Consider the following 57021-nt stretch of genomic DNA (forward strand, 5'->3'; position numbering starts at 1 on the left):
CCACCAATACTGCGCTCCAGTTTTTCCATGTCACGGCTGCGCATCAGAGCTTCTTTCTTGGTCAGGCGATCGAAAGTACCGTCAGCAGCCTGCGCTTCAAGGTCACGCAAACGCTTGATAGAAGCGCGAATGGTCTTGTAATTGGTCAACATACCGCCAAGCCAGCGATGACTGACATAAGGCATGCCGGCGCGCTCTGCTTCTTCCTTGATCAGCTTTCCAGCCGCACGTTTGGTGCCGACGAAGAGGATCTTGTTCTTGTTGGAAGCCTTGTTGCGCACCATTTCCAAAGCTTCGTTAAAAGCCGGCACAGTGTGCTCGAGGTTGATGATATGGATCTTGTTGCGGGCACCGAAGATGTACTGACCCATTTTAGGGTTCCAGTAGCGGGTTTGGTGTCCAAAGTGTGCGCCTGCCTGTAGCAGTTCGCGCATGCTTACTTGCGTCATGACATTAGTCCTGTAGTTGGGTTAAACCTCCACATATCCCATGCTCCAACCACCTTTGAAAGCGGCACCCTGAACCATGTGACGACATGTGTGTGTCGTTGTTCCCGAGGCAACTGCCCCGAGTGGCGCGCTTTATAGCATATAAGACAAACCGAATAAACCTGTTTTCTGGCTAACCTGCTGTTTTGGATTGGAAATTTGCTTACTGGTAGTGAAAATGGGTTAAAATGCCCGCTTTTGTCGGTTGCCCCCTAAAGGGCGCCTCGTTATCACCTGTGGCCCACGAACTATGTCAGTATCCATCAAATCAGTAGAAGAAATCGAAAAGATGCGTGTCGCAGGACGGCTCGCTGCGGAAGTCCTGGAGATGATCGCGCCACACGTAGTACCCGGTGTCACCACCGGCGAACTGGATCGCATTTGTCATGACTACATAGTCGATGTACAGAATGCTATTCCGGCACCGCTAAACTACAACGGTTTTCCCAAATCTATCTGCACTTCTATAAACGAAGTTGTCTGCCACGGTATACCTGCCGATAAAAAGGTGCTCAAACAGGGCGACATCGTCAATATCGACATTACGGTGATAAAGGATGGCTACCACGGTGATACCAGCCAGATGTTCCCCATTGGCGACGTAGCCCCCCACGCGGAAAGGCTCATGGCTATTACCCAGGAGTGCCTCTACCTGGGTATTGAGCAGGTGCGCCCTGGCGCCACTCTGGGCGATATTGGTCATGTTATTCAGCAGTATGCGGAGAAGCATTATTACTCCGTTGTCCGTGAATACTGCGGCCATGGTATCGGCGCCATTTTTCACGAAGATCCGCAGGTACTGCACTACGGCAAACCCGGCACCGGCCTGGAGTTGAAACAGGGCATGACCTTCACCATTGAGCCCATGCTCAATGCAGGTCGCCGCGATGTAAAACTGAACCGCAAGGATGGCTGGACCGTAACTACCAAAGACGGCCGCCTGTCGGCTCAATGGGAGCACACGCTCGCAGTGACTGAGACCGGCTGCGAAGTTTTTACCACCCGCAGCACAGAGAGCTTTCCGCGCACATGAATAATACCACCGCAGCCCTTGCTGAACTGCCCACGGAGTTACTGGACAAGGCACTGTTGAGCAAACAATTTGCGGCCAGCGATGACTTTCGCGCGCTGAGCAAAACTCTGTGTCAACAAGCCAGCGACCACCTCGACAACGCCTTCCGCGCTGACGCCGACATTCAATCGCTGATTCGCCTGCGCGCACGCTTCATTGATACCCTGCTGTGTAGCCTTTGGGAGCAGTTCGACTGGCAAGACGCCGAGATAACGCTGGCGGCCGTCGGCGGCTACGGCCGCGGGGAGTTACATCCTGGCTCAGATATTGACCTACTGCTGCTGACCGGTACCGGGTGCGACGGCTGCCTGACGTCCATTGAACAGTTTGTCACTCTGCTCTGGGATATAAAACTGGCAGTCGGACACAGTGTGCGTAGCATTGAGCAGTGTGTCAAAGAAGCCGAGGCCGATATTACCGTCGTAACCGCCTTACTCGAAGCGCGCTTGATTGTCGGCTCTGCAGCACTTTTAGACGATCTAAGAGAGGCCATATCGCCGCAAAAAATCTGGCCCAGTGATGCCTTCTTCCGAGCCAAGTGGACCGAGCAAAGGCGTCGCCACCATAAATACGCCGACACCGAGTACAACCTGGAACCCAACGTAAAAAGCTCTCCTGGCGGCCTGCGGGATACTCAGGTGATCGGCTGGATAGCCCTGCGCCAATACGATGAGAGCAATCCGCGTAAGCTGGCAGAATTAGAATTTTTGACGGAAGACGAGCTCAGCACGCTGATCAATGGCAGAGATTTTCTGTGGCGGGTGCGCTATGGCCTGCACATGCTGGCAGGACGCGAGGAAGACCGTCTGCTGTTTGACTATCAACGCGAGCTGGCCACCTTGTTTGGCTACAACGACACCGACAAGCGGCTAGCGGTAGAGCAGTTTATGCAGCAGTACTACCGCTGGGCATTGGCACTCGCCCAGCTTAATGAAGTGTTGATGCAGCACTTTGATCAGGTGATTTTGCACAGTGAGGGTCCTGAGCAAATCGAAGCCATCAACGCGCGCTTCCAGATTCGTAATGGCTATATTGAGACCTGCCATGAAGACGTCTTTGTCCGCGACCCCTCCGCCCTGCTTGAGGTCTTTGTTTTAAGCGCGCAGTTGAAGCAGGTTGCAGCTGTGCACGTGAGCACAATTCGTCAGATCCACACACATCGCGATCTGATTGATGGTGAGTTCAGAGCCAAGCCTGAAAATCGCCAACTATTTATCGAGCTTCTGAAGTCCCCCTACAAACTGGGTAGAGTACTAAGGCGCATGAACCGCTACGGTATTCTCGGCCAATATCTGCCGGAATTTGGCAAAATTGTCGGGCAAATGCAGCATGACCTGTTTCACATCTACACCGTGGATGCGCACACGCTGGAAGTGGTCAAGAACATGCGGCGCTTCATGCTGCCGCGCAATCAAGAGAAATTCCCTGTCACCAGCCGTGTTGCCAGTCGCCTGCCCAAGCGTGAGCTACTGTATATTGCTGGCTTGTATCACGACATTGGCAAGGGCCGTGGCGGTGATCACTCTGAGTTGGGCGCGGTGGATGCACGGATTTTCTGCGAGAACCATGCCCTCAGTGAAAGTGACACCGAACTGGTGGTGTGGCTGGTGCAAAGTCATCTGTACATGTCAGGTGTGGCCCAGCGCAAAGATATTACCGACCCGGATGTGATTCAGCAGTTTGCTACCGCCATGGGCGACCAGCTGCATCTGGATTACCTACTGGTTATGACGGTAGCGGACATCAACGCCACCAACCCTACACTATGGAACGCCTGGCGTGGCTCATTACTCCGTCAACTGTATACAGAAACCAAGCGCGCCCTAAGTCGCGGACTGGAAAACCAGATAGAAAGAGAAGACGTCATCGAGCAAACCCAAAACGAGGCGCGCGAGGAACTCGAGGGGCTTGGTTTTACCGATGAAGAAATTGGCGAGCTGTGGGCTGCCCGCGAAGACGACTACTTTCTGCGTGAGAAATCTGAAGACATTGTCTGGCATACCGATGCCGTCGCCATGCACTACGACAAAGACAAGCCGCTGGTATTGGTGAAGCCTGCCGCCGATACTCATACCGAGCTGGCAACCCAGATACTGATTCACGCCAGGGCTCAGGACTATCTGTTTTCAGCTACCGCTGCTTCCATGGAGCAACTGGACTTGAGCATTCAGGATGCACGCATTTATACCGCCGCAGATGGCATGGCTATGGATACGTTTTACGTGCTTGATGGCAACGGTGAGTCTATTGCCGCAGATCCAGGCCGGATCCGCCACATTACCGAGGTGTTAACCGAGCAACTCAGCGACGCCCATCGCTACCCTGAAATAGTAAAACGACGCACACCGCGACAAAACAAATTCTTCGCCATGCCCACAGAAACCCGCATGAGTCTGGACGAGGAGCGGCAGCTCAGCGTACTGGAAGTCATCACGCCCGACCGTCCAGGTCTATTGGCCCGTATTGGGCGCATCTTCTTTGACCTCGGCATTGAACTGCAGGCCGCCAAAATCGCCACGTTGGGCGAGCGGGTTGAAGACGTATTTTTCATTACCACCAAAGATCAGCTGCCTATTACTGACAGCAAACTCCGTGAGCGTATTCAAGACGCGATTCGCACTGAGCTCGATCAACAAGCGGCCGCCTGACGCCGATTATGAATCCTGATCTGGAGCGTCTGCAGTCCTACCCCTTCGAAAGATTGCGTAAATTATTTGCCGATATCACACCTAACGCGGAGCTGGCACCGATCACTCTGGGTATCGGCGAACCGCAACACCCGGCCCCGCAATTTGTCGTGGAGAGCCTGCAACAGCACCTACCCCTGCTGGCGAAATACCCTGCTACCCGAGGCATTGCGGAACTGCGTCAGGCCATCGCGAACTGGCTGCAACAACGTTTCTCCCTGGCACAGGTAGACCCTGAAACCCAGGTGCTGCCCGTCAGTGGCACTCGCGAGGGTTTGTTCGCGATTGCCCAGTGTCTGATTGATCGCAGTAGCAATCCATTGGTGCTCGCACCCAACCCGTTTTACCAAATCTACGAAGGCGCAGCACTGCTGGCCGGGGCTGATCTGCACTTGCTGGACTGCACCTCAGAAAATCAGTTCAGCCCAGACTTCAGCGCCGTTCCCGCGGCTGTCTGGCAACGCTGCCAGATGCTCTATATCTGCACGCCGGGCAATCCAACCGGCAAGGTGATGGGGGCCGCTGACCTGCAGGCTTTAATCGAGTTGGCGCAGCGCTACGACTTTGTCATTGTCAGCGACGAGTGTTATTCAGAAATCTATCCGGATGAGACGCAGCCACCGTTGGGCCTGTTACAGGTATGCGAGCAAATGGGACTGCAGGACTATCGCCGATGCCTGGTCTTTCACAGTCTTTCGAAGCGCTCCAACCTGCCGGGACTGCGGTCAGGCTTTGTCGCTGGTGATGCCACTCTGCTGCAACAGTTTCTGCTCTATCGCACGTATCAGGGCTGCGCTATGCCCATGCAAAATCAGTGGGCCAGCGCTGCGGCCTGGTCCGACGAGACGCATGTCCGCCACAACCGCGAGCTGTATCGCAGCAAGTTTACCGCCGTCTGTGAGATTCTTGGCGACTGCCTCGATTACAGCCAGCCGGAAGCCGGGTTTTACCTCTGGCCACAGACACCGATTGACGATACCGAGTTCGCCCGCGGCCTGTTGCAACAGCACAACCTGACCGTGCTACCGGGTCGCTATCTCGCCAGAGACAGTGACGGCGGCCTGAACCCGGGTAGCCACCGCGTACGACTCGCGCTAGTAGCACCGGAGTCACAGTGTGTAGAAGCTGCTCACCGCATCAAACGCTACGTAGAGTCGCTGTGAGCAACCTGAGCAAGGCACAACGAGTCGAATTCATACTGGGTCGCCTGCAATCACTGTACCCCACCCCACCCATACCGTTGGATCACCACAATCCCTTTACCCTGCTGGTGGCTGTTTTATTAAGTGCACAGTGCACCGATGAGCGGGTCAACACCGTCACTCCAGCACTGTTTAAACTGGCGAACAATGCGGCTGATATGGCACAGCAAAGCCGCGAGGACATTCTCGCCATCATCCGCCCCTGCGGCCTGTCACCACAAAAATCGAAAGCGATTTCCGAGCTTAGTAAAATTCTCATGCGCGAATACGGAGGCGAAGTTCCCGCCGATATGGATAGCCTCGAGACCTTGCCCGGAGTCGGCCATAAAACCGCCAGCGTGGTGATGGCACAGGCCTTTGGCGAACCTTCTTTTCCAGTCGACACCCATATACATCGTCTGGCGCAACGCTGGGGTTTGTCCAGCGGCAAGAACGTGACGCAAACCGAAAAGGATCTGAAACGCCTATTCCCGCGTGAGCGTTGGAATGACCTGCATCTGCAGATCATCTACTACGGTCGTGAATTCTGTTCGGCACGAGGCTGTGACGGTAGAGTCTGCGACATATGCCTGACTTGCTATCCGGATCGCAAACACCCCAAAAAAACACGCAAACCCTGACTCGCAGCATTTGCCGCCGGCTAGAGCCCAGCAGCGACAAAAAAGGCGCGTAATTTCATGCCATGAGAATGCATGGAAATCTCGAATTTGCTATCCTACTCGGCCTTCAGAAGCAGGTCATCACTATGTCACAAGCGCTCTATGCACTGGGTATCGGAGTCGGCACCCAGAACTCCAACGGCGAGTGGCTGGAAGTTTTCTATCCGCAGCCCCTACTAAAGCCTGATACGGACCTGCAGCCATTGTTGTCGCTGCTGGGCTATACCGACGGTAACCAGGCTATTTCCCTGACCCGCGACCAAATGCCTGGCCTCGCAAACGCGCTGCGTGACGCCGGGCAGCCAGCTCTGGCAACGGCGGTTGATGCCATGTCGAACTCAGCGCGACCTCTGGTAGCCTCCGTGTTGGCTACCGACGCTGCTCCCGCTTCGGTTCCTGAAGCCTACCTCAAGCTGCAAATGCTATCCCATCGATTGGTACAGCCCCACGACACTGACCTGACTGGCGCGTTTGCCGTATTGCGCAATGTGGCCTGGACCAGTGAAGGAGCTATCGATCTGGAAGAATTACCGGCGCGGCAGTTACAAGCCCGACTGGAAAATCGCGAACTAGAAGTAAGCTGTGTCGACAAATTTCCCAAGATGAGCAATTACGTGGTACCTGGCGGTGTTCGTATTGCGCATACCGCACGGGTGCGGCTGGGCGCCTATTTAGGCGAAGGCACTACCATTATGCACGAGGGCTTCGTCAACTTTAATGCGGGCACCGAAGGACCGGCCATGATCGAAGGTCGCATATCGGCAGGTGTCATGATTGGCGCGGGATCAGACTTGGGCGGCGGTGCCTCAACTATGGGTACGCTTTCTGGCGGCGGCAATATCGTCAACACCATGGGCAGCGGTTGCCTGGTTGGCGCCAACGCCGGTGTCGGCATTCCGCTGGGGGACCGCTGCACGGTAGAAGCCGGCCTGTATATTACTGCGGGCACGATCGTCACCATGCTCGATACCGACGGCAATGTGGCTGAGCGAGTCAAAGCCAGAGTTCTGGCCGGGCAGCAGGATCTGTTATTCAGGCGCAACTCAGTTAGCGGGACTGTCGAATGCCTGACCAATCGCACGGCGGTCGAGCTGAACGCTGAACTGCACGCGCACAACTGATGGCCGCTACACTGGACCTATGCCTTGACCTGCTTGGGCGAGCCTCAGTAACGCCCGTCGACGCCGGCTGCCAGTCGGTTATGATGCAGCGACTGCAGGCAATTGGCTTTGACTGCACGCCGCTGCCCTTTGGCGAAGTTGAGAACTTCTGGGCGCAACGCGGCGATAGCGGCCCATTACTGGTATTTGCCGGACATACCGATGTGGTGCCTACCGGCCCCGAAGCGGACTGGCACACCCCACCCTTCGAACCGACCATCGTCGACGGCGTACTTTACGGTCGCGGCGCTGCAGATATGAAAGGCAGTCTTGCGGCTATGGTAGTAGCCTGCGAGCGATTTGTTGCCGCTCACCCAGAACACACTGGGCAGATAGGCTTTCTAATCACCAGCGACGAAGAAGGCCCGGCGGTCAATGGCACGGTCAAAGTCATCGAATGGTTGCAGCAACAGTCTATCGCCATGGACTACTGCCTGGTCGGCGAACCGTCCAGCAGTGCAGTGCTGGGCGATGTCATTAAGAATGGTCGCCGTGGTAGCCTTGGCGCTATCCTGACTGTGCGCGGCATACAGGGTCATATTGCCTACCCGCAGCTGGCCGACAATCCGATTCACCGTGCACTACCGGCACTCGCTGAGTTAACTGCTGTGCGCTGGGATGAGGGGAACGAATACTTCCCGCCCACGTCGCTACAGATCTCCAATATCAACAGCGGCACCGGGGCCACTAATGTGATCCCGGGCGAGCTGGAGGTACAGTTTAATATCCGTTTTTCCACTGAGATCACTGACACCCAGCTGCGTGAAGGCGCCGAGGCGATTATGACTGCGCACGGACTGGATTACAGTATCGACTGGAATCTCAGCGGACAACCATTCCTCACCCCGGTCGGTGATCTGGTCATTGCAGCGACTAAGGCTATTGAAGAGCACTGCGGTATAACGCCTGAGCTTTCTACGTCAGGCGGCACCTCAGACGGGCGCTTTATTGCACCCACCGGTAGTCAGGTATTGGAACTGGGGCCGGTCAACGCTACCATTCACAAGCTCAATGAAGCGGTAGACTGCGATGCTCTGGAGCAACTGACCACCGTCTATCAAGCTATTATTGAGCGCCTGCTGCTTAACCCTGCAACCGTTTAATCTGCCCCTCCAGGCCGGTGCTGGCTAGACTCTGATTGCCAGCGCCGGTAACTACGACAACCTGATCGCCGGCCAGCTCTGCCAGGCTAATACGTACCACCTCATCAGCCTCCATCCACATAGATTCCGGTACCATCGCCGCATCAAAACCCTGCATACTGTCGCGCCCGTGAAAATCACTGCGGGTATAGCCGGGACACAAGCTTTGCACTTTAATGCCGGTATCCGCCAATTCCTGCTGCAGTGCCTCGGAGAAATGGTTCAGAAACACCTTGCTGGCTCCATAAACCGCTACCATCGGGTGCGCACCAAAGGTGACTAGCGAGCTGACATTGATAATAAAGCCGCCGCCACGCTCGCGCATAAAAGGAATAGCCGCCCTACATAGAGCCATAGGCGCGGTGATATGCAGCTCTACCATCGCTTGCTGGGGTGCCAGATCCAATTCAGAAAACGCGCCCAAAGTACTAAATCCGGCATTGTTGACCAGATAATCTACCGGGCCCTTTTGACGCAGTGTTTCAATGACTCGGGTCTGCCCCTCGACGGTTGTCAGGTCGGCAATAACACAATGCACCTCAACCTTGGCCGACAGCTCTGCGGCCAGCGCCTGCAGCTCGACCTCACGCCTACCGACTGCAATAATCACCTCGCAACGCTCTGCCAATTGCCGACAAAACTCGGCACCAATTCCAGAGCTCGCACCCGTGACCAGCGCAGATATTTTTCCTGTTGCCATCATTACTCTCCTCTGTATTCATTCTTTCAGCTCAGCTGATCCGGCCAAGGCTCACATGCCCGCGGCTACCGCTGCCACAAGCTGCAAAGTTCACAGGGTGTCTACGTTACCGGATAAACATCGAAGCGAACTTTACGCCCGCCTATAACAAAGCCGGGGGCGCGGCCTGGAAGCGCCGGGGCCCGCGCCGGACGCTTTACCACCACCCGGTAAGAGGCCCGCCCAAAAGCCGCCGCCAACAGCTCTTCGGAGTCCTCATCCTTGCCCAACAGCTCCTGAAACATCCACATTTCCTTACGCACACGGGCCGATTTCTGACGCTCCGGAAACATCGGGTCCAAATAGATAACATCGACTTTCTCAGACGCAGCGGCCATATAGGCTATGCTATCGACACACTCCAAACGTAAACGTGAGCAAGCAGCCTGCAGCCAGCCATCACCACTGGCCAAGCCACGATCAAGGCCATTGCGAAGTAGCGCAAATGCCACCGCGGAGCGCTCCAACATCATCACCTGACAGCCCAAATCAGCCAACACAAAACTATCTCTACCCAATCCGGCAGTAGCGTCAATCACGCTCAAATTATCGCGTTTGCCGACTCCAACCGCACGACCCAACAATTCATTTTTTCCAGCGCGCCTACGGTGCCGCATGTCTCCGGCGCCAAAATCTACCCGCACCGGGCCCGGCGCAGAGGGACCGGATAACCTCAGGTCCACCCCCAGGCTACTGTAACTCAGGAAGGGTATGGCGTCCGCACTCGGCGGCAGTTCGCTGTAGTGTAGGCCCAACTCAACAGCAAGAGCATGGGCATGCGCCTGATGGTGCGCGTCAGCAGGGGTGACACTGATCACCAATTAAAGCGAGTTCAGCTTGGCGGCTCGCTTCAGTAGCGTCGCAATTTTTTGCCCATCAATGGTTCCGGCAACCGAGGTATCGACAGAGCTTCCAGCGCCTGGAATAGCGGGCAACGCTGCGTCACTTAAACCCAGCTCCAGTGTGCTACCACCATCAGTACGCAATTCGACCTGCAGACTATAAGAGCTACGGGTTATGCCATGTTTGTCCGTGAGGGTAAAACGCCGCGCCTGTAGATTGCCATCGGCACCGACAACTTGAGCTGGCTGGCAAACAATACGTGACACCTTCTCGCCCGATAGGGCAATACCATAGAGCCGCTCAATGGAATCGGTGCAGGCATCGAGGAAAGCCAGGCTGTCGACAGACGCTGCCTGGTCCGGCAGCGTGGTTGTAAAGTCACCCACATAAACCTGACCGGGAAAGGACAGGTCGAGCATACGTGCCAGCTCAATGGTTACATCACCGACAATATAACTGAACAGTGTCGGGTTGACGCCTTCGGCCTGGTACAGCTCATAGTGACTACCAATATGAAAGGCACAGCGAATCAGCGGCACTGTATTGCCCTTGCTAGCTTCCCGCGCCAATTTGTTGTCGGCAATCACCAGAATCAAAAAGTGAAACAGATCTATATCTGCCTGCGCACTGCCGTCGCGGTTCCACACGTAATAGCCATCGCCGGTGGTTGTGCGGGCAAAGTTAATTTCAATGCCCTTTTTCAACAATTTGCTATATGCCGAGTTGAGTGAATAGGACAGACTATTCAACTGGCTTGCCTGCTCAAACGGCGTATACAGAGAAAATTCCGCAATATCGAACAGCAACACCGCGCGATGCGTGACATAGCTAATACCGTAGCGCTTCACCAACTGCTCGACAGCATTCACCACCGAGCGCTCCTCGCTCAGCTCAACCGAGAGGCGCACAAACGTGGGCGCCACGCCCAGGCGATTGGCTATATCAAAGAACTCATCGCGATTCTTGCGCCGGTGACCGGAAATCAGGTGCCGTATGAACTCTTCGTTACTCTCCGCTGCCGCCCGATTTTCGACGGCCGAATAGTTACCAAGGAAATAGTGGGGAACCAGCAAAATCAAAATGCCGTTATCTGTGGGACTCCAGCACAGCACAATATTCTGGCCCAGACGCCACTGCCGACGCAGTGCATCTTCCAGGGCCTTCAGATTGCCACGCTGGACAATACTGATGGTATCGCTGGCCGGGCCCTGCGCGGTTGACTCTCTGGGTGGCGCCTGTTGCATTCCGCTACTCATTCTTAAACCTGTGGTAGTACGCTATTATAAGATCAAATTAGAGTTAGCGGCTACTGACGCCTATAACTTCCGCTCGAGGTTCCTGTAATGCGCAGTCAATTGTCACACTACTTCCGCTGCAGCGCAGCAGCCGCACTGGCTATTGGCCTAAGTGCTTGCAGTGACTATCGCTTAACCGTCAATGAAAAGACAGTCTACACGCCAGACCCCCTGTTCACCGCGTTCGAGGTGGTCGATGAGAACCTCAAAAACTGCATAATCCAGCGCATCGAAGATCAGACCATAACCGCCGCTGGCCAGCTCAAAGAACTTAACTGCAGCCATGGCAATATCACAAGTCTGGTCGGAATAGGCACTTTCCGGGGCCTGCAGAGGGTCAAGTTGAGCAACAACAAGCTTGATGACTTGACACCGCTGGCACAGTTAACGCAACTGGAGGTATTGGATCTGGAAGATAACCCGCTGCGCGAGTTAGGGCCGGTGCCCGGATTACCGCGCCTGAGTTTGCTGAATGTGATTGGTAACCAGCAATTACGCTGCAGCGAGATTGAGCCAGAACGACTTTCTCCTCTACTGCGAGTAGAGGCACCAGAGCACTGCAAGCGTCAGGCGAACCCCGGCGGGGATCGCTAATGCAGGCTAATCCAGTCAAAGCCTTCTTCCTGATTTGCCCACAGTAACTCCTCACTGCGCCCAAAATGGGGCTCCAGCGCCGCCAGCACAGCGCTGGGATGATTGTTTTTCTCGCTAATATGGGCAATCACCACGTGCTGCAGATGCTCATGGTCGATCGTGCCGAGAAAGTGTCCCGCCTGATGATTATTGAGGTGGCCCCAGTCGCCGGCCACGCGCCGCTTTAAAGAAGGCGGATACGACCCCGCCTGCAGCAGTTCAGTATCGTGATTGGCCTCCAACAGCAGACCATGCAACCCCGAAAAGTACTGGCGGACCAGAGCTGAGACACTGCCAAGGTCAGTCAACAATCCGAACCGCAGCCCACCGGCGGCAATCACAAACTGGCAGGGCTCTCTGGCATCGTGGGGTACCGCAACCGGGGTCAGCTCTAACTCTCCAACCATGAAGGGTTTTTCGCTGCACACCATACGGTACTCGTGGACATCGCTGCAGCGCTCGCTGACGTAGGTGCCGTGACTCATGTAGACAGGAATCTGATAGCGACGCGACAAACGCCCCACGCCGGAACAGTGATCGCTATGTTCGTGGGTAACAACAATGGCATCCAACTGCTGTGCAGAAACGCCGTGACGATCGAGGCGACGCTCGGTTTCTTTTAGAGAGAAACCGCAATCAATCAGGACCAGCGAATCCTCGAACTTGACCAGCGTACCATTACCGCGGCTACCGCTGCCCAGCGAGGCAATACGCACCTAAGTGATATTACCTTTGATCAGCGACAGGATACTCTGCGCATGACTCTGGCTGAGTTCGCCGCCATCCTTGCGCGAGATTTCTATGTGCACGGTTTCACCCCCCAGATCATTCAGTTCTACCCGGTAGTCGTACTTTTCAAGCTCAGCGGCGGGATCATCCTCATCATTGGAGAATAACCAGTCGAGCCAACCGCTGTCTTCTTCCAGAGGTCGGTTATAGTGCACGAAATAGGCACCGGCGCTGCGATCGCGATCGAGGATGTCAAAGTTGGCCTCGCCCAGCGCCCGGTCTACCGACGCCCAGGCGCGGTGATACGGCAAGTCGAGACGAATATAAGGATTGCCGTCATCATCTTCTTGCATGCTGACGCGGCCCGAGGCACTGATCGCTTGCTGAGCCATCATGGATACCGGCGCGGTGCCGACACTGTCAGCAATAAACTGCGCCATGCTGCGCAGCATATCGTCTTCACGGGCAGCGTCCGTTGAATTGGTAGGCCAGGTATTGATATCCCCCACCATCCCCATTTGCAGGATATGCAATTCGGAGGTATTACGCTGCACGCCCTGCTCGATGCGGAAGCGATAGCGCTCCCCAATAGCACCTTCTGGTTCCACCCATGCCGTTTCAATTAGGCCGGCGCTAGCCTCAACCCGAGCAATGGGCATATTCACACCACCCAGATAACTGCGCACCTGAGGCCAAAGCTGCCCCGGAGCCACACTGACCAGCATCCATTGTTCGTCGGCGAGTTTTTGGATGCGCACTAATTGATCCACCGAGCCGGTCACCAGCGGCGCCGGACGCGGCGCATTAAATTCACCGTTTACGCTAATATCCTCGGTGATCGGGGGAATAACATAAATATCTTGCAGCGCCTCGTCATCGAGCCCTGCGGGCACTTCCAAAACAGCAGTAGCGCGCGCCTTACGGTAATCATCCGTACGATCACGAAAATAGCTCTTTTCGCCGTTAATATAGGTACAGCTGCTCAGACCGAGCAGCAGCATTAGGGCGATGGCGCGCTGAGCAACAGGCCTCACAACAAATCCAACGCTTGCAGCGCGGCCAGTACCTGCGGCTGATATTGTGCTGCCAACTCGGTCATAGGCAGTCGCAGATGGCCACCGCAGCGGCCCTGTTGGGCCATAGCCCACTTAACAGGAATCGGATTGGATTCAAGGAACAGCACGTCATGCAGTGGCTGCAAGCGCGCATCGAGAGCCCTCGCTCGCTCAGTGTCACCCGCAATAGCCAACGCACACACCTCCGCCAGTAACGCTGGTGCGACATTGGCGGTCACCGAAATATTGCCCTGCGCGCCCATCAACATCAATTCGGTTGCAGTGGCGTCATCGCCCGAATAAACCGCCATACGACCGGCGCAGACATCTATCACCTCGCGACCGCGCTGGAGGTCCCCGGTAGCTTCCTTAATTCCGACAATATTTTCGATATCCGCCAGTCTGGCGACCGTCGCGGGCAGCATATCGACACCGGTGCGACCCGGCACATTGTAGAGAATTTGAGGAATAGAGACCGCTTCAGCAATACGCTTGTGATGCTGATACAAACCCTCTTGCGTCGGTTTATTGTAATAGGGTGTCACTAACAGACAGGCGTCGGCACCCACTCGTTGCGCGGCTGCCGTCAACTCTACCGCTTCAGAGGTAGAATTAGCGCCGGTACCGGCGATCACCGGAATCGCACCCGCCAGCTTGCTCACAGTCCGCGCGATAACATCGCAGTGTTCTGTAACAGCCAGTGTGGCTGACTCACCGGTCGTACCCACTGCCACGATAGCACCCGTACCCGCCGCAAGGTGTAAATCCAGCAAGGCGTCTAGACTTTCCCAATCGACTGCTCCATCATCAAGCATGGGCGTGATTAGGGCGACAATACTGCCACTTATCATCTGTGTGTTCTCCAGATTACAAACGGCCTGTCATTTAAACTATGGCCATCGTTGAAGATCGCCATTATCCATGTAACCGCCCAGATAACAACTGCACTCGATAATTACCACTATGTTGCTAAATAGAACCACAAAATTTGTCTTTCTACTGCTGGCTGCGCTGCTCTTGGGGCAACCCGCTGCATTAGCCCAAAAGCCACCCAAAATCAGTGATCTGTCTCCAGCCGATAAGCAGTATATGAGCGATTCCAAAGCCCAACTAGATGCCCTGGCGCGCAGTCGACTCGGTGAGAGGTTTACTGGTAGTAAAGACCGTGACCTGACGATTCTCCAAATGATACTGGATCGTGGTCTGGTCAAACCCGATCAAAAGCGCGAACTGCAAGCCATGGGCATCATTCTGGGCGACCTGCTGGCGCGCGATCTGGGCATGCATTGGGTGGTTTACAGCGACCATGTTGGACGCAGCAGGGCCTTGCGCATGGCTACTACTGACCACTATCTGTTTCCAGTCACCGCTATTTCACGCCGCGTCGAGGCAGATGCGCCGGTCGATGTTGCAGCAATCTATACGAAACAGTCTCAGCTTATGGCGCCTCACCGCCGCCAGCTGCCGTTCCAGTAAACGGCTAATACTCGATGTCTTCCGCGGTCGCACGATACGTTTGCTCTCAGGGTCCAGAGCAGAGCACCGATATATGTTTCAGCGGTGACTGGACGCTGGACGCCCCGGCGCCCGCGTTCACGACATTGGCGAGTGAGCTTGAGCAGCAGCAGAACCGCACTCTGCGCTGCCAGGTAGATGACAATCTGGAGTGGGACAGCGCCCTGATTGCCTTCCTGTTGCAGTGCCACAATTATTGCCTGACCAGAGAACTCACTCTCGACAGCTCCGCTCTGCCCGATGGGGCCCGCAAGCTATTGGCCTTGAGCACTGCCGTCGCCAGCCTTGAAATAGCGGCTGCAGAGCCGAAGTCACTGCTGGAGCGTCTGAACCCCAGCGCCCCACTGCTGCGCCTGTGGCACAGTCTGGAAGCTGCCTTGGAGTTTATCGGCAGTGTCAGCCTGGCCTTGGGCGCGCTGATGCGCGGGCGCGCCAATACGCGCCTGACGGATTTTCTGAACTTCCTCTTCGAGGCAGGACCCAAGGCCCTGGGAATCATCACCCTGACCAGTTTTCTGGTGGGCATGATCCTCGCCTACCTGGGCGCCGCGCAGTTAGCTCAGTTTGGTGCACAAGTTTACGTGGCGGATCTGGTGACGGTGGGAATGTTGCGTGAAATGGGAGCGCTGATGACGGCTGTAGTTATGGCCGGCCGCACCGGCGCCGCCTATGCTGCACAATTAGGCACCATGCAGACCCGCGAGGAGATTGACGCGATTGTTACACTGGGCATCTCGCCGGTCGAGTTTCTAGTGCTGCCGCGCCTGCTGGCGCTCATTGTTATCATGCCTCTACTGGTTATCTACGCCAATTTTATTGGTATCCTGGGTGGCGCACTGGTGGCCTCGGGTATGGGTGTGAGCTTGACTCAGTTTCTGGAGGAAACCCGCACCGTTATTACCCTGACCCAACTCAATGTCGGCCTCGGCAAGGCCCTGGTATTTGGTACGCTGATCGCCCTGGCAGGCTGCTATTCAGGTATCAACTGTGGTCGCAGCTCAGCCGCAGTAGGCGAAGCCACTACCAACGCGGTGGTGACGGCAATCGTGTTTCTGATTGTAGCGGATGCAGCCATTAATATTGCCCTGCAGAATATGGGAATCTAACGGTGACAACAGACGCACCTCATATTCACGTTGAACAGCTGACCATGGCATACGGCAGCAACCTGATCCAACAGGAGCTCACTTTTGACGTCAATCGTGGCGATGTCTTCGTGATTATGGGTGGCAGTGGCTGCGGCAAAAGCACCCTTCTCAAGCATATGATTGGCCTTTATGAACCGGCGGTCGGCGACATCTTTTATGCCGGGCGCAGCTTTAACAAAACCGATGATGCCGGGCGTTTCCAACTGCGACGGGAATGGGGCATCACCTACCAAAGCGGGGGGCTGTTCAGCGCCATGACGCTGGCAGAAAATACCGCGTTGCCGCTGCAGCAATACACCAAGCTGGGGGCCACCGAAATTGCCGATATTGTCGCCTATAAGCTGGCGCTGGTCGGCTTGGCTGGTTATCAGGACTACTACCCTTCGGAGATTAGCGGTGGCATGCAGAAAAGAGCCGGACTGGCGCGCGCCATCGCACTCGATCCTGATATTCTGTTTTTCGATGAGCCATCTGCAGGCCTCGATCCGATCAGTTCGCAACTACTGGACGAACTCATCCTGCAAATGAAAGAATCACTGGGCGCTACGGTGGTGATAGTCACTCACGAACTGGCCAGCATATTCGCGATCGCGAACAATTCAGTATTTCTGGACGCGGAGACCAAAACCATGATTGCCTACGGCGACCCGAAACAACTGCGTGAAGACAGCAGCGAAGAAAAAGTGCGGCGCTTTCTGGCGCGCGGTAAATCGGGCAATGGGAGCACGGCATGAGTAAATCCAAACATACGGTAGCCATCGGCGTGTTTGTAGTGGGCGCACTGGGCATACTGGTGCTGGCCACTATGATCTTTAGCAGCGGTTTTTTTGGCAGCGACCTGGAGCGCGGCGTGCTGGTGTTTCGAGGCTCAGTCAAAGGCTTGCAAGTGGGCGCACCGGTGGCCTTTAAAGGCGTCCAAATCGGCAAGGTGGTGGATGTTGACCTACTGCTCGACACAGACACCTATGAGGTAATGATGCCGGTGGTCGTAGAGATTGATAACAACTCCGTGCGTCGCAGCGGCAGTAATGCAGACAAGGAGTCGCTGGACCACCTGATTGCCAACGGTTTTCGCGGGACTTTGCAAACACAGAGCCTGCTGACCGGCCTGCTCTACGTCGAGTTCGATATGTATCCCAATGCCGAACTAAACTACGCGAACATCAAAACCAACTATGTGCAGTTACCGACAATACCGACGGACATGGAAAAACTATCGAGCAATCTGCAGGACGTCGACTTTGAAGCGGTATTTTCCAACCTGCAGCGGTCCCTTGCCGGTATCGACAATCTCATCAACAGTGCTAGCTTGCAGAGTTTACCGCAGCAGTTGGTTGCCAGCCTTGATTCGATTGACACTCTGGCCGAGCAGATGCAAAAGGAAGTCGAACGCTCTGGCCAAAGGGTCGCGGAACTGCTGGAAACGACCAACATCGCCGTGGACGGTTTCAATACTGAACTACCCAGGCTCGCCGATTCTGTAGACGTCACACTGGAAAATCTCGACGACGCCATTGGCGCCTTTGAAGCTACCATGAACTCTGTCGATTACACATTGTCGCCAGACTCTCAGGCAATGTATGAATTGATTCAAGCCGCGCGCGAACTTGGGGCAGCTGGTCGTTCCCTGCAGTCTCTGACAACAGCGCTGGAAGAGACCCCCGAATCACTGCTGCGGGGCCGCTCGCTCAAAGAGGATTAACCATGCGCATAGCCAAAACATTTATCACTGCTACGCTACTTCTATTTTTGTTGGCAAGCTGCGGGAGCACCCCGCCTAGCGACTACTATTTGCTGAGCGAAGAAGCCACCGGCACTCCTGGTAGCAGCGGACCGGCTATTGGCATCGGCCCCATAGATATTCCCGATTACCTGCAGCGCAACATAATGGTAGTCAACGAAGAGCGCTATCAACTGCAGCTGGACGCCACCAGTCGCTGGGCGGAACAGTTAGACGCCGGGATACTGCGCGTCATGACTCTGAACCTCGCCATTTTGCTAGACACTCAGCAGATCCAGCGCTTCCCCTGGCGGCGCGACTCTCCCCCCGATTACGGGGTTAGCATCAACATTATCAATTTGCGGGTAGACGGCACACAAGCGCATCTGGCGGCTGAGTGGACACTTAAAAATACACGTGCGCAGGCAGATATTGCCCAGAAGATCAGCCAGTTTTACACCTCTATGCCCAGCGCGGATGCGGCTGGGGTCGCAGCAAGCTATAGCTCACTGCTACTGCAACTGAGTGAAGAAATTGCGCAGGAGATTCGCAAACATCGGGCTGCTGGCAGCACTTCACAGCCAGCGGGCTAGTTTTTAGCTGCGGCCAATTCACACAACCAATCAACCGCCACCGCGGCCTGAGTCAGTCCCGCCATAGTCACAAAGCCATGGATCATGCCCGGGAAATGCCGCAACTGCACATCGACTCCGGCGGCTTCCAATGCCCGCGCGTAAGCCTGGCCCTCATCCCGCAGCGGGTCAAAGCCTGCGGTGATCACCGCAGCCGGCGGCAAACCACTAAGCTCGGCGCGCAAAGGCGACGCCAGCGGGTCACTGCCCTGCTCCGGGTGCTCCAGATAATGCCCCCAGAACCACTGCATCATGGCCCGCGTCAGGAAAAAGCCTTCCGCATTCTCCTTGTAGCTGTCAGTCTCAAAATTGAAATCTGTGACCGGATATATGAGCAGCTGCCGGCTAATAGCCGGAGTACCGCGATCGCGGGCCATTAAGCTCACCGCCGCTGCAAAATTAGCACCGGCACTATCGCCAGCTACCAGTAACTGTGAAGCCAATCCTTGATAGTTTTCTGCATTTTCCGCCGCCCAGCAGGTCGCTGCATAGCAATCCTCCAACGGGGCCGGAAAAGGCGCCTCAGGCGCCAATCGATATTGCACTGAAACCACCAAAACATTGGCGCCAGCACACAGTTGGCGGCATATTTCATCATGAGTATCAAGATCACAGACAACAAAGCCACCGCCGTGATAAAAAACCAATACCGGGAACGGTCCCTCGCCATCGGGGCGATAAATTCGCACCGGTATACTGCCAGCAGCGACCGTGTTTATAACCTCACCCACTGGCGTCGGCTGCTCTACTGGAACCGCACTCATGGCGGCTCTGAACTGCTCGGGGGTAGTTACCGACGGGTCGGGTAAACCACTCTCTTCAAGCAGGCTCAATACAGGTACTAGTTCTGGGTCTAGAGACATGATGTGGGCTCTTTAGTTAGGCGCTAGTAAGGCACGACAGGACACCACCACACCGACAACGACTGCCGGTGCAGGCACAATATTTTCTGGTTACACGGACCCTGAATAATGTCCGCGGCACCCGCCACCCCAGATAGGCCAAAGAGTAGCGCGATCGGTCTGCCTACTGAGCAGCCTTAGCTTTGTACTCACGAATTTCCGCATTAAATGCTTCGCCGACAGCTGTCACTTTATCGACCGCCGCATTATAGACGGCGGCACGTTCGGCAGCTAAGTCTTCCGCGCCATCCTCATCTGTCAGGGCTGCCGCTGCAGTTTCCGCCTCCAGACAGGGCAAATACTCGCCTTCTACACTGCTAACATAGGCTTTAACAGCTTTCTGACCTTCGACCATGGTCGCCAAATCAGCGACCGCTCCATCCGGCATGACCGGCTCGGCAGGGGCTTTACACTCGGCAAAGGCTAACGAGGAACCCAACAGGCAAATGGCGGTTAGCAGGTATTTCATAGCGATGTTTCCTTAGACAGTTATTGTTCCACGTGACCTTATCAGGTTGTGCAAAATAATCCAATCCAGACCACAATCGGCAGCAACAGTGACTACAGGTTGACCCAGCTATTCAGTGCACGTAAACGGAACTGGGTGCCTTGATACTCCAGTACGCTGGATTCCTGAAGAATCTCCAGCAAGGTTACTCCCGCCGCGACCCGATCGCCTTCGCGTCGATTCTCACCGTTTATCACCACAAAACGCTGTCTCGACTGGGCCGACCAACTATGCTGCCGATAATACAGGCTCGGCACCTGGTCCTTGAATGACTGCGCTAGCTCACCCAACAGTTCAACCTCACTCTCGGGCACCGCAGACTGTAGTTGTTGGGTCGCAAGCTCGCGAGCAGCCAGCGCGGTCATGGCTTCTATATCTATACCCTTTGACGACCGCGAAGCAGGGGCGGAAGGCGAGGTTTGATCCGCCTCTCGCTGCGGCGGCCTCGAGTTGCGATAGAGTTCTGCGACTGCGGCTCTCGAGGTGGTCGCTGCAAGCGGAGTATTAATGGGTGCAATCGTGATCACGTCAGGCTCTGCCTGTTGCGGCAAGGACGCCCGAGTCGCTGTCTCGACAACAGTTTCTGGAACTGATGAGGAAACCACCGGTAAAGCCTCCGGCGTCGTCTCTAACGGTGTTGTGGGCGATGCTGCAGGTACTCCTGCCCCCGCAAGAGCAGCCATGGCAGGTTTGCTCGTCTCGGCGCGCGAGTCTGAGAACTGCAGGGTTTTCGGCACAACAGCAACAGCAGGCTGTTGCTGCGGCTTACTATCCTTATTGAGCCACAACACCAGCGCTGCCAGTGTTACTAGCAGCACAGCGGCCAGCATTATCAATAGCCAACTACCGAAACGAGCGTTGCTGCCGACTGCAGGTTGCTGCTGCGTGCTAATACCGGGCACGCCACCGTCTGCAGCGCGCTCACTCTCTGAGCGGCGCAAAGCATCAAGAATCAGCGACATCAGTCCTCTCCTGTCTAACAGAGCTCGGCGCAGAATCCGCACCGGCGCGCTCCAGACTGACAACATCTACGGTTACTGACTGCAGTTTCAACAAAGTCTGCAGGCCAACGACGCCATCATCGCGTAGCCCGCTCTGCCGCTGAAACAAACGCACCCGGGTGTCCAGTGCCGCCGTAAAATCTAACTCAGTCAACGGCTGTTGTTGGCCGTCAAGTCGCGCAAACTGTTGCGCCAACCACGCCACTGTTGGGCTGCTATCACCCAATGCCAGGGGGCTTGAATAACCCGGCGGCGGTTGCCAGATCAGCATATATTCTCCAGTCCATAGTGGGCCCAGTCGAGCCAGGGCGACATCTACTTCCCTGCCGCTATGCAACAGCCGCGCTTGCTGCGCCTGCACCCCAATCAGCACCGCAAAACCATTAAAGCGCTGCGCTGTAACCAGCGATAACAATACTGGCCGCTGCAGCTTCAATACATCGTCCCAGGTTTCGGCACCAGCAGACTCGCAGCGCCAGCCGCGCGTCGATAAGGCTGCACAGACATCATTGGCCGCAAACTCTCCGGCGCCCACATAAGCTGCCAATACTGTCCGAGCACTGCTTTCACGGGAATACCAGGGCTCTGGCAGGGCCGCGGCCGGGATAGCCACGGGCATTGCCACCGCGGGTGCTGGTGTAGGCTCGATCGCGGTACGAGTACTGGCAGGTATTAAAGAAGGTGGAGGCTGCTGATACCCAATGACGACTAACAACACGCCGGCCAACATCGCTGCCGACACCAGCGCCGCTGCCAGCGGCCACCGGCGCGTTATCCCTTGAGGCTGTGCCAGTTGTTCACCCATGACTTCGGTAATCGCCTGCTTCAAAATCCGCCGATCCGGACAGGGTTTACCCTGACCGTAAGCACCCAACAGGGCGCGGTCACAGACCACGTTTATCAAACGCGGAATACCACGCGTGCTGCGATGAATAAGACTCACCAGGCCAGAGCTAAAAAGCCGTTGTGTCGCGGGTAAGCCGGCTACCTGAAGCCGATGCATAATGTAAGCATCGGTCTCGATTCGATTCAGCGGCTGCAGGTCATAGCGGGCAGTGATGCGCTGACTGAGTTGGCGTAACTCTGGTTTGGCGAGCAGAGCTGACAGCTCTGGCTGCCCTACCAGAATAATCTGCAACAGCTTTTGCGTATTTGTCTCCAGATTTGTCAGCAGACGTATTTGCTCGAGCACATCAAACTGCAGGTGTTGCGCTTCGTCTATCAACAACACGGTGTTGCGACCGCGCTGATGATTCGCCAGTAGATACTCATGCAGCAAATCGGTCAGAGTTTTCAGCGTTGTGGCAGAGGCGTCATAAGCTATACCCAACTCATCGCAGACAGACGCCAACAACTCTTCAGCATTCAGGGCCGGATTGAGAATAATGGCGATATCGGTCTTGCTCGGCAGCTGCTCGAGCAGGCATCGATTAATCGTGGTTTTGCCGGTCCCAACTTCACCGGTCAGCAGCACAAAACCACCGCCACTGCCGACTCCATACAACAGGTGCGCAAGCGCGTCGCGATGGCGCGCGCTCATGAAAAGATACCGGGGGTTCACCGCAATAGAAAACGGCTGCTCCTCCAGGCCAAAGTAGTTGTGGTACATGGTGCTCGCGGCTGCCAATTAAGTCGCAACATTATGCCCAACAGCCCGCTAATGTTCTATAGTGGCCGACTTGATCAAACTCGCGGAGAAAAATCGATGAAAACCCCAGCCAAGATAGGTCTAGGACTGATTGCCCTAATCGTTGCAGCAGTCATCCTGTTCAGCGTGCTCGTATTGCAAAACCTGGACAGCATCGTCAAACGAGTCATAGAACAAACCGGCACCACGGTTGTGGGCACCAGCGTGAGTCTGGCAGAGGTCAAACTGACGCTGAAGGATGGCCGTGGCGAGCTGCACGGCCTCAGCATTGCCAATCCTACGGGATATGAAGCTGACAATGCCTTTGAGATGGACCAGATCGCGCTGCAGATAAACCCTGCCAGCATTAGCGGTGATGTCATCGTTATTGATGAAATTCTGGTTGATGGCGCCTTGCTAAATATCGAGCAAGCAGCCGGCAAGAGCAATCTCAAGCAGTTACTGGAGAACATCGAAAGTCAGGCCGGTGAGGCCGCACCAGAGCCGGAACCCACGGAGTCGGGCGCGGAGATACTGCTGGCCGTTGGCAAGTTCAGCTTTATCAACAGCACGGCCAAGCTAACCGCCCCGGGCATCGAGACCACTTCCATGGATATTCCCGACATTCGCGTCAGCAATCTGGGTAGTGCCGAACAAGGCCTTACTCCTGCTCAGTTGGCGCAGCGCGTAACCCGCCAATTACTGCAGCAAGTAGAGCAGGCCGCCAGCGCTAAAGTTGAGCAGCTGGCCAAGGACTATGCCAAAAAGGAACTGGAAAAGCAGATGGACAGCAATCTGAGCGACAAAGACAAAGCCAAAGTTGATGGCTTCAAGTCTCTGCTCAAAAAATAGCTCTGGCTAGGCGCAGGCGTTTGAACACGACTGCGCCAGCGCAAAAGCAGGTAGTACATGCGCAAGCTTCCCGACGCTCATAGCCCGCTAAGGGAGCTGTTAAGCCTGGCGCTGCCGATGGTAGTGTCGCAGGGTTCGTTCGCCGCGATGATTTTCGCTGATCGTCTCTTCATGTCATTCATCAGCCCCAGTCATATGGCAGCAGCTCTGGGTGGCGGCATTGCCTCTTTCCTTAGTCTTTCCCTGTTTCTGGGCGTGATGTCATACGCTAACGCTCTAGTCGCCCAGTATTACGGTGCCGGCGATTTGCATAAGTGCCCGCGGGTCGTAACAACCGGTCTGGTCATGGCCGTCATGTTTCTGCCCTTGATCGCTATAGTGGCGTATTTCGTCTATCAGCTATTTGCGGCCATGGGACACGAAAGCGAGTTGGTAGCGCTAGAACAGACTTACTACAAGATATTGCTGTATGGATGCCTCTTCAATCTTAGTAAAGCCTGCATCGCCTCTTACTTCGCCGGTATCGGTAGAACCCGTGTCATCATGATCGCCGACCTGTTTGGCATGTTAATCAATATCCCTCTGAGTTATGCGCTTATCTTCGGGTCACTGGGACTGCCCGCTCTGGGCATCGCCGGTGCTGCATGGGGCACGGTTATCAGCACACTATGCGCACTCGGAGTGTTCGTTGCCTTTTATCTGTCACGGGATCATCGGTTGCAGTTTCGAGTCAAGGAGTCATTGCGCATAGACTGGGGGATTATGCGTCGCTATGCACGACTGGGGTTCCCGTCGGGCATTGAGATGTTTATGAACATCGCCACGTTCAACCTGTTTATACTCATGTTTCAGGCCTACGGCGTCGCCGCCGGCGCGGCAGCAGCTATTGTTTTCAATTGGGACATGGTTTCTTTCGTACCAATGATAGGTCTGAATATTGCAGTCATTAGCCTGATTGGACGCTACGTCGGAGCCCGCGATATGAGCAGAGCCAACGCGGTAATCGCAGCCGGATTCAAACTGGCACTCACCTACGCGGCCTGCCTCGGTTTATTGTTCATCGTGCTACGCCAACCGCTGATCGGGATCTTTGCCGGCTCTGGCGCAGACTTCAGCGAAATCAGGCGGCTAGGTGGCTTCATGATGGTCGGCCTGGCCTGCTATGTTCTCGCTGACGCCACGCTGCTCATTGCCGGCGGCGTACTGCGTGGCGCCGGAGATACCCGCTGGCTAATGATCACCTCTATTTCATTGCACTGGATCATGGTTGTCATCCAGTACTACGTCATTCTGGTACTGCAGCTGAGTGCTGAAACATCATGGCGCATTTTTGTCGCCAGCATTCTAATACTGTCATTGGTTTACCTTTGGCGTCTGCTTGGCGGCGTGTGGCGCCAGCCCGAGCGACTGGATCGAGTCATGCAAGAGTAGTCCAAGCATTATAGATTCGACCAGGACAGGCACTTTGCATCAAAACAAGCTATATTCGCTTTTTCGACACAGCGCTAAAACACGAGGACTAATCAAATGCTTCAGCTGACCGGAATGGATGCATCCTTTTTATACCTGGAAACGCCCAACGCACCTATGCACATTTCAGGACTGGTTATTTATGACCAGTCCACAGCGCCGGGCGGTAAAGTCCGGTTCAAAGAGATCATTGAGAACTACGATCAGCGCTTGCAGAGTATGCCGCCGATGACGCGCCGGCTTGTAGAAGTGCCGCTAAACCTGGACCACCCCTATTGGGTTTCCGACGGCAACTACGACCCTGAGTTCCATATTCGCCATCTGGCATTACCCAAGCCGGGCGACTGGCGTCAGTTATGTATTTTGATATCACGGCTGCACGCCCGCCCTCTGGACCGCAAGCGTCCGCTGTGGGAAGCCTACGTTATCGAAGGTCTGGACAATGTTGAGGGCGTACCCAAAGGTAGCTTCGCAGTCTTTAGTAAAACCCACCACGCAGCCATCGACGGCACCTCCGGAATGGAAATGACGGCGGCCATTCACGATATGTCACCCGATTACATCGAAAACCGCAAACAAGCGATTATTCAAGTTGACTCACAACCCAGCCGTCTGGAATTGGTTGCCCGAGCGCAGATAAACAACATCAAAAAGCCTTTCCACTTCGTGGACGTGGCGATGAATACGATGCCCGGCCTGGCACGCACTTATGCGGCGACGAGACGCGGCGAGTTCAAGTCGGTCAAGGTGGTTCCACGCACGCGTTTCAATGACAAAGTTTCACCGCACCGGGTATTCGATGCGGTCAGCTTTGAACTGGAAGCAGTGAAGGCGATTAAAAACTCAGTGCCGGGCGCCACGGTAAACGACGCCGCCATTGCCATTGTCGGTGGCGCCATGCGCAAGTATTTAGAGCACTACGACGAGTTACCGGATGATTCGATGGTGGCTATGGCCCCGGTAAACGTGCGCACTGAAGGCGATAACACCGGAGGCAATGTCGTATCGGCGCTTACCGTTCAGGTACGCAGTGATATTGCAGAACCACTTGAGCGACTGCAGGCAGTGCACGAGGGAACCAGAAACGCGAAAGAGATGTCACAGGCCATCGGCGCCAAGGCCATGACCGATTACACCCAGTTTATCCCCTCAATGCTGACTGCCCAAGCGGCGCGCATGGCCAGTCGCTGGGGGCTGTTAAATCGCATGAAGCCGCTCTTCAACTGCGTAATTACCAACGTACCTGGACCTCAGGTTCCGCTCTATAGCACCGGTGCCAAAATGATAGCCAATTATGGCACCGGCCCAGTATTTGACGGACTCGGCCTGTTTCATGTCATCAGCAGCTACTGCGGCGCGTTCACTATATCCGCCACTTCCTGTCGCGATATCATGCCGGACCCGTCTTTTTATCGGCAATGCCTGGAAGAGAGCTTTGCTGAGCTGGCAGCAGCTGCAACCAAGAGCAGCGCCAAAGCCCGCTCTAAAGCCACATCCAAAACAAAACCCAAACGCAAAGCGCGCGCCGGCAGCAAAGCCGCCTAGCCCTCCGCGGCTGCGCACATTCGGCCGCTGAGATATTGTGGCCGGGCGCGAGTATCGTATTGCGTAGGTTGCGTAGATTGCGTAGGTTGCGAAGGAGTACCCCTCGCCTTCAATATTGTCTGTAGCGGGACCTAAAAGTTTAAAGCGGACTGGCGCCTAGCGCATCACGAATCAACACCAAAACATCCTGCTCGCTGGTCATTTCTCGACCATCCGCCAGCAACGCGATTCGCGCAGCAGCCATAACCAGTTCACGATGCTGTTCGTTGCTTGCGACAGCGGCAACATACTCTAGTGCTGTTTGCTGTCCCTGCTTCGGATCGGCGACCAGAGCAGAGCAGATATCACGAAATACGCGTTCCACAGAGTTCAGATCAAGCCCAAAAAACAGGGCTTCACGGTCGCGTAACAGCTGCAAGAATCGGTTAACTTCGGGGGGTGAAAGATACCCATCTGCGGCGGCTACCAGCGCAAAAGCGCCGGTTACCGCGCGCAGAAGTTCATCCGAAACGTCCTCTGAAAAATGTGCCCAAGAAGCCAGCGCGTAGGCAGTATTGTCATCGAGTTCCATAATTACATCGTGATCTGTTAAACCGGTGCCCAATGTACCATTTGTCGCTGATGCGAACCAACCCCCGCGGCTGCGCGGGACGATAACCGGGTCATTAAAAAGCCGCCTTAGAAACCCTCGACCTTATGAATATTGTTCCAGACCGCATTCGGCATCCAGCGACGCATATAAAAACCAATTTTTGCTTCGCGGGTCACTGTGCACCAAAAATTGCCTTTCTCAAGATCCGCATCGACAGCGGCCAACACCACATCCGGAGTCAGCTCTGAGCCCTCAGACTGCTGCATCAGCTTGGGCCAAGTGGTTTCCTTACCTTGATTCAATAACGGCGTCGCCACTGCGGGTGGACACACACAAACGAACTTGACGCCGCTGTCACGATTCTCATGCCAGAGCACCTCCGTATAGGTCGCTACTGCTGCCTTACTGGCATTGTATCCACCCATCATCAGGCTCGGGATAATGCCGGACATGGAAGCGAAACTGGCGAATTCGCCACACCCTCTGGCAACCATTCCCGGGACAGTCGCACGTGCAACACAGACCAGTCCGCCGTAATTAATGCTCATCAGCTTATTGGTAACCGCGGGGTCCTGCTCCAGCAGCTTGCCAAATGGCATAATCGCCGCGCAGTTGTAGACTCGATCCAAAGGTCCGTGTGCAGATTCAAACTCGGCAACCGCCGCCTCAACCGCAGCAAAGTCGGTAATATCAACCACATAGGGGTGAATATTTGGATTGCCCGCCGCCGTTTCCTTCAAACCCGCTTCATTCACATCCAAAATAGCCACTTGCGCGCCAGCAGCAGCAAACTGCTGTGCAGCCAATGCCCCCATGCCGCTGCCGCCACCTGTTACCAATGCTGATTTACCCTGATATGCCATACCATTACTCCCGCTGATTTACTCAGTTTACGATGCAGCAGCAGATTAACCCCGTGCCAGCATGACGTCTATAACAGCGGCGGCCAACAATCTGAACCAGACGCTCATACCGCACCCCCACCCATGGCTGTTAAAGAAGCAGGTGCTGGTCTGGATCCTGCACTTGTTGTACTTTTGCAGTCAACCAGCTACCCACAGCCATGCGCACGCGCGCCGAGACGACGCCATGAATGAATGTCCCTTTGTTAACTTACTGGATAACGACACATACGCCCAAGGCATGCCCTACGACGAGCTAGCACGCATCCGCGCGGCCGGCCCGGTAGTAAAAATGGACGACCCTATCACGGGCATTCCCTACTGGGCGGTCGTGCGTCGCGAAGCGCTGGACTTTGTGTCGCAGAATCCGCAAATTTTTTCCTCCGCTGAACGCGGACCGTTTCCCATGGAAACCGCCGACGGCGACAATGCGCAGATGATGGCGGAGAACTTCATTATTAACATGGATCCTCCGCGCCATATGAAGTATCGCAAGGTGGTCAGGGATGCCTTTACACCGCGGGCTGTGGCCGCTTTCGAGCCACGCCTGCGCGAGATGGCCAAAGGCATTATCGACAATATAGCCAGCCAGGGGCACTGCGAGTTTATCGAGGAAGTAGCCGCTGAACTGCCACTAATGGCGATCCTGGAAACCCTGGGCGTGCCACTTGAAGATCGCCACCAGTTTTTTCACTGGACCAATGCGATGGCGTTTGCCGACGATCCTGATGTCGCTACCACCGAAGCAGAAGCTCAGACCGCCAGCCTTGAAGTGCTGCTCTACGCCCATCAGCACGCCGCTAACCAACGCCAGAATCCGACCAGCGATGTCGTGCAGGCGCTGTTGACCGGCGCCGTAGATGGCGCACCTATCAGTGACGACATGTTCGCATGGATGTTCATGCTGATCATGGTAGGTGGCAATGAGAGCACCCGCTCAGTCACTTCTCAAGGCATGCGCCTGCTGCTGGAACACCCACAGCAGTTAGAGCATCTGGTAGCTCACCCAGAGGACGTACCCGACGCGATCGAGGAAATGGTCCGCTATAACACGGCCTTTATCATGATGCGACGCACCGCTATGGAGGATGTAGAGGTCTGCGGTGAGACCATCAAGAAGGGTGACAAGGTGATCTTGCACTATCACGCCGTCAACCACGATGAAGACGTGTTCGGGGATGATGCAATGGTTTTTGATATCCATCGCGCCAAGCGCACCGATAATCTGCCGCGGCAACTGCGCTCCTTTGGCGTTGGCGAACATTTTTGCCTGGGCATGAATCTGGCTCGAATGGAGTTGCGCATTATCTTTGAAGAACTGCTACCGCGACTGCGCAACCCCAAGCTTGACGGTGAAATCACGTACATGCGTAATTTCTTCACCAGCACCATCAAGGCTATGCCGATTACCTTTGACCCAGAGATCAAGTAAAGGCGTAAACAGGCTGAAGTAAAAGAAGCGCGGCGGCAGTCGCCCCCGGGATGCAAGTCGCGTACAATCGCCGCCTCATTTACTGCATGTGATGGCTCCATGGCCCTGTTTAAGCTCGACCAGGCATCCCTAAATTTCGGCACTCATATCTTGCTTGATCATGTGGATTTTGCGATTGAGCCCGGTGACAGAATTGGCCTTCTGGGCCGCAATGGTGCCGGTAAATCAACATTGCTAAAAGTTATTACCCAGCAGGCTGGACTGGAAAGCGGCGAGCGCTGGTTACGGCCCGGTACTAAGATGGCCTATCTGGATCAGGCGCTGCCGCAAGCCGACGATCAGGACGTTTACGATGTCGTCGCGCACGGGCTGGCTGAGGTTGGCGACCTGCTGGCACGCTATCACCACTGTATTAATGAAAACGACATGGACGGCCTGGCCAAGGCCCAGACAGAGCTTGAAGCCAAAGACGGCTGGCGCCTGCAACAGCGGGTAGAAACTGTAATCACGCAGCTACAGCTGCCCAGTGACGCGAAAATGGCTAGCCTTTCCGGCGGCTGGCGGCGACGCGTGGCGCTGGGGCAGGCACTGGTCAACGAACCGGATATCCTGCTGCTGGATGAACCTACCAACCACCTGGATATCCCGGCCATCGAATGGCTGGAGCGACAACTGCAAAGCTACCCGGGAGCGATCGTATTCATTACTCACGACCGGGCGTTCCTGCAGTCGCTGGCAACCACTATTACCGAATTGGATCGCGGCCACCTGACCAGCTGGCAAGGCACTTACCACGGCTTTTTGCGTCATCGTGAGCAGCAGCTGGCGGCCGAAGAGCGGGCCAATGAGTTGTTTGACAAGCGCCTGGCTGAAGAAGAGAAGTGGATTCGTCAGGGCATCAAAGCCCGGCGGACCCGCAACGAAGGCAGAGTGCGCGCATTGAAAGCCATGCGCGTCGAACACGGCGAACGGCGGGCGAAGACTGGCAAAGCAGATTTCAGCCTGGACGCTGCTGATCGCTCTGGCAAGCGCGTAGCGGAACTGGAGCAGGTGACACAACAGTTTGGCGACGATGTTGTCATTCGCAATTTCTCCACTCTGATTAGCCGCGGCGACCGCATCGGTATCGTGGGCGCCAATGGCGCCGGCAAATCGACGCTCATCAAAATCTTGTTAGGCGAACTGACACCCAGCTCGGGCACTGTAAAGCTTGGCACCAAGTTGGAAGTCGCCTATTTCGATCAGCTACGGGCCAATCTGGATCCTGAGAAAAACCTCATCGACAATGTCTGCGGCGGACAGGACTTTATTGAAGTAGATGGCAAAAAACGTCACGCTATTTCTTATTTGGGTGACTTTTTGTTTACCCCTGAACGTGTGCGAACGCCCGTTAAGGCCTTATCAGGCGGTGAGCAAAATCGCGCCATACTGGCCAAGCTATTCAGCAAACCGGCAAACCTGCTGGTGCTGGACGAACCTACCAACGACCTCGACGTAGAAACTTTAGAGCTACTGGAGGAAATTCTGCTCGGATTCAAGGGCACTGTACTACTGGTCAGTCACGATCGTGAATTCATGGACAACGTTGTGACCAGCGTATTAGTGCTGGAAGGCAATGGCGTCGTTAGCGAGCATGTCGGCGGCTACAGCCACTGGGTAGACCAAGGTGGTAGTTTACGTGGTCTGGACACGCCTGCTGAGGCGCCCACTGCCAGCACAGCAGCCCCGGCGGCAGTAACACCGACGGTAGTCTCGAAGAAGAAGCTATCCTACAAGGATCAGCGCGAACTTGACGCACTGCCCGCTGCGATTGAGGAGCTGGAGCAAAAGCAGGCCACCTTGGAAGCGCAGGTCTCAGCGCCCGACTTTTACCAGCAGGATCACCAGTTGCAGGAGCCCGTCGTGGCTGCCATTAGCGAGGTACAGGCCGAGCTACAAAAGGCCTATCAGCGCTGGGAAGAATTGGATAGTCAATAACGGGGCTTGGCACGCTGACCGCAGGCCGCTGCGCCTGCCATCCGCGTGCCGCAACACTCACTGCTTGGCGCCAAGTTTCCTGGCGTTCTCATGAGTCTCTTGCGGATCGTCCACTCCAACTTCCCAACCCTGCAGGTTTTCCTTCACCAGATCCGCCAGTACCTCAATATGGCCCGGCGATGCGTTCAGTGCCGGAATATATTCAAAGCGCTCACCACCGCCCTCCAGAAACACATCTCGAATCTGCATATCGATTTCTTCAAGAGTTTCCAGGCAGTCAGAGGAAAACCCTGGGCACACTATCTGTATCGACTGGGTTCCGGCAGCGGCCAGTTCACGCACCGTACCCTCGGTGTAGGGCTGCAACCACTCAGCGGCGCCGAAACGCGACTGGAAGGTCGTCAGTATCTCGTCCTCGGCCAGACCCAGCTCTTGCGCCAGCAGACGTGAAGTCTTCTGGCATTCACAAAAATAGGGGTCGCCCAGTTCCAACTGACGCTTGGGCAGCCCGTGATAGGACAGTACCAACTTGTCGGCGCGACCGTGGGCCTGCCAATGAGACCTTATGCTCGAAGAGAGGGCCATAATGTAAGGAGGATAGTCGTGATAATGGGTGACGAAGCGCAAATCCGGCAACCAACGACGACGGTTAAAATCTGCCGCCAGCGCATCGAAGGTTGAGGCTCCGGTAGCGGCCGAGTACTGCGGAAACAAAGGCAATACCAGTAGCTTGCGCACGCCCTGTTGGCTGAGCCTCTCCAACGCGGTTGCCAACGACGGCTCGCCATAGCGAAACGCATACTCAACCACAATATGATCACCACACTCGGCGCGCAGCTTTTCATCGAGAGCGGAGGCCTGTTCTCGCGTGTAATGCAGCAGTGGCGACCCCTCCTCCATCCATATCTTGCGATAGTTCGCCGCAGACTTGCGTGGACGTACCAGCAAAATAATGCAATTGAGAATGAACCACCACACTGCCCGTGGAATCTCTACGACCCTGGGATCGGACAAAAACTGCCGCAACCAGGGCCGCACTGCCCCTGCCGTCGGTGCTTCCGGTGTGCCCAAATTAGTTAACAACACGCCGATACGTGGCGGCTGCTGGTGCTGAAAGTCTTTCTGATTTTTAAATGCCATGGTTTCTTATACGCGCCAAGTAGTCTAATAGGATGACATTTAATGCTTCAGTCGCCTCCAACTGAATCATATGTCCTGCGCCGGGGATCATTTGCACGTCCATCAGCTTTGGAAAAATAGCCCGCATCTGGGCAATCGGATCGTCGCCGTGAAAGCCTTCCAGATCGACGTCGTTTTCACTGCCAATAAACCAGGCAGGCACTTCACTCTGCACGCCTTCATAGGGCCGGCGCTGTTCCCACTTCATGTCCATGGAACGGTACCAATTGATGCCGCCGGTAAAGCCACACTGACTGTACTCGGAGACGAAGAATTCCAGCTCCAGTTCGCTCAACCAGGGCCACGGCAGCGGCGGCGGCACAACCATAGCGTCGATATAGCTGGTCTCCGGTGGAAACTTGAACATATCGAAATAACTGACCTCGCCGCTCAGGGTCCAGAACACAGTATGTAAAAAGCGTCGTGTCTGTTCCGCCAGCTCAATATCTGCACGCGGCGGCTCCAGAAAATAGTTAATGTGCAGAAAGTGCTCTGCACCCATGCGCCGATACCCGGTCAGCGGCGGTTCATTGGGGTCGTGCGGCGCCGCCGGGTTTTCCAGCCCGATCACTGCGATCGTGCGCTCGGGGTGCCGCAGCGCAAAGTCATAGTTGGCAAAAGCACCAAAATCCAAACCAATGAATATGGCTTTCTCTTCACCGATATGGTCCAGCAGTCCCAGCAGATCACCGGTGATATGGTCGACATCGTATTCGCGCGGATCATCTGGCGCTTCGGTCTGCCCCATGCCGCGCATATCCGGAGCAATCACGCGGAAGCCGGCCTCTGCCAGCACCGGTATCTGCCGATGCCAACTGAACCAGAGGTGCGGAAAGCCGTGGCACAAGACAACCGGGATACCCTCGCCCTGCTCCACATAGTGGGTATGAATGCCATTGATAACGGCGTAATGGTGTACCCATTGAGCATTCAGCATGGACCGTCTATCCTCCATTGGTTACCTAAAAAAAGTGTGGCCCGCGACGCTATATTGCCTGGCGTTGCCACGCACTAAAACAATGCTGCGGCAAGCAGAAGTATAAACTCAAAAAGGATTCAATATGAAAATTGATGGCGGATTTGGCTTCGGCCAGGAATTTCACTCCACCGACAAGCTGGTGCGCAAGGCGCAGGAGCTGGAGGAAATCGGCTACGACGGACTACTGGTAGCAGAAATTGCTCACGAACCGTTTATGCCACTGGCATTGGCAGCGCATCACACCAGCAAGATTAACCTGCGCACCTCTATTGCCGTAGCTCTGGCGCGCACCCCGATGAACATGGCTAACATCGGCCATGACCTCAATGCCTACTCTCAGGGCCGCTTTACTTTGGGCCTGGGTTCGCAGATCAAGCCGCATATCACCAAGCGCTTCGGTATGCCCTGGCACGGCCCGGCCAAACAGATGCGAGAATATATTGAAGCTATGCATGCTATTTGGGATTGCTGGTATGACGGCACCCGGCTCGCCTACGAGGGCGATATCTACCAGCACCGGCTAATGACTCCGGAATTCAGCCCTACCAACAGCGAGTACGGGCGACCCGGCGTGATGATGGCAGCGGTAGGCCCGCTCATGATGAAAACCGCGGCCGCAGTAGCCGACGGCATTATCGTGCACTCTTTTTGCAGCGAAAAGCACTTCAAAGAAGTCATGATTCCGAGTCTGGAAGCAGAGCTTGCCGCCAATGGCAGGTCCCTGGAGGACTTCGAAGTCCAGTTTCCGGTGTTTGTCGCCAGCGGCGAAACCGAAGAGCAGCTGGAAAAATCCAAGGCCGCCATTAAATATCGGCTGGGCTTTTACGCGTCTACACCAGCCTACAAAGTGGTGTTGGACACCCACGGCTGGGGTGACCTGCAGGGCCGCCTAAACCGCCTTACCAAAGACGGGCGCTGGGATGAGCTGCCGGATCAAATTGACGACGAAGTCTTGATGGCTTTTGCCGCGGTGGGCACGCCAGAGGAAGTCGCGCACCAGCTTAAGGACCGTTTTGGCGGATTGGTTGATAGAGTTGCGCTGGACTCCAGCCATAGCCCCGAAATACTCGAGCAGCAGATGAATATTCTGCGCAGCTAACAGTCTCAATCAGCATGATGTAACTGTATCGGTCCTGAAAGCCATACTGGGCAAGCCTTATACCGGCACCAGCATGGCACCGATGCCGCCACATCATTATTATCGGACTCACACCATTCTCACAGAACGAAAAGGAAGCACTATGATAACTACCCCAGAAGCCGTGCACTTTGGCAAAGACGACCTGCCGTTTGTTGATATCGGCGATGGCAGCATGCTGAAAGTGTTACATGTCCGCGTTGGTGAAGGCCTGTGGATTATCGAGAATATCTTTCAGGCCGGCTACGAAGTGCAAAAACACCGCCATACCGGACCGGTCTTCGGCTACACCACCTCCGGTGCCTGGAAGTACAAAGAGTACGACTACGTTAATCGCGCTGGCTCTTTCCTCTATGAACCCGCAGGTTCAGAGCACACGCTGCAATGTATCGAAGACAACACCCGGGTCTGGTTTCAGATGTATGGCTCCAATATCAACCTCGGTGAGAATGATGAAATCGATATGGTGGTTGATGGCAGCCTGACGCTCAACTACTACCTGGCGATATGCGAAGAACAGGGACTGCCACGTCCCAATGTACTTATCGAACCGTGAGTGAACTGCACACCATCGTCGCTGGCCTGGCCTTCCCGGAGTGCCCGCGGTGGCACGATGGCAGCCTGTGGTTTTCCGACATGCACGCTGACCAGGTGATTCAGGTCAGCGCCAGCGGCAAGATACTGCAAACGCTGGAGGTACCAGGCAACCCCGGCGGTCTGGGCTGGCTACCAGACGGACAGATGCTGATTGTTGGGATGAAAAGCAATCTGCTCTACCGCCTGATGGACGCTACGCTAGAGGTCTATGCTGACCTAGGCACAGTGCACACGCATCAGAGTAATGACATGGTGGTCGGTGACGACGGCACCGCTTACATCGGCAATTTCGGCTTCGATCTGATGGCTGGCGACCCTCCACAATCCACGCAGCTGGCTCAGGTAGCGCCCGGTGGCGCCGTCAGCGCCGGCCCCAGCGAACTCAGTTTTCCCAATGGCATGGTGATTACAGACGCCGGTAAGACCCTGGTCGTGGCGGAATCATGGGGCAATCGGCTAACGGCTTTTTCCATCGCTGCCGACGGCAGCCTCAGTCAGCGCCGGGTCTGGGCTGAACTCGGCAAGCTGATACCGGACGGTATTTGCCTGGATGCCGAAGGCTGTATCTGGGTTAGCGCCTGTGCCAACCATGCCTGCGTGCGCGTGCGCGAAGGCGGCGAGGTGTTAGAGAGCATCGATACCGGCAACCTGAACCCGTTCGCCTGCATGCTGGGCGGCGCTGATGGTCATACTTTGTTCATGTGTAATGCCGGCAGCGCTAATCCAAAGCAAACGCTGAACGAGCGCAGCGGTCGTATCGACTGCGTGCAGGTTTCAGTGCCCGCCGCCCCTGGAGAGTAATATGAAAACCTGGCTTATTAGATTATCAGTCACCCTAAACGTGCTGACGCTGGCAGTGGCGGCGGGCGTTTATTTCAATGGCGCTAGCCTGGTACGCAGTTTTCTGGAACCCATGTACGAGCGCAAATTCAGCTTTTTTGACAGCTATCCGATAGCCAGCGGTGCGACCGTATTCCTGGGCGACAGTATCACCGAGGGCGGCGAGTGGCAGGAAGTATTCCCCGCACTGAGGGCCATCAATCGCGGCATTGGCGGCGATATTACCACCGGCGTTTTACAGCGCTTGGAACAGGTCAGCAAGGCTGCACCTGAACGTGTGTTCCTGATGATCGGCACCAACGACCTGACTCACGGACCGGACAGCCGTGACACCAGTTACCAACAATACCGTGAAATCGTCCAGCGACTGCAGCAGGAGTCTCCGCGAACCGAAATTTTCCTGCAAAGCGTGTTGCCCCGCGCCGCGGATAAGCAGGAAGAGGTTGAGGCCTACAACGCTGTCATCGCCGAGATTGCCACAGCTACAGGCACCACCTTTATCGATCTATACCCGGCGTTTCTGGACCCGGATGGTTCCATCAAAGATGCTTACAGCAATGACGAACTTCACCTTAATGGTCCCGGCTATCAGCTCTGGCAAGCTCAGCTACAGGACTATATGAATTAGTCCGGGTTGCGCGAGCGCAGAGTTTCCAGCGTATGCATAACGCCACGTAGTTCGGCCAGGCCCTTAAGGCGACCACCAAAGGAATACCCCGGGTTGACCCCGTCACGGCCGATTTCGTCGCCCATCAGATGACCGTGGTCGGGGCGCATGGGTATGCCATCACTGCGCCCCTCGCGCTGGCGTCGGGATTCTTCATCCAGCAACGCCTCTATCAAACCCACCATGTCGTTATCGCCATCGAGGTGCTCAGATTCGTAGAACGAGCCATCGCTTTCACGCCGCACATTGCGCAAATGGACAAAATGAATATCCGGCCCGAACTCCCGTGCCATCGCAATCAGGTCATTGTCGCCGCGAGCACCAAAGGAACCGGCACACAGTGTCAAACCATTGCTGGGACTCGGCACAGCAGCCAATAAGGCGCGCGCATCTGCCGCCGTAGAAACCACTCTGGGCAGACCGAAAAGGCTAAAGGGTGGGTCATCAGGATGAATACACAGGCGCACGCCAGCGGCTTCCGCTACCGGCACCACCTCGGCCAAAAACTGGAACAGGTTGTCGCGCATACGCTCAGTACCCATGGCAATGAACTGCGCAATTGCGTCGCGAATGCCGGCCCGGTCGTAGGACCCTTCACCACCGGGCAGGCCAGCAATAATATTGCGCTCGAGCAGCGCACGCTGCTCTTCATTCATCGCCGCGAAACGCTCACTGGCGCGCTGCAGCAGCTCGGGAGCATAGTCTGCGGCTGCGTTCTCACGCTCCAGCATATACACATCATAAGCAACGAAGTCGGTCATTTCGAAACGCAGCGCGCGGGAGGCATTCGGTAACTCGTACATCAAATTGGTGCGGGTCCAGTCCACAACCGGCATAAAGTTATAGCAAACCACTTCAATACCGGCAGCACCTACATGGCGCAGCGATTCCTGATAGTTAGCGATATACCGCTGATAATCGCCACTGCGGGTCTTGATATCATTGTGCAGGGGTATGCTTTCCACCACCGACCAGTGCAGCCCGGCAGCTTCAATCTCGGCCTTGCGCTGCTTTACGTCAGCCAACGGCCAGGCAGCACCCGTACCAATATGGTGTAGCGACGTCACCACGCCGCTGGCGCCGGCCTGCACAATATTTTCCAGAGTGACCGTATCCTGCGGTCCAAACCAGCGCCAGGTTTCCTGCATTTATTCTTACCCCAGTTTTACATTAGCAGTATTGGTATGACCACTTTACCAGAATTGATTTACCGGAGTTAGCCTGCATCACAACGGCACCCTGACCACTTTGGGCCGGTTGACGCCCCCATCACGACGACCTAGTATTAGTTGCATTAAAAGACTTGGTATTGAGTATGAACGAAGCTTCTACTACTGCACCCGGCGTGGCCTTAATCGTCGGTGCCGGCGACGCCATCGGCAGTGCTATCTGCCGTAAATTCGCCGCACGCGGCCTGACGGTATGCGCCGCCCGCCGCAATGCAGACAAACTGCAGCCGCTGGCGGATGAGATGGCCGCAGCCGGTCAGCCCTTCTATCCCTTCAGCTGCGATGCTCGCAACGAAGATGCGGTCATCGAACTGTTTACACATATCGAGCAGGACATAGGTCCACTGGAAATAGTGATCTTTAATGTAGGTGCCAATGTGCCCATGGGCATTCTGGACACCGATAGCCGCAAGTTCTTCAAAATATGGGAGATGGCGTGCTTCGCCGGGTTTCTATGCGGTCGCGAGGCTGCGCGCCGTATGACCGAGCGCGGGCATGGCACCATTATATTTACCGGTGCTACTGCCAGCAGACGCGGCGGTGCCGGTTTCGCCGCTTTTGCCAGTGCCAAACACGGCCTCAGCGCCCTCGCCCAGAGTATGGCGCGAGAACTGGGACCGCAAAATATTCATGTAGCGCACGTCGTTATTGACGCCGGCGTGGACACCGAGTGGGTCAGCAACATGGTGCCTGACTTCGAGCAGTTGAAAGCCGATGACGGCATCGTCAATCCCAATGACCTGGCCGACAACTACGTCATGCTATTTGACCAGCCGCGCAACGCCTGGACCTACGAGCTGGACATCAGGCCCTGGCGTGAAAAATGGTAGCCGGTGAATGCCTTAAAACGGGTGGCCCAAACGCAGATAAAAGCCTTTGTTGTCATCCTTTCCAAAAGCCGCCTCGGCACGAATAACAATCCCTGCTTCTTGCTTTAGTTTGTAGATGAAACCGCCGCCTACGGAGGGGTAAATATCATCGCTATACGTACAAGAGCGATCACCTCCATACAGGCAGCCAACGCCGGCAAAGCCAACTACCCCCCAACGCTCACCCACCATATAGCGGGCATCAAAGTCGACGTGCGTCCAGTTACGGGCAATATAGTTGCCTACCACGTAACCACGCAGGCTCGCCGATGAATAGCCACCCAGCGGGGCCTCGTTAGTCCAGCGCCCTTTTACCTGCATGGCCAGAACCATGCGGTCCAGTGGCTGAAAATAGTGCTGGTATTCAGCGTGCAAAACATCAAATGACTCGTCACCACCCAGACTCTCGCGATAGGCGATGTTGTGGGCAACGAACTTGTTACCGCTGCTGGGATCGCGTTGGCGGTCACGGGTGTCATATTCAGCAACCGCGCCAACACCCACCGAGTCAAAGCCAGTGAGACCAATCAGTTCCAAAAAAGCACCGAGCAGGCCGTCGGCACCGATGGCATAGTTACTGGATATCGCCTGCCCACCCAGGTACCAGTTGGGTCTGACCTGATAGCTGTAACGCACAAAGTAAGCCTCGAGATCATCTTTGGTGCGTGCCGGCAGGCCTACGCCAAGAAAATCGTCGTAGTCATTATTGATCTCTCCTGATACCGCGCCGGCGACAATCTTGTGCTTGTTGTCGTTCAGATAAATATCGGCAAACGCAGCCAGAACCCAGGATTCGGTATCACTGTAGGTGCCGTACAGGCCCATCATCGACTGGGTAGAGCCAGCATCAAAACGCTTCAGATACGCTCCAAGGCCACCTAACGTGGCACCCAGTTTAGGCTCACTGCTGAGCAGCGGAGTCAGCAACCAGGGCGATTCTTCAGCACCGGGATCACTAACATCTTCAGTCGTGTCAATCGGCTGGGCTACGCTGAACACTGGTAATAAAGCCAGTAGCATAACGGCACCGAGGCGCAGTTTCCTGAAGGTATCTAGCATAGGCTTTATGGCTCCGAGGCGGCCGCGCATTCTACTCAGTTCACCTGCGTAGCTCAACGGCGTTAGTCCTTAAAATGAGCCGGTCGCTTTTCCAATTCCGCCATCACTGCCTCTATCTGGTTTGGCGTACCGATAATGGCGTCCTGCTCGACCGACTCCATCATCAACCCGTCCTCGGCGCTAAGATAGTTCGCAGCATTAAACATACGTTTATTGGCGCGAATAGCGTCGGGGTTGCGCCCGGCGATCTGCCGTGCAAGAGTCATCGCGTGCTCATAGGGATCTTCCACGACCGCTGTAACCAGCCCCATTGTAAGAGCCTCCTCAGCGGTGAATATTCTTCCGCTGTAAGACAACTCTCGCACTACGTCATCGCGCAGCAGATGGCGCATTAACTGGGTGCCAGCCATATCGGGCACCAGACCCCACTTAATCTCCATGACAGATAATCGGGTACCAGGCGCCGCATATCGAATGTCCGCACCCAGACACACCTGCAGGCCACCCCCTAGCGCCACGCCATGCACTGCCGCAATGACTGGCATGGGCAGCTCGCGCCACATCCAGCCAGCATACTGCGGTTGATTAGCGATGCCGTGAGTGCGCTCCGCCAACGTCTTGGGGACAGCTTTTGCCCCGCCTTTGTGCTCTGAGCTCTTACCGCCTTCGGCCATGGCGGCAAAATTGGCCATATCCAGCCCCGCACAAAATGCCTTACCCTCACCGGAAAGTACTGCGACTCGCACACTGGGATCATTGCGCAACTGCTCACCCGCTTCCTCTATCGCTTTAAACATCGCTGCATCCAGCGCGTTCATCTTGTCTGAGCGCACCAGTCGCACATCGGCCACGCCGTCGGTAACCGTAATCTCAATTCGATCTTGCATGTAATTCTCTCTCTGTAGGATTGGCCTGCAGCGTGGACAACCACTGTGTCAGGCTGTTCATAAACTCGGTGAAGTGTACTGTTGGACCTTCAGAACAGGCAAATCCATGAGCACTGTTGTCAAAGTGATGGCTAGCTACGGCAACACCTGCAGCAGCCAGCTTCTGTGCAAAAATTTTACCTTCATCGCGCAGCGGGTCAAACTCCGCAGTGCACAGAAAAGTGGGCGGCGACACTGCCAAATCATCAGAGCGCTGAGGCATGGCACGCTCAGCGGTGGGATCAGCGGAATCTAAACCTCCCAGATAGGAATCCCAGAACCATTGCATCAGCTTGAAGGTGAGCACGTGTCCGGTCGCATATTTTTGGTAGGAACTGTAGCCCGCTGTGTAATGGTCTACCGCGGGATAAATGAGCACCTGACCTAACACCGTCGGGCCCGGGTCACGCGGCAATGCCAGCGCCGTACACGCGGCCAGATTACCGCCAGCGCTGTCGCCGGCCAAGACCAGACTGCCGTTGTTGGGTCCGAGCTTGGTTGAGTGTGCGCCACACCATAAAGTCGCGGCCAGACAATCTTCTTGCGCCGCCGGGAATCGAAACTCAGGAGCCAGGCGATAATCTACGCTAACCACACTGCAGCCACTGGCCACAGACAGCTGCTGACAGAAAGGCGCATGGCTCTGGGTGTCACCGATGACCCAACCGCCACCGTGAAAGAAGACAATCAGTGGACGTTCGGCGCCGTCATCACTCGCAAACAGCATCAGGTCAAAATTATTGCCTGACATCTGCAAGCGCTGGGCCTGATCGGACTGATAGTGGCCCTTCCACGCCGCATGATTCTGGTAGCGATAGAGGTGGCGTAGCAACCAGATCTTGATTTTATTCAGCATCAGCGCTTATCTCCCGCACTCACTGCGCGGCGCACGTTGAACACCCCGCTCATGGTCGCCAACGTCTGCTCGCCGCAGCAAATGCTGCCGCTAACGTGGGCGCTGCGCTTGCCCAGCCGGTCGATTTTTGTGGTCGCCACCAGCCAATCACCCAGCCGCGCCGGCGCGAGGAAATTAGTGGTCAGTGAAACCGTCGTCACCGCCGGATTGGGTCGTTCACTGAGGTATACCTGAAAACTCAAGGCAACATCAGCCAGGGTGCTCAACACCCCGCCATGGGCTATATCAATGTAATTAATATGTCCGTCACCGACCCGCAGCCCGACCTCATAACAGTCACCCACGGTACGCACATAATATGGTCCCCCGCGCTGCAGATAGGGCCCGTTGAACTGGGCGGGTTGAAAGCCGTCGGGAATCTCACTCATTAATGCTCTCCCCTTGCCGACTAGCAGCCACCTGCAGAGCCCCGTAGCGCGGCTGATCAATGGCCAATTGTCCGGCAACGGTTTGGCGCATATGCTCGGCCAGACCTGGAGCATCCAGAGCCAAGCCCTGACGCAGTGCCACAGCCAGCTGACGCCTTAGGCTCAGTGCATCGCCCGTGGCATTGAGTAATTGCTGCAGCCGGGTTGCTTCTGCCTGCGCCAGTTCCGTTCCATAGTCAGCTTCACGACGTGCGGTCGCTATAGAATTGGCTGCCACCCGTGACAGAAATGCCAGCCGCGGGTCAGCGCTGGCGCTAACCTCCTCGCGCAGGAAGGTCTCGACACTGGAAAGTAGCTCATCAAGCACCGGTAACTGGGTCTCCATAGCGGCTTCGTTAGCCCCTGTGGGCAATACAAAATCACCGGGGATCAACAGATTAACGCAGTCCATCTGAGCCTCCGACGAGCGTCTGCCAATCGCCGGACGCTCTACGCTGGGGTTATCTCCGCTGCGCCAGCTCTGCGCCATGCGCAGACACGCAATGGCCCACCAAAACGAACCGAAAACCTGCCAATAGTGCAACTGCTCATGGGTCACCGCGACTTTGGCAACGGCGTTATAACCGGCCAGCAAATCTTCTATGTGGCCAAACCCACCGACTGGCAGCTGAGTGTTACCAAAACGCCAGGAATTAACGCACAGCCAACCAAGATCGCGAACCGGATCGCCCAAATGTGCGATCTCCCAATCCAGCACCGCAGTAATTCCGGCCTCAGTCACCATCAGGTTGCCATTGCGAAAATCGCCGTGCACCAGATTGATTTGCGGATTTTGCGGCAGGTTCTGCAGCAGCCAGCGCGCGGTGTAATCCAGCATCGGCTCAGCAAGTCCCAGTTCCTGGTAATAGTTCCAGGACTCGTGCACCAGTTGCTCTGGTGTGAGCTGCATCAAGTGCTGATCGAGGCCTTCAGTACGCCAGTCAATATTGTGAATACGCGCCAGAATCTCACCACACTGGCGCGCCAGCTGCGGCCGCACCACCGCCAACTGCTCCGAGCGAACAATACGCGAGCCCAGGGTTTCACCGTCTAACCACTGCATGAAGAAGCCACCGCCAAGGCCGTCCTCCTCGCGCAATACATAGTAAATCTCTGGCTCCGGAATACCGGCTTGGCCCATTAGCTGCAATAGTCGCGCCTCTGCATCCAGGCCGATACCGGCGACGTCACCGGTGTCAGTACCCCCCAGTGGCGAGCGGCGCAGTGCGTAAAAGCATTCGACACCGCCGATAAGGACCTTTAAACGATAGGTCTCCAGACTGGCCCCTGCAGTCAGCCGCGAACAATCCAGCAGCGCCTCGAAACCCGCGAATTCGCGAGCCATAACTGCGGCGACACCTTCTTCAAATTTATCGGACACTAGTCGTCTACACCTTTGGGCGCCTGCTGCTTCATAAACCCGAACAGGTAACCTGCGACACGGCGCATCTGAATCTCTTCAGCACCTTCAGTAATTCGATAACGACGGTGATGACGATAAATGTGCTCAAACGGCTTATAACGCGAGTAACCCAGGCCACCGTGCACCTGCATGGCACGATCCGCCGCCTCACAGCACAGACGATTAGACCAGTAGTTACACATGGAAACTTTATCGGAACAGGAAAACGCGCCTTCGGTGTCCATCAGCCAGGCAGTCTTGTGAATCAACGCGCGCAACATTTCACACTGTGTTTGCAGCTCTACCAGAGGGAACTGAATGCCCTGATTAACGGAGAGCGGCTTACCAAACGGTTTGCGCTCCATCGCGTATTTCACCGACTCGTCAATGCAGTACTGGGCCGCACCCAGGCTTGAGGCCGCCTGACGAATCCGATTCTCATTAAAGAAATGCTGCACCAATTGCAGGCCCCGGCCCTCGCCGCCGAATATTTCGGTATCGGCAATGCGCACATCCGTGAAAGAGACATGGGCATGGTCACTGGGCATATTGAAGGTCCACAGATACTCCTCAACCTTGACCCCTGGCGCGTCCATCGGCACCAGGAATGCGGTAATACCTTTGCCATCGCCAGGTTCTCCCGAGGTACGTGCCATAACAATATCGCGCGTCGCCTTGTGCACCCCGGTGTTCCAGGTTTTCTCCCCTTTGATAATCCAATGGTCACCGTCGCGCACGGCGGTGGTTTCCATGTAAGTGGCATCAGAACCGTGAGCGGGCTCAGTAATACCCATAGCAAAACCCACCTGACCCGCTGCCAGACCTTTGACCCACTGTTCCTTTTGCGCCTCGGTACCATATTCAAGCATCAGCAGCAGGCCGATGTTATTACCAACGATGGCGTGCTCATTCTGCAGGTCACAGTGCAGCCCCAAACCTTTGTGTGCCAGATGCTCGCGAATAATCGCCATGCCCAAATTACTGCCGTCACGACCACCATATTCGCTGGGGAACGGATAACTGAATAGCCCCGCTTCCACTGCCAAATTACGCGCCTGACGCAGCAGGTCTTCCCACTCCTCATTGGGTAAGCCCTCGCGTTCCCAATCGGTACGGGCATCCTCACGACGGTGGTCGAAGAAACGCATATTGTCGTCCTTGCGCTCCAGCGGCTTAATTTTGTCCTCAATAAACTGGTCCACCTCGACCAGGAAATTGGCGATATCCTCAGGGATATTAAAATCCATTGTTTTGCTCCTGCTTGTAGTTATTAGTTATTAGTGACTACGGTTATTCGTTACTACTGGGCTCTGACGTAAGACTCCAGACCGGAAGACATGCTCTGGTAGGCGGCTTCCAGCTCGGCGCTAACAGTGGCCTCGTTGATTTCAGGTAAGACCTCGAATTCGCCCTTCCAATTAAGACTACAGCTGCCGTTTGTTATCGCTTCAACTTGCACTCGGGCTTGGTAGCTAGCCATGCCACCTGCTCCGGCTGCGGTCAGCGAATAGGTGAGTGCCAGCGCCTCCGGATCCAGTGCGTCTAGCCGCTCACTGATTTTGCCGAGGCCAGGTATATCCAGATGTCGAATCATACCTACACCCTGCCCTTGCAGCTCCACCGTGCCCAAACCACCTGTGGCCCAGTCCAGAAATTGCCCAAAGTCAGCCAACACAGACCAGACATCTTGCGCAGCGCATTGCACCGGTATTACACAGCTGACTGTGGTCATAGGCTATTCTCGTCAAACATTATCACTCCAATTTTTTAGCACGATTTGGCCCTGTTCACTGACCACACCGGACAGCGACGTTAGCATGCTCTGACGAGACATTGTGGGCAGGCTCGACAGGCTTAACAAGCCCTTATTCCAGAGCAGTAGCACACCCCAGGTGTGCGCCGTCAGCAGCGCTGCTGTGCGAGCTGATTGCACTCTCCGGGTAAGCTCGCCGCGGCGCTGAGCGTGCCGTAACTGACGTTGCAGAAACTTTTGATTGGACCGCAACAGCAGGTCGACGATGGGGCTTGAATCCTCAGCCTGAAAAAGTGCCCTCGACATAGCTTGAGCATACTCCGGGCTGACCAGAATCTGTGCGCTAATAGCATCCGTGTAACGTAATATCGCTGCAAGGCCCGCGGCTTGCTCACCGGCTTGCACCTGAGTAACGATGGCATCCAGCAGGTCGGCGACCGCGGCCATGACCAGCCCGTCCTTGGTAGCAAACAGGTTATAAAGGGTTTTGTCGGAAACCTCACTAACCCGCGCCAGTTCACGCATGGTCAGCCCATCGTAGCCACGATTGGCAATCAGCTCTCGCGCTGATTGCAGCACACGCTCCTGGCGTTCTTGCTGCCGTGGTGAAGAATAGCTGCCACGTTTGCTGCCCACCTTTGCCAAAACCTCTAAACTCCATCGCTGCCAGTCGTGAAATAAATACTAACGCAGGTTGCTATTCAAAAATACACCATGCTATATTTTTTAAAATAATTTATCAGGAACCCTCGCCATGCACTTTTATGACCCTGACATCGCGGCCGACCCCTACCCCCATTACCAGCACTGGCGGGAGCAGCAGCCGGTTTTCCGTGATGAGACGTCAGGCCAATGGATAATCAGTCGCCATGCCGATGTGGTTGCAGCCCTCAAAAATCCCCAATTGTTCTCTTCCTCAGCTTTCGCCCAAAGCGAACAAAGTGCTGTCACCCTACCTTTATTGTCAGATGATCCACCGCGCCATACCCAGTTGCGAGCGCTGGTTAACCGCGCCTTTACCAGCCGCACGCTGAAGCAAATTGAAGCCGACGTGGTCCGGCTCAGTAACAGTATGATTGCGGCATTACCCAGCGGCGAGCCGGTAGACATCGCCGAACAATTCACGATCCCGCTGCCGGTGGCAGTCATCGCCCAGATGATGGGTATTCCAGTAGCACGCGGCGAAGACTTCAAGCGCTGGTCCGACGCGCTGACCGGCACCTCGGAGGCGGATGACATGGAGTCGCGCATGCCCGACATCATGGAGATGGCCGCGTTCTTCAGCTCGCTGATACCGGAACGGCGCGCCAATCCCGGCCAGGATCTTATTAGCCAGGTGGTCAATGCCGAGGTCGATGGAGAGCACATGTCGGATGAGGACATTGCGGGCTTCTGCATGCTGCTGTTGATTGCTGGTAATGAAACCACCACTAGCCTGCTCAGCAATCTTCTACACCATGCCGCCAGCAATCAGGGGGTATGGCAACAACTGCGTGACAACCGCGATGGCATTGATGCTGCCATCGAGGAAATATTGCGCTTTGATGCGCCGGTGCAGTTTGTGTTTCGTACGGTGATGGAAGATTTCACCCTGCACGGACAGCAACTCAGCGCCGGCGATATTGCAGTGCTGCTGATGGGCTCTGCCAATCGTGACTCAGATCACCACGAGACCCCCGAGCAATTTCGCCTGGACCGTAAACAGAACTCGCACCTGACCTTTGGCCACGGCATTCACTTCTGCATTGGTGCACCGTTGGGCCGACTGGAAGCCCGCATCGCCCTGGAGTCAATGCTCGATCGATTCAGCTCCGTGCACCACGCTGAACAAGCCAACGAACGAACGCACTCCCAAATGTTGCGCGGCTTCCACCACTTGTGGCTGGAATTTAAAACTGCCTGAAGGAGCATTAATACCATGACCATGAGCCAGGAAGAAGTCAGCAAGCTGCGCCACTTAATGGAGTTTGAAGCTACCCGCACCGAGCCTCCCCTGGCCTGGCCGCGGACACCGGATATTCCTGCTGGCCGCTACGTCGACCCGCGTTTCTTTGCCCTGGAGCAGGAGCACGTATGGCGCAAGTCCTGGCTACTGGCGGCTCACATTGACGAGGTACCGGAGCCCGGTTGCTTCATGCTGTGGGAAAATACCGGCCAACCGATAGTCATTACGCATGCCGAAGACGGCCAGATAAACGCCTTTTATAACACCTGTAGTCATCGCGGTGCGCCCGTAGTCACCCAGCCCAGTGGCAAAAAGAAGCGCCTGACCTGCGCCTACCATGGCTGGAGTTACGATCACTCCGGTGCGCTCTGCGCCATTCGTGACCCGGAGGACTTTCATGATCTGGACCTGTCTCAGCGCGGGCTTCAGCCAGTGCGCTGCGAGCGCTTTGGGAATCTGATTTTTGTCAATCTGGACCCGCAGGCGATGACACTGCTGGAGTGGCTGGGGCCTATTGCCGACGAATGGGAAGAGTTTCAGTTTCACAACTGCCGACTGGCCGCCCGCCATATCTTCGATCTCGACTGCAACTGGAAGATCGCCATGGAGGCTAACACCGAGGTCTATCATGTGCGCAGCATTCACCCGACTACCGTCGCCCCCATCCTTGATGACCGCCGCAACGTCAATACGCTTTACGCCAATGGCCACGGCCGCATGGTGGCGCCCACTCCAGCAGGTAAGTCGAGTTTGGAAGCCGTGGCAGCACCACCCGATATCGCCCAGATCGATGGCGTCGGCGAGATTGGCCGCACCTGCACACAGTCCTACGGTTTGTTTCCCAACTATGTGTCGCCGCTGAGCCAGTTCGCGATTCCACCGATTCTGTTCTGGCCCAACGGCATCAACAAGTGCCGCATGGAGACGTGGACCATGGCGCCAGCCTGGAAAGAGGGTATGAAGCCCAACCTGTGGACTGAGAACGATGGTGCCAGCCTATGTCAGGTGCTGTTGGAGGACACCCAGTTCGGTGAGAAAATTCAAAAATCGATGGAATCCCTGGGGTTCAAGGGCGTGCCGCTGAGCTACCAGGAGGCCCGCATTTACCACTGGAACGAGGCCGCCGATCGTATGATCGGCATTGACAATATTCCCGAGGAATTACGCGTCGCGCAGGTGATTGGCGAAGAGTGGATTTATCCCAATGATCCGCGACTGGAACAAATGGCCTAAGCCTCACCCCAGCGCGCAACCTGCTCGCGGATCAGCTCCACCACCGCCTGCGGACGCTGCATGGGAATGAAGTGCGAACAATCGGACCAGTGCTGCTCTACCGCATTGGGAAAAACATCGACCAGTCCCGGCCAGGTCGGGGACGAAGAAAAGTCCATGAATGATCCTGGCGCCGGGGACTGCGCACGAACAATCAGCACTGGTATTTCCACTCGGGCAATGCTCTGGTAGATATCACTATTGCTGCGCGACGTCATATAAACCTCCGCCTCAATGTCTGGAGGACAGGCCAGCACAAAACCACCGCCGGCAGCCGGTAACAAACCCCACTGGCAATAGTCGCGAAATATCCGCTCATCCATCAACGGAAACGAGCTTTTAGGAGCCAGTCGGGCGACCATGTCATCGACACTTTCAAATTGGTTGCGGCGTTTTGAAGCCGGATGCTTACCCCCCGGAAAGTGGGCACGAAAATCATTGTCTGACTGATAGGCCTGCGGTTCCAGTACGGTAGGGTCCAGTAAAACCAGTCGGGCAAAGCGATCACACAGAGCGGCAGCATCCGCCATGGCGTGAGCCCCCATGCTGTGACTGATACCAATCACATTGCTCAGCTGCAGGAATTCCAGCAGCGCCACCAGATCCTCGGCAAAAATTCGCCAACTGCCAGCCGCCAACTTCTCACTACGACCGTGACCGCGCAAATCCACAGCAATGCTGTGTAAATCCGGAAAGGCTTCTGCCTGATAATCCCATAACCGTGCGTGAAAACCAGTGGCATGCACAAACACCAACGACGGTGCATCGGCGCGCGCCTGGCCACGCTCGTAATAAGCCAGCTCGGCGCCATTAAGTTTTACCTGATGAAATACCGGATCCATAAACACCTCTAATAACAGCGGCGAATGGTAACCGCCAGAACCGCGCCTGACCAGCGCCCGGCTGCAGTCATCGTTGATAGGGATTGGCTGCAAGTCATGCTAACGTGTGCCCCTGCAGCAGCTATAGCGACCCCATGCGTACCACACAAAAGAAAGTTTCACAGGAATCTAAAGAGATTACTCAGGCACCTGCCCGTGAACTCTGGTCATGGGCGTTTTATGACTTTGCCAACTCCGGCTATACCACCGTCGTGCTCACCACGATTTACTCTGCGTTCTTTGTTGGCGTCATCGCCGCCGACGTGGACAGCGACGCACCAGGAACCGCCACCCTGCTATGGACCATGGCGATTGCCGCCGCCAATCTTATCGTCCTGATCAGCGGGCCCATACTGGGAGCGATTGCAGACCAACGAGCCTGCAAGAAAACACTGTTAATGGTATCCAGCGTTGTCTGCGTCATTGCCACCGCCTTGCTGGCAACTGCAGGCCCTGGACAAATTCCACTGGCAATGGCTTTGCTGGTGCTATCAGCGATCGCCTTTGCCAGCGGTGAAAACTTTATCGCTTCCTTTCTGCCTGAAATTGCTCCCAGCGGAAAAATGGGCCGTATCTCCGGTTACGGCTGGAGTCTGGGCTACTTCGGCGGGCTGCTAACCCTGGCCAGCTGTCTGGCCTACATTACCTGGGCCAGCGAACGCGGCGATACCGCCGCAGACTATGTGCCGGTAACTCTGGTTATTACTGCCGCCATATTTGCGGCCGCGGCCATACCCACATTCCTCTGGTTGCGCGAACGCGCCCGGCCAAGCACTGGGCCGAAACCGCGCTCCTACATATTGGTAGGTCTGGGGCGGGTGAAAACCACCCTTTCCCACGCCCGCCAGCTACCGGATCTATTTCGATTCCTGATCTGCCTCACCATCTATCAGTCGGGCGTGGCAACCGTGATTGTCATCGCCGCTATCTACGCCCAGGAAGTCATGGGTTTTAGCAGCCAAGAATTGATTATCCTGATTATGGTCGTGAATTTTGCTGCCGCCATCGGCGCTTTTCTGTTCGGCTTCGCGCAGGACAGGTTCGGCTCTATTCCAAGTCTGGCGGCGGCGCTGTTAGTCTGGATCGCGGCCGGACTGCTCAGCTTTGCCACTACCACAGCCGACGGATTCTGGGCAGCTGGTCTACTAATCGGCGCTGCCATGGGCGCCACTCAAGCCGGCGGACGCGCTCTGATCGGTCGCTTTACGCCATTGGAGCGCAGTGGTGAATTTTTTGGTCTATGGGGTTTAGCGGCTCGCGCCGCCGCCATCATTGGCCCGCTCAGCTACGGCATCATCAACCGCCTCAGTGACGGCGATCACCGCATCGCTCTGTTATCGACGCTGACCTTTTTTGTAGTCGGGCTAATCCTGCTACTACGGGTAAATGAAGCTGACGGTGTTGCCGCGCGGTTGCAGCCTTTGCAGCACTAGTACAACACGGTCTTTCGCTACCGCATCAGAGCCCGGCGCCTTTAACCTGACCGTAAGGCAGCAGTTTGTGCATCACCTTGATATCACCCAAATCCGCAATGCTGGAGATCATATTCTGGAACTCCGGAGTCGCGCAGTGGGCTGCATAAGCTTCCTCTGACTTATACAGCTCGTAAAACCAGAGTTCATCCGGATCATCCTCTGCCGCATGAAAAACGTAAACAGGTACTCCTTCCTCACTGACGGTGGCCTGCTGCATGGTCTGCGTCAGCGCCATGAGTTCTTCGCGCTTTCCGGGCTTGGCCCTGACATTAGTGATAAAAGCCAACATCGTTACGACTCCTGTGGTGGCTTTTCCGGAACGCTGGCAGCAGCTGGCGTACCAAATAAATCCCGCTGCGCGCGACGCCAGAACAACAAACCAATCGCAGCGTTGAAAAGGATGAAGAAGTTGTGTTGGACAAAACCAAAGGCCGCCATCTGTCCTTCATTATCGGGGAACAGAACTACCCAGAAGGTAATGGCTGCAGCACGCATGGGAGTTGGCACTGCAGCCGCAAAAAAGATAATCGGCAGATAAGGCAGCAAACCCAGCACCGTTGCCTCGACTCCAAACAACTGCAAGGCCAGCGTATAAACTAACACCGCTGCCAACAGAGCCGGTGAACGCAACAGGAAAAATGCCCCGTAATGCCAGAACCTAGCCTGACGGAACGCATGCAAAAGCGGCCGGTCACGCAGACTGCTGGATTGCAGATACCAGCCTGAGAAATAGCCCACCCACAACACTAGAAAAATGGCAGCTGCTGCGGCCAACCAGGGGATCAGGCCAAACGCCTCTGGTAAAGAGTCCGCCGCCAGTATGTATCCGATGGTCGCCCATACCAACAGATAAAATATTTCACAGAACATAATAAACAACATGACCGAGCCCACTTCCCAGCCCGGGGTCTGGTGACGGCGATTCAGGTAAAATGCCATAGCCCCCTTACCAACCTGTTCGTTAAAGATTGAAATAATGTAGGCGCTAGCGCGCACTGGCAGAATGTCACGGTAGCGAATATCACTGACAAACCAGTTCAGGGCGCGGGTAACCACCAGGGTATCAACCAGAAAGTAAAATACTGAATAGCCAACCATCAGTGCCAGCCAGGGCAGCCAGTTAACACCCGCAAAAACCTGCGTCATATAATCTACAAGATTCAAGCCTTCTCGCTGCGCAGCACCGTTAAGTCGGTAATACAGATAGGCGAAGCAGGCCAAAGTGATCACTAAAAAAACCACCCTGCCCAGGGTGCGCTTGCCCGACGCTGCTGGTGCAGTTGCAGGAGCTTGTGGTTGTTCCGAATCAGTCATCACAGTCAACATCTTTGGTATTGGACTCGCATAGTATCCAGCCCGCCCGCCCGTGGCCAGCCCACTAACGGTTCAACTATTCGCAGCACGGGGCTAAGTTGTAACAACGGTTGTCCCGAGGCCGCAGCGACAACCTATACTGCTGCTATCAACCCAAGACGGAGAGACCGACATGAATGAACTCAAAGGCAAGGTAGCCATTGTCACCGGTGCTGGCCAGGGCGTGGGCCAGGGCATCGCGTTTGCGCTATCAGATCTGGGCGCCAGTATTGTGGTGGCTGGACGTACTTTTTCCAAGCTGGAAACCAGCGTCGCCGAGATTGAATCACGCGGCGGCCGTGCAATCGCAGTCGCCTGCGACGTTAATGATCTCGACAGTCTGGAGAATTTAGTAGCACAAACCATAGAGCATCTCGGGGGCATTCAGATACTGGTTAACAACGCTCAGGAAGTGCCTCTGGGGACGCTAATGGAAGTCAGCGACGAGGCCTTCACCAGTGGCTTTACATCTGGACCACTGGCCACCCACAGGCTAATGAAGCTGTGCTACCCGTACCTGAAGGGCGATGGCTGCATCATTAACCTGGGCAGCACCGCAGCGCGGCGCTGGGATATGAGAGGCTATGGTGCCTACGGTGGCATCAAAGAGGCGATTCGTTGCCTGACCCGAGCTGCTGCCTGCGAATGGGGTAAGGATGGCATTCGCACCAACGTCATTCTGCCGCATGCTACCTCTCCGGCCCTGGGCTGGTGGATCGAGAACAACCCTGAAGAGTCTGCCGAGTTTATTTCGACCATACCCATGCAGCGTGTGGGCGATTGTGAACAGGATATTGGCCGCTTCGTTGCCCGCCTGTGCACCGAAGACAGCGCCTACGTTAATGGCCAGAGCATCGCGTTGGACGGCGGTCAGGGGCTGATAGGCTAGATGGCCATCAGCACAGCATTCCAGCAACTACTGGACGCGATCCCGGACGGTCTTAACGCACCCAGCGACGATGTGGCCACGGTGCGCGAGAAGATGGCGCCGCTGCACGGCCACGAACTACCCGCCCAGGCCAGCGTCGAATTGCTGCAGATCGGCGAACGTGCGGCGGCCTGGGTCAATCGCGATGACCTGCGCCAACCCGGTCGCCACGCCCTGTTTTGCCACGGTGGCGGCTTTGTTTCGGTGCGCATGCCGGAATACCTGTTCTGGGCAGAATATGTTGCTCGCTATCTGGGCGCGCGCACCCTGGTACCCGATTACCGGCTGGCACCAGAGGCTGCATTTCCCGCCGCGCTGGACGATTGCTTTGCGGCCTATTGCTGGATGCTGGAACAAGACATCGACCCACAAACCATTGTAATTACCGGGGATTCTTGCGGCGGCGGCCTCGCTGCGGCAGTGATGTTGAAGGCGGTTGCGCAAGGTCTGCCGGTACCGGGCTGCCATGTTGGTTTTACCGGTTGGTATGACCTGACCCTCCCTGGCGCATCCGGCATCGACCCGGGCGGCAGAGATCCTTTTATTACCCCGGGCTGGTATCAGCGTCGTGTCAAAGACTATCTGGCTGGCGCCGACCCACGGCTACCATTGGCATCGCCGGCACAGGCGGACTGCGAAGGACTGCCACCGCTGCTATTACAGGTGGGTGGCTGTGACATTACGCGTGACAGTGCAGTGGCGATGGCCGCCGCAGCCGGCGCCGACGGTGTTCAGGTAGAGCTACAAATCTGGGCGGGCATGCCACATGGCTTTCAGGGACTGGTGGGTAGTGAGATACCTGAAGCCATCAGCGCTTTTAAGTCTGCGCGACAGTTCGTCGACAAACACCTCACCTCCCATTGAGCGGCAGCTAAAAGCGACGATTCACAGCAGAGTTCGTCGGCCTCTTCAATCAATATAGTTATTGCGCGTCACCTTGAACTCCGGGCCCAGTGGCTCCAGCACTTCAAATATCCTCCGGTAGCCGGTGTGCGTAATCAACCAGCGCCCTTCCACGCGCTGGTAACGGTCATGGTAAATACCGTTGCCGCTGATCCTTATCCGGTGTTCCAGCGCATAAACCGTATCGTGCAGGTACCAAATACCTTCGGCTGTGTCGGCACCGGTCAAGGTAATTTCCGGATGATGTCCGGTATGCATCGACAGAAACTGGCGACCACTCATAGAGCTTTCAAGAAATTCGATGATCGCATCGAGACTATCGAAGCTATGGTCTCCATCACTATAACTGGCGCTGGCGGTATCGGTAAAAAGTCCGCGCAGGTCGTCCCAGGCATTGGTATCCAGATGACGAAAATAGCGTGCCTTAAGTTGTTGTATGGCTTCCAGATCTTCCCACGTCACGCGGCTATCCTCGTCTTCAGTCAGTAGTCGTCATCACACCACACTTTAACCTTCAGATAAACGTCAGGCTGCAATGCTGGCAAATGCCAGCAGCAACCTCATAGCCATGCGGACGCCGGTCACAAAACGGCAACGCCAGCCAAACGCGATAGCCACAACTCTTGACCGCGCACCGCCACCCCCCTATGATTCTCAACAACACAACTTAACGAACGTTTAGTAAACCCATGACTGACCAGACCACGGACACATTGCTCAAATGCTCGGCGCGACTGTTTGCCGAACGCGGTTTTGCCGGCACCTCTATGCGGCAGATAGCGCGTGAAGCGGGAATCACGCAGGCGGCGATCTACCATCACTTTGCCAACAAGCAGGCCTTGTACGTGGCTGCGGTAAGCCATCTGCACCGCGACAAAATTGGCGGCGTACAGGAAATCCGCGAATCTACCGCAGCGCCAGCACAAAAGTTAACGCAATTTATTCTCCTGATGCTGCAGCAGTTAGATGCTGATCCGGATTTCCGCCACATCTTTTTTCGCGAGTTGATCGAGGGCGATGAGGCACGACTGCAAGATCTGGCCGCCAACGTGTTTCCTGAAATTGCGCAGATGGTTGAATCATTGATGCAGGAACTGGCACCCCATCTCGACAGTCACCTCACCATGCTATCTATCTCAGGATTGATACTGCTGCACCTGGAAGCACGGCCACTGAGCCTGCTGCTGACCGGTGGCGCCGAGGACAAGACCCGCCTACCGATACTGGCTGAGCATATCACCACACTGCTACTGAACGGAGTACGCACCGCATGAAGCAAATCCTCGCCTCACTATTAATAGGCGCAACCACCCTGCTCAGTGGCTGCGGTGACGCCGAACAGTCCGACAGCGCACCTGCAGAGCGCGCCACCAGCGTCATTGTGGTTACCGCACTAAGCCGAGACATAGACTATGTGCTTAACGCACTAGGCAGCGTGGAGAGTATCCACCATCCCGTCATTTCCGCTGAGGCCAGCGGTCAAATCGTCAGCATTGATGTCGAAGAGGGTCAAAGTGCGCCCACCGGCACGGTTCTGGCACGCATTGACCCCGCCACACACCAACTGGCCGCGGACACTGCAGCCGCGGAATTGCAGCGGCAGCAGGTGTCACTAGAAAATCAGCGCAAAGAGGTCGCGCGTTTGCAGCGTCTAGCCGAATCCCAGTCAGTCTCCAAGGATCAACTGGAAGATCAACAGGATAATCTGGCGATGGCCGAAGCCCAACGGCAAATGGCTGATACCCAATGGCAACAAGCCCAGCTCATGGTCGCCAAAACCAGCGTGCTGGCGCCGACTGCCGGGATTATTTCTCGCCGCAGTGTATCTCTTGGCGACTACGTCACGCCGGGAACACCACTCTTTGCAATGGTCTCAGTCGATCGCCTTAAAGCACGGCTGGCATTTCCGGAACACGAGGTTTCAAAGATCAGTATTGGTCAGCGGGTGCGGCTAACCAGTCCAGCGGCCCCCGACACGCCGGCCGAAGGACTCATCATGGGAATCAACCCCCAGATCAGTATTCACAATCGCGCCATAGAAGTGACCGTGGAGTTTGATAATCCAGGCGGCTGGCTACCAGGGTCAAGCGTGGATGCGCAACTCCTGATCAAACGCCAAACCGGCGCCCTGACCCTGCCCTCTACCAGTGTCGTGATTCGTCAGGGTGGGCCGGTCGTATTTCTGGTTAATAAAGGCCGCGCCCAAATACAGCCAGTGACCACCGGATGGCGTGGCGCGGACTGGATAGAAATTCAGAGCGGCATTAGCGCGGACGACCGGGTAGTGAGTCACGGCGCCGCACTGATCAGCGACGGCAGTCTGCTCGCGGAGCGCCTCTAGACCATGAACCTACTTGAACTTTTTGTCCGCCAACGGGTTCTGGCCTATATGATCAGCGCCGCAATAATACTGTTCGGTATTATCGGACTGCAGGGCATTGGACTGGACCGCAACCCCAACGTTGAACCCCCGGTCATCGTGGTCAACACGCTAAACCCGGGTGCCACACCCGAGGTAATGGACAGCAGCGTAACCAGCATTCTTGAATCGGCCATCAACTCTATCGCCGGTATTGAAGAAATTCAGTCAAACTCCCGACCTGGCAGTTCCAGCGTGATGATCGAATTTGATTTGCGCAAAAATGCCGATATTGCTTTCAACGAAGTGCAGGCAAAGGTCAATCAGGTCATGAACGACCTACCACAGGAGTCAGAAATACCGGTGGTTGCGAAAGTAGATCCCAACGCACAGGCGGTAGCCTGGCTGATGCTCAAG

57 protein-coding genes and 1 pseudogene (2 of these 58 only partly in view) are annotated in these 57021 nt (G+C 55.7%); 30 read left to right on the plus strand and 28 right to left on the minus strand.

Translation table 11 applies throughout. The features are described from left to right. A pseudogene (gene rpsB, locus EYC98_RS14965) lies at window positions 1–449 on the minus strand (30S ribosomal protein S2) (its annotated part extends 295 nt beyond the left edge of the window); the annotation flags it as partial. A gap of 289 nt (window positions 450–738) precedes the next feature. Between rpsB and map the strand changes: the two are divergent. From map to dapE, 6 genes are all read left to right on the plus strand, one after another. Beyond that, window positions 739–1521, plus strand: coding sequence for a type I methionyl aminopeptidase (gene map, locus EYC98_RS14970; protein ID WP_279246181.1), 783 nt, complete (start codon window positions 739–741; stop codon window positions 1519–1521). Continuing rightward, the gene (gene glnD / locus EYC98_RS14975; RefSeq protein ID WP_279246182.1) at window positions 1518–4208 is read left to right on the plus strand and encodes a [protein-PII] uridylyltransferase; all 2691 of its coding nucleotides are present in this window, start codon (window positions 1518–1520) and stop codon (window positions 4206–4208) included. The genes map and glnD overlap by 4 nt, the downstream gene beginning before the upstream one ends. Window positions 4209–4216: 8 nt before the next feature. After that, a complete protein-coding gene (dapC, locus tag EYC98_RS14980) occupies window positions 4217–5410 on the plus strand; it encodes a succinyldiaminopimelate transaminase (RefSeq protein WP_279246183.1) in 1194 nt (397 codons plus the stop codon). Window positions 5411–5415: 5 nt separating this feature from the next. Then, window positions 5416–6069, plus strand: coding sequence for an endonuclease III (gene nth, locus EYC98_RS14985; protein ID WP_279246616.1), 654 nt, complete (start codon window positions 5416–5418; stop codon window positions 6067–6069). A gap of 125 nt (window positions 6070–6194) precedes the next feature. Continuing rightward, window positions 6195–7229: a 2,3,4,5-tetrahydropyridine-2,6-dicarboxylate N-succinyltransferase gene (gene dapD, locus EYC98_RS14990; RefSeq protein WP_279246184.1), complete on the plus strand. Its 1035-nt coding sequence runs from the start codon at window positions 6195–6197 to the stop codon at window positions 7227–7229. Next, a complete protein-coding gene (gene dapE / locus EYC98_RS14995) occupies window positions 7229–8371 on the plus strand; it encodes a succinyl-diaminopimelate desuccinylase (protein ID WP_279246185.1) in 1143 nt (380 codons plus the stop codon). Before dapD ends, dapE begins: the two co-directional genes overlap by 1 nt. Here the strand turns inward: dapE and EYC98_RS15000 are convergent. The 3 genes from EYC98_RS15000 to EYC98_RS15010 form a co-directional block, all read right to left on the minus strand. Continuing rightward, window positions 8352–9110, minus strand: coding sequence for an SDR family NAD(P)-dependent oxidoreductase (locus tag EYC98_RS15000; protein WP_279246186.1), 759 nt, complete (start codon window positions 9108–9110; stop codon window positions 8352–8354). The two genes, dapE and EYC98_RS15000, sit on opposite strands and share 20 nt — an antisense overlap. 101 nt (window positions 9111–9211) lie before the next feature. Then, a complete protein-coding gene (locus EYC98_RS15005; protein WP_279246187.1) occupies window positions 9212–9967 on the minus strand; it encodes a class I SAM-dependent methyltransferase in 756 nt (251 codons plus the stop codon). 3 nt (window positions 9968–9970) lie between these two features. Continuing rightward, window positions 9971–11248 carry a hypothetical protein gene (locus EYC98_RS15010; RefSeq protein WP_279246188.1) on the minus strand — a complete coding sequence of 426 codons (1278 nt, stop codon included), beginning with the start codon at window positions 11246–11248 and terminating at the stop codon, window positions 9971–9973. An 87-nt stretch (window positions 11249–11335) separates the two neighbouring features. Here EYC98_RS15010 and EYC98_RS15015 point away from each other — a divergent pair, with 87 nt between their 5' ends. Further along, window positions 11336–11881 carry a leucine-rich repeat domain-containing protein gene (locus tag EYC98_RS15015; protein ID WP_279246189.1) on the plus strand — a complete coding sequence of 182 codons (546 nt, stop codon included), beginning with the start codon at window positions 11336–11338 and terminating at the stop codon, window positions 11879–11881. Here EYC98_RS15015 and EYC98_RS15020 read toward each other — a convergent pair. Genes EYC98_RS15020 through dapA form a run of 3 tightly spaced genes read right to left on the minus strand, consistent with a single transcriptional unit; the run spans window position 11878 to window position 14555 of the window. Next, entirely contained in the window at window positions 11878–12636 is a 759-nt protein-coding gene (locus tag EYC98_RS15020) for an MBL fold metallo-hydrolase (RefSeq protein ID WP_279246190.1), read from the minus strand. The genes EYC98_RS15015 and EYC98_RS15020 overlap by 4 nt on opposite strands. After that, window positions 12637–13683 (minus strand): outer membrane protein assembly factor BamC, encoded by a 1047-nt coding sequence (bamC, locus tag EYC98_RS15025; protein WP_279246191.1) that lies wholly within the window; start codon window positions 13681–13683, stop codon window positions 12637–12639. Continuing rightward, a complete protein-coding gene (gene dapA, locus EYC98_RS15030) occupies window positions 13680–14555 on the minus strand; it encodes a 4-hydroxy-tetrahydrodipicolinate synthase (protein WP_279246192.1) in 876 nt (291 codons plus the stop codon). The genes bamC and dapA overlap by 4 nt, the downstream gene beginning before the upstream one ends. Before the next feature lie 238 nt (window positions 14556–14793). On the opposite strand from dapA, the gene EYC98_RS15035 reads away from it, so the two are divergent. Genes EYC98_RS15035 through EYC98_RS15055 form a run of 5 tightly spaced genes read left to right on the plus strand, consistent with a single transcriptional unit; the run spans window position 14794 to window position 18680 of the window. Continuing rightward, window positions 14794–15180: a DUF3806 domain-containing protein gene (locus EYC98_RS15035; protein WP_279246193.1), complete on the plus strand. Its 387-nt coding sequence runs from the start codon at window positions 14794–14796 to the stop codon at window positions 15178–15180. Window positions 15181–15194: 14 nt separating this feature from the next. Beyond that, window positions 15195–16325 (plus strand): ABC transporter permease, encoded by a 1131-nt coding sequence (locus EYC98_RS15040; protein WP_279246194.1) that lies wholly within the window; start codon window positions 15195–15197, stop codon window positions 16323–16325. Window positions 16326–16327: 2 nt separating this feature from the next. Continuing rightward, window positions 16328–17101, plus strand: coding sequence for an ABC transporter ATP-binding protein (locus EYC98_RS15045; RefSeq protein WP_320415561.1), 774 nt, complete (start codon window positions 16328–16330; stop codon window positions 17099–17101). Further along, window positions 17098–18069: an MlaD family protein gene (locus EYC98_RS15050; protein WP_279246195.1), complete on the plus strand. Its 972-nt coding sequence runs from the start codon at window positions 17098–17100 to the stop codon at window positions 18067–18069. Before EYC98_RS15045 ends, EYC98_RS15050 begins: the two co-directional genes overlap by 4 nt. Window positions 18070–18071: 2 nt before the next feature. Beyond that, window positions 18072–18680, plus strand: a complete 609-nt coding sequence (locus EYC98_RS15055) for a PqiC family protein (protein WP_279246196.1) — start codon at window positions 18072–18074, stop codon at window positions 18678–18680. Here the strand turns inward: EYC98_RS15055 and EYC98_RS15060 are convergent. From EYC98_RS15060 to EYC98_RS15075, 4 genes are all read right to left on the minus strand, one after another. Next, window positions 18677–19582, minus strand: a complete 906-nt coding sequence (locus tag EYC98_RS15060) for an alpha/beta hydrolase (protein ID WP_279246197.1) — start codon at window positions 19580–19582, stop codon at window positions 18677–18679. The genes EYC98_RS15055 and EYC98_RS15060 overlap by 4 nt on opposite strands. Window positions 19583–19745: 163 nt before the next feature. Next, window positions 19746–20090 (minus strand): hypothetical protein, encoded by a 345-nt coding sequence (locus tag EYC98_RS15065; protein WP_279246198.1) that lies wholly within the window; start codon window positions 20088–20090, stop codon window positions 19746–19748. Window positions 20091–20182: 92 nt separating this feature from the next. After that, complete coding sequence (locus EYC98_RS15070) at window positions 20183–21091, minus strand: general secretion pathway protein GspB (RefSeq protein WP_279246199.1); 909 nt, start codon at window positions 21089–21091, stop codon at window positions 20183–20185. After that, window positions 21075–22739 carry an ExeA family protein gene (locus tag EYC98_RS15075; protein ID WP_279246200.1) on the minus strand — a complete coding sequence of 555 codons (1665 nt, stop codon included), beginning with the start codon at window positions 22737–22739 and terminating at the stop codon, window positions 21075–21077. The genes EYC98_RS15070 and EYC98_RS15075 overlap by 17 nt, the downstream gene beginning before the upstream one ends. A 96-nt stretch (window positions 22740–22835) precedes the next feature. Between EYC98_RS15075 and EYC98_RS15080 the strand changes: the two genes are divergently transcribed. From EYC98_RS15080 to EYC98_RS15090, 3 genes are all read left to right on the plus strand, one after another. After that, complete coding sequence (locus EYC98_RS15080) at window positions 22836–23609, plus strand: AsmA family protein (RefSeq protein WP_279246201.1); 774 nt, start codon at window positions 22836–22838, stop codon at window positions 23607–23609. A 57-nt stretch (window positions 23610–23666) separates the two neighbouring features. Then, on the plus strand, window positions 23667–25040 hold the full coding sequence (locus tag EYC98_RS15085) for an MATE family efflux transporter (RefSeq protein WP_279246202.1): 1374 nt from the start codon (window positions 23667–23669) through the stop codon (window positions 25038–25040). Window positions 25041–25136: 96 nt separating this feature from the next. Continuing rightward, complete coding sequence (locus tag EYC98_RS15090) at window positions 25137–26624, plus strand: WS/DGAT/MGAT family O-acyltransferase (protein ID WP_279246203.1); 1488 nt, start codon at window positions 25137–25139, stop codon at window positions 26622–26624. Window positions 26625–26763: 139 nt separating this feature from the next. On the opposite strand, the gene EYC98_RS15095 is transcribed toward EYC98_RS15090, so the two are convergent. Then, entirely contained in the window at window positions 26764–27195 is a 432-nt protein-coding gene (locus tag EYC98_RS15095; RefSeq protein WP_279246204.1) for a TerB family tellurite resistance protein, read from the minus strand. A gap of 107 nt (window positions 27196–27302) precedes the next feature. After that, window positions 27303–28079 carry an SDR family NAD(P)-dependent oxidoreductase gene (locus EYC98_RS15100; protein ID WP_279246205.1) on the minus strand — a complete coding sequence of 259 codons (777 nt, stop codon included), beginning with the start codon at window positions 28077–28079 and terminating at the stop codon, window positions 27303–27305. Window positions 28080–28140: 61 nt separating this feature from the next. On the opposite strand from EYC98_RS15100, the gene EYC98_RS15105 reads away from it, so the two are divergent. Together EYC98_RS15105 and EYC98_RS15110 are read left to right on the plus strand one after the other, a co-directional pair. Next, complete coding sequence (locus tag EYC98_RS15105; RefSeq protein WP_320415562.1) at window positions 28141–29550, plus strand: cytochrome P450; 1410 nt, start codon at window positions 28141–28143, stop codon at window positions 29548–29550. A gap of 99 nt (window positions 29551–29649) precedes the next feature. Next, complete coding sequence (locus EYC98_RS15110) at window positions 29650–31527, plus strand: ATP-binding cassette domain-containing protein (protein WP_279246206.1); 1878 nt, start codon at window positions 29650–29652, stop codon at window positions 31525–31527. Window positions 31528–31584: 57 nt separating this feature from the next. Here EYC98_RS15110 and hemH read toward each other — a convergent pair whose 3' ends face one another. Both hemH and EYC98_RS15120 read right to left on the minus strand, forming a co-directional pair. Further along, window positions 31585–32667: a ferrochelatase gene (hemH, locus tag EYC98_RS15115; protein WP_279246207.1), complete on the minus strand. Its 1083-nt coding sequence runs from the start codon at window positions 32665–32667 to the stop codon at window positions 31585–31587. After that, a complete protein-coding gene (locus EYC98_RS15120; RefSeq protein WP_279246208.1) occupies window positions 32657–33643 on the minus strand; it encodes an alpha/beta fold hydrolase in 987 nt (328 codons plus the stop codon). Before EYC98_RS15120 ends, hemH begins: the two co-directional genes overlap by 11 nt. A 124-nt stretch (window positions 33644–33767) precedes the next feature. Between EYC98_RS15120 and EYC98_RS15125 the strand changes: the two genes are divergently transcribed. The 4 genes from EYC98_RS15125 (at window position 33768) to EYC98_RS15140 (ending at window position 36888) form a co-directional block, all read left to right on the plus strand. After that, on the plus strand, window positions 33768–34784 hold the full coding sequence (locus tag EYC98_RS15125) for a TIGR03617 family F420-dependent LLM class oxidoreductase (RefSeq protein WP_279246209.1): 1017 nt from the start codon (window positions 33768–33770) through the stop codon (window positions 34782–34784). Window positions 34785–34926: 142 nt separating this feature from the next. Beyond that, complete coding sequence (locus tag EYC98_RS15130; RefSeq protein WP_279246210.1) at window positions 34927–35379, plus strand: 2,4'-dihydroxyacetophenone dioxygenase family protein; 453 nt, start codon at window positions 34927–34929, stop codon at window positions 35377–35379. Then, window positions 35376–36221, plus strand: coding sequence for an SMP-30/gluconolactonase/LRE family protein (locus EYC98_RS15135; RefSeq protein WP_279246211.1), 846 nt, complete (start codon window positions 35376–35378; stop codon window positions 36219–36221). The genes EYC98_RS15130 and EYC98_RS15135 overlap by 4 nt, the downstream gene beginning before the upstream one ends. A gap of 1 nt (window position 36222) precedes the next feature. Then, entirely contained in the window at window positions 36223–36888 is a 666-nt protein-coding gene (locus tag EYC98_RS15140) for a GDSL-type esterase/lipase family protein (protein WP_279246212.1), read from the plus strand. Here EYC98_RS15140 and uxuA read toward each other — a convergent pair. After that, complete coding sequence (uxuA, locus tag EYC98_RS15145; protein WP_279246213.1) at window positions 36885–38075, minus strand: mannonate dehydratase; 1191 nt, start codon at window positions 38073–38075, stop codon at window positions 36885–36887. The genes EYC98_RS15140 and uxuA overlap by 4 nt on opposite strands. 167 nt (window positions 38076–38242) lie before the next feature. Between uxuA and EYC98_RS15150 the strand changes: the two genes are divergently transcribed. Continuing rightward, window positions 38243–38986 carry an SDR family NAD(P)-dependent oxidoreductase gene (locus EYC98_RS15150; RefSeq protein WP_279246214.1) on the plus strand — a complete coding sequence of 248 codons (744 nt, stop codon included), beginning with the start codon at window positions 38243–38245 and terminating at the stop codon, window positions 38984–38986. 12 nt (window positions 38987–38998) lie between these two features. Here the strand turns inward: EYC98_RS15150 and EYC98_RS15155 are convergent, their stop codons facing one another. The 8 genes from EYC98_RS15155 to EYC98_RS15190 form a co-directional block, all read right to left on the minus strand. Then, window positions 38999–40084 carry a BamA/TamA family outer membrane protein gene (locus tag EYC98_RS15155; RefSeq protein ID WP_279246215.1) on the minus strand — a complete coding sequence of 362 codons (1086 nt, stop codon included), beginning with the start codon at window positions 40082–40084 and terminating at the stop codon, window positions 38999–39001. Between the two features lie 62 nt (window positions 40085–40146). Then, on the minus strand, window positions 40147–40971 hold the full coding sequence (locus tag EYC98_RS15160) for a crotonase/enoyl-CoA hydratase family protein (protein ID WP_279246216.1): 825 nt from the start codon (window positions 40969–40971) through the stop codon (window positions 40147–40149). Continuing rightward, a complete protein-coding gene (locus EYC98_RS15165; RefSeq protein ID WP_279246217.1) occupies window positions 40955–41866 on the minus strand; it encodes an alpha/beta hydrolase in 912 nt (303 codons plus the stop codon). The genes EYC98_RS15160 and EYC98_RS15165 overlap by 17 nt, the downstream gene beginning before the upstream one ends. Next, window positions 41866–42294 carry a PaaI family thioesterase gene (locus tag EYC98_RS15170; protein WP_279246218.1) on the minus strand — a complete coding sequence of 143 codons (429 nt, stop codon included), beginning with the start codon at window positions 42292–42294 and terminating at the stop codon, window positions 41866–41868. Before EYC98_RS15170 ends, EYC98_RS15165 begins: the two co-directional genes overlap by 1 nt. Next, window positions 42287–43714, minus strand: a complete 1428-nt coding sequence (locus tag EYC98_RS15175; RefSeq protein WP_279246219.1) for a phosphotransferase family protein — start codon at window positions 43712–43714, stop codon at window positions 42287–42289. Before EYC98_RS15175 ends, EYC98_RS15170 begins: the two co-directional genes overlap by 8 nt. Next, complete coding sequence (locus tag EYC98_RS15180; RefSeq protein WP_279246220.1) at window positions 43714–44982, minus strand: acyl-CoA dehydrogenase family protein; 1269 nt, start codon at window positions 44980–44982, stop codon at window positions 43714–43716. The genes EYC98_RS15175 and EYC98_RS15180 overlap by 1 nt, the downstream gene beginning before the upstream one ends. 53 nt (window positions 44983–45035) lie before the next feature. Beyond that, a complete protein-coding gene (locus EYC98_RS15185; RefSeq protein WP_279246221.1) occupies window positions 45036–45467 on the minus strand; it encodes an SRPBCC family protein in 432 nt (143 codons plus the stop codon). A gap of 12 nt (window positions 45468–45479) precedes the next feature. After that, the gene (locus EYC98_RS15190; RefSeq protein ID WP_279246222.1) at window positions 45480–46124 is read right to left on the minus strand and encodes a TetR/AcrR family transcriptional regulator; all 645 of its coding nucleotides are present in this window, start codon (window positions 46122–46124) and stop codon (window positions 45480–45482) included. A 118-nt stretch (window positions 46125–46242) separates the two neighbouring features. Between EYC98_RS15190 and EYC98_RS15195 the strand changes: the two genes are divergently transcribed. Beyond that, the gene (locus EYC98_RS15195; RefSeq protein ID WP_279246223.1) at window positions 46243–47391 is read left to right on the plus strand and encodes a cytochrome P450; all 1149 of its coding nucleotides are present in this window, start codon (window positions 46243–46245) and stop codon (window positions 47389–47391) included. A gap of 15 nt (window positions 47392–47406) precedes the next feature. Next, window positions 47407–48666 (plus strand): aromatic ring-hydroxylating oxygenase subunit alpha, encoded by a 1260-nt coding sequence (locus EYC98_RS15200; RefSeq protein WP_279246224.1) that lies wholly within the window; start codon window positions 47407–47409, stop codon window positions 48664–48666. On the opposite strand, the gene EYC98_RS15205 is transcribed toward EYC98_RS15200, so the two are convergent. Continuing rightward, window positions 48663–49547, minus strand: a complete 885-nt coding sequence (locus EYC98_RS15205; protein WP_279246225.1) for an alpha/beta fold hydrolase — start codon at window positions 49545–49547, stop codon at window positions 48663–48665. The two genes, EYC98_RS15200 and EYC98_RS15205, sit on opposite strands and share 4 nt — an antisense overlap. Before the next feature lie 134 nt (window positions 49548–49681). Here EYC98_RS15205 and EYC98_RS15210 point away from each other — a divergent pair, with 134 nt between their 5' ends. Then, window positions 49682–51019 carry an MFS transporter gene (locus EYC98_RS15210; RefSeq protein ID WP_279246226.1) on the plus strand — a complete coding sequence of 446 codons (1338 nt, stop codon included), beginning with the start codon at window positions 49682–49684 and terminating at the stop codon, window positions 51017–51019. 25 nt (window positions 51020–51044) lie between these two features. On the opposite strand, the gene EYC98_RS15215 is transcribed toward EYC98_RS15210, so the two are convergent. Together EYC98_RS15215 and EYC98_RS15220 are read right to left on the minus strand one after the other, a co-directional pair. Next, window positions 51045–51350 carry a putative quinol monooxygenase gene (locus tag EYC98_RS15215; RefSeq protein WP_279246227.1) on the minus strand — a complete coding sequence of 102 codons (306 nt, stop codon included), beginning with the start codon at window positions 51348–51350 and terminating at the stop codon, window positions 51045–51047. A 2-nt stretch (window positions 51351–51352) separates the two neighbouring features. Beyond that, window positions 51353–52375, minus strand: a complete 1023-nt coding sequence (locus tag EYC98_RS15220) for a hypothetical protein (RefSeq protein ID WP_279246228.1) — start codon at window positions 52373–52375, stop codon at window positions 51353–51355. Between the two features lie 172 nt (window positions 52376–52547). Between EYC98_RS15220 and EYC98_RS15225 the strand changes: the two genes are divergently transcribed. Then, window positions 52548–53303 carry an SDR family NAD(P)-dependent oxidoreductase gene (locus EYC98_RS15225; RefSeq protein ID WP_279246229.1) on the plus strand — a complete coding sequence of 252 codons (756 nt, stop codon included), beginning with the start codon at window positions 52548–52550 and terminating at the stop codon, window positions 53301–53303. Continuing rightward, window positions 53304–54206, plus strand: coding sequence for an alpha/beta hydrolase (locus EYC98_RS15230; protein WP_279246230.1), 903 nt, complete (start codon window positions 53304–53306; stop codon window positions 54204–54206). 45 nt (window positions 54207–54251) lie between these two features. Here EYC98_RS15230 and EYC98_RS15235 read toward each other — a convergent pair whose 3' ends face one another. Next, the gene (locus EYC98_RS15235; protein ID WP_279246231.1) at window positions 54252–54707 is read right to left on the minus strand and encodes a nuclear transport factor 2 family protein; all 456 of its coding nucleotides are present in this window, start codon (window positions 54705–54707) and stop codon (window positions 54252–54254) included. A 227-nt stretch (window positions 54708–54934) separates the two neighbouring features. Between EYC98_RS15235 and EYC98_RS15240 the strand changes: the two genes are divergently transcribed. The 3 genes in view from EYC98_RS15240 to EYC98_RS15250 are tightly spaced (at most 3 nt apart) and all read left to right on the plus strand, a layout consistent with a single transcriptional unit that may run on beyond the window. Next, the gene (locus EYC98_RS15240; protein WP_279246232.1) at window positions 54935–55519 is read left to right on the plus strand and encodes a TetR/AcrR family transcriptional regulator; all 585 of its coding nucleotides are present in this window, start codon (window positions 54935–54937) and stop codon (window positions 55517–55519) included. Next, window positions 55516–56586 carry an efflux RND transporter periplasmic adaptor subunit gene (locus tag EYC98_RS15245; protein ID WP_279246233.1) on the plus strand — a complete coding sequence of 357 codons (1071 nt, stop codon included), beginning with the start codon at window positions 55516–55518 and terminating at the stop codon, window positions 56584–56586. The genes EYC98_RS15240 and EYC98_RS15245 overlap by 4 nt, the downstream gene beginning before the upstream one ends. A 3-nt stretch (window positions 56587–56589) precedes the next feature. Continuing rightward, window positions 56590–57021: the start of an efflux RND transporter permease subunit gene (locus EYC98_RS15250; RefSeq protein ID WP_279246234.1), read on the plus strand. It continues 2613 nt past the right edge of the window; only the first 432 of its 3045 coding nucleotides appear in the window; it begins with the start codon at window positions 56590–56592; the stop codon falls past the right edge of the window.

It is taken from the genome of Candidatus Litorirhabdus singularis (assembly GCF_026262625.1).
GTDB lineage: Bacteria > Pseudomonadota > Gammaproteobacteria > Pseudomonadales > Halieaceae > Litorirhabdus > Litorirhabdus singularis.

Bases quoted from the DNA above. Each gene is read 5' to 3' on its own strand.
- EYC98_RS15050 (WP_279246195.1), top strand. From the start codon at position 17,098: ATGAGTAAATCCAAACATACGGTAGCCATCGGCGTGTTTGTAGTGGGC.
- EYC98_RS15125 (WP_279246209.1), top strand. From the start codon at position 33,768: ATGAAAATTGATGGCGGATTTGGCTTCGGCCAGGAATTTCACTCCACC.
- EYC98_RS15120 (WP_279246208.1), bottom strand. From the start codon at position 33,643: ATGCTGAATGCTCAATGGGTACACCATTACGCCGTTATCAATGGCATT.
- hemH (WP_279246207.1), bottom strand. From the start codon at position 32,667: ATGGCATTTAAAAATCAGAAAGACTTTCAGCACCAGCAGCCGCCACGT.
- EYC98_RS15035 (WP_279246193.1), top strand. From the start codon at position 14,794: ATGAGCGATTCCAAAGCCCAACTAGATGCCCTGGCGCGCAGTCGACTC.
- map (WP_279246181.1), top strand. From the start codon at position 739: ATGTCAGTATCCATCAAATCAGTAGAAGAAATCGAAAAGATGCGTGTC.
- EYC98_RS15110 (WP_279246206.1), top strand. From the start codon at position 29,650: ATGGCCCTGTTTAAGCTCGACCAGGCATCCCTAAATTTCGGCACTCAT.
- EYC98_RS15070 (WP_279246199.1), bottom strand. From the start codon at position 21,091: ATGTCGCTGATTCTTGATGCTTTGCGCCGCTCAGAGAGTGAGCGCGCT.
- EYC98_RS15065 (WP_279246198.1), bottom strand. From the start codon at position 20,090: ATGAAATACCTGCTAACCGCCATTTGCCTGTTGGGTTCCTCGTTAGCC.
- EYC98_RS15130 (WP_279246210.1), top strand. From the start codon at position 34,927: ATGATAACTACCCCAGAAGCCGTGCACTTTGGCAAAGACGACCTGCCG.
- EYC98_RS15215 (WP_279246227.1), bottom strand. From the start codon at position 51,350: ATGTTGGCTTTTATCACTAATGTCAGGGCCAAGCCCGGAAAGCGCGAA.
- EYC98_RS15240 (WP_279246232.1), top strand. From the start codon at position 54,935: ATGACTGACCAGACCACGGACACATTGCTCAAATGCTCGGCGCGACTG.
- EYC98_RS15060 (WP_279246197.1), bottom strand. From the start codon at position 19,582: ATGTCTCTAGACCCAGAACTAGTACCTGTATTGAGCCTGCTTGAAGAG.
- EYC98_RS15080 (WP_279246201.1), top strand. From the start codon at position 22,836: ATGAAAACCCCAGCCAAGATAGGTCTAGGACTGATTGCCCTAATCGTT.
- EYC98_RS15140 (WP_279246212.1), top strand. From the start codon at position 36,223: ATGAAAACCTGGCTTATTAGATTATCAGTCACCCTAAACGTGCTGACG.
- EYC98_RS15095 (WP_279246204.1), bottom strand. From the start codon at position 27,195: ATGGAACTCGATGACAATACTGCCTACGCGCTGGCTTCTTGGGCACAT.
- EYC98_RS15150 (WP_279246214.1), top strand. From the start codon at position 38,243: ATGAACGAAGCTTCTACTACTGCACCCGGCGTGGCCTTAATCGTCGGT.
- EYC98_RS15230 (WP_279246230.1), top strand. From the start codon at position 53,304: ATGGCCATCAGCACAGCATTCCAGCAACTACTGGACGCGATCCCGGAC.
- EYC98_RS15170 (WP_279246218.1), bottom strand. From the start codon at position 42,294: ATGAGTGAGATTCCCGACGGCTTTCAACCCGCCCAGTTCAACGGGCCC.
- dapA (WP_279246192.1), bottom strand. From the start codon at position 14,555: ATGATAAGTGGCAGTATTGTCGCCCTAATCACGCCCATGCTTGATGAT.
- EYC98_RS15085 (WP_279246202.1), top strand. From the start codon at position 23,667: ATGCGCAAGCTTCCCGACGCTCATAGCCCGCTAAGGGAGCTGTTAAGC.
- EYC98_RS15185 (WP_279246221.1), bottom strand. From the start codon at position 45,467: ATGACCACAGTCAGCTGTGTAATACCGGTGCAATGCGCTGCGCAAGAT.
- EYC98_RS15195 (WP_279246223.1), top strand. From the start codon at position 46,243: ATGCACTTTTATGACCCTGACATCGCGGCCGACCCCTACCCCCATTAC.
- EYC98_RS15040 (WP_279246194.1), top strand. From the start codon at position 15,195: ATGTCTTCCGCGGTCGCACGATACGTTTGCTCTCAGGGTCCAGAGCAG.
- EYC98_RS15220 (WP_279246228.1), bottom strand. From the start codon at position 52,375: ATGACTGATTCGGAACAACCACAAGCTCCTGCAACTGCACCAGCAGCG.
- EYC98_RS15210 (WP_279246226.1), top strand. From the start codon at position 49,682: ATGCGTACCACACAAAAGAAAGTTTCACAGGAATCTAAAGAGATTACT.
- EYC98_RS15160 (WP_279246216.1), bottom strand. From the start codon at position 40,971: ATGCAAGATCGAATTGAGATTACGGTTACCGACGGCGTGGCCGATGTG.
- EYC98_RS15155 (WP_279246215.1), bottom strand. From the start codon at position 40,084: ATGCTAGATACCTTCAGGAAACTGCGCCTCGGTGCCGTTATGCTACTG.
- EYC98_RS15225 (WP_279246229.1), top strand. From the start codon at position 52,548: ATGAATGAACTCAAAGGCAAGGTAGCCATTGTCACCGGTGCTGGCCAG.
- EYC98_RS15205 (WP_279246225.1), bottom strand. From the start codon at position 49,547: ATGGATCCGGTATTTCATCAGGTAAAACTTAATGGCGCCGAGCTGGCT.
- EYC98_RS15075 (WP_279246200.1), bottom strand. From the start codon at position 22,739: ATGTACCACAACTACTTTGGCCTGGAGGAGCAGCCGTTTTCTATTGCG.
- dapC (WP_279246183.1), top strand. From the start codon at position 4,217: ATGAATCCTGATCTGGAGCGTCTGCAGTCCTACCCCTTCGAAAGATTG.
- EYC98_RS15105 (WP_320415562.1), top strand. From the start codon at position 28,141: ATGACGTCTATAACAGCGGCGGCCAACAATCTGAACCAGACGCTCATA.
- dapD (WP_279246184.1), top strand. From the start codon at position 6,195: ATGTCACAAGCGCTCTATGCACTGGGTATCGGAGTCGGCACCCAGAAC.
- EYC98_RS15100 (WP_279246205.1), bottom strand. From the start codon at position 28,079: ATGGCATATCAGGGTAAATCAGCATTGGTAACAGGTGGCGGCAGCGGC.
- dapE (WP_279246185.1), top strand. From the start codon at position 7,229: ATGGCCGCTACACTGGACCTATGCCTTGACCTGCTTGGGCGAGCCTCA.
- EYC98_RS15165 (WP_279246217.1), bottom strand. From the start codon at position 41,866: ATGCTGAATAAAATCAAGATCTGGTTGCTACGCCACCTCTATCGCTAC.
- EYC98_RS15200 (WP_279246224.1), top strand. From the start codon at position 47,407: ATGACCATGAGCCAGGAAGAAGTCAGCAAGCTGCGCCACTTAATGGAG.
- EYC98_RS15015 (WP_279246189.1), top strand. From the start codon at position 11,336: ATGCGCAGTCAATTGTCACACTACTTCCGCTGCAGCGCAGCAGCCGCA.
- EYC98_RS15245 (WP_279246233.1), top strand. From the start codon at position 55,516: ATGAAGCAAATCCTCGCCTCACTATTAATAGGCGCAACCACCCTGCTC.
- EYC98_RS15055 (WP_279246196.1), top strand. From the start codon at position 18,072: ATGCGCATAGCCAAAACATTTATCACTGCTACGCTACTTCTATTTTTG.
- uxuA (WP_279246213.1), bottom strand. From the start codon at position 38,075: ATGCAGGAAACCTGGCGCTGGTTTGGACCGCAGGATACGGTCACTCTG.
- EYC98_RS15090 (WP_279246203.1), top strand. From the start codon at position 25,137: ATGCTTCAGCTGACCGGAATGGATGCATCCTTTTTATACCTGGAAACG.
- EYC98_RS15010 (WP_279246188.1), bottom strand. From the start codon at position 11,248: ATGAGTAGCGGAATGCAACAGGCGCCACCCAGAGAGTCAACCGCGCAG.
- glnD (WP_279246182.1), top strand. From the start codon at position 1,518: ATGAATAATACCACCGCAGCCCTTGCTGAACTGCCCACGGAGTTACTG.
- EYC98_RS15180 (WP_279246220.1), bottom strand. From the start codon at position 44,982: ATGGATTTTAATATCCCTGAGGATATCGCCAATTTCCTGGTCGAGGTG.
- EYC98_RS15000 (WP_279246186.1), bottom strand. From the start codon at position 9,110: ATGGCAACAGGAAAAATATCTGCGCTGGTCACGGGTGCGAGCTCTGGA.